The 57671-nt window shown below is 71.2% G+C and carries 49 protein-coding genes and 1 pseudogene (1 of these 50 running past the window's edge); 9 read left to right on the top strand and 41 right to left on the bottom strand.

Annotation, left to right across the window (positions count from 1 at the left end; genetic code table 11):
• Both DEJ17_RS07245 and DEJ17_RS07240 read left to right on the top strand, forming a co-directional pair.
• Positions 1-653 carry the 3' portion of a glycosyltransferase family 4 protein gene (locus DEJ17_RS07245; RefSeq protein WP_110892753.1) on the top strand. It extends 718 nt beyond the left edge of the window, so 653 of the gene's 1371 nt are visible here — the last part of the coding sequence; its start codon lies off the left edge, out of view; its stop codon occupies positions 651-653.
• The gene (locus DEJ17_RS07240; protein WP_110892752.1) at positions 650-2104 is read left to right on the top strand and encodes a glycosyltransferase family 2 protein; all 1455 of its coding nucleotides are present in this window, start codon (positions 650-652) and stop codon (positions 2102-2104) included. The genes DEJ17_RS07245 and DEJ17_RS07240 overlap by 4 nt, the downstream gene beginning before the upstream one ends.
• Before the next feature lie 59 nt (positions 2105-2163).
• On the opposite strand, the gene DEJ17_RS07235 is transcribed toward DEJ17_RS07240, so the two are convergent.
• The 22 genes from DEJ17_RS07235 to DEJ17_RS07130 form a co-directional block, all read right to left on the bottom strand.
• Complete coding sequence (locus DEJ17_RS07235; RefSeq protein WP_110892751.1) at positions 2164-2940, bottom strand: hypothetical protein; 777 nt, start codon at positions 2938-2940, stop codon at positions 2164-2166.
• Between the two features lie 11 nt (positions 2941-2951).
• Entirely contained in the window at positions 2952-6431 is a 3480-nt protein-coding gene (dnaE, locus tag DEJ17_RS07230) for a DNA polymerase III subunit alpha (RefSeq protein WP_375342563.1), read from the bottom strand.
• A gap of 634 nt (positions 6432-7065) precedes the next feature.
• A complete protein-coding gene (locus tag DEJ17_RS07225) occupies positions 7066-7995 on the bottom strand; it encodes an RluA family pseudouridine synthase (RefSeq protein WP_110892749.1) in 930 nt (309 codons plus the stop codon).
• A complete protein-coding gene (lspA, locus tag DEJ17_RS07220) occupies positions 7992-8660 on the bottom strand; it encodes a signal peptidase II (protein WP_258366697.1) in 669 nt (222 codons plus the stop codon). Before lspA ends, DEJ17_RS07225 begins: the two co-directional genes overlap by 4 nt.
• Before the next feature lie 2 nt (positions 8661-8662).
• Positions 8663-9343: a DivIVA domain-containing protein gene (locus DEJ17_RS07215; RefSeq protein ID WP_181421098.1), complete on the bottom strand. Its 681-nt coding sequence runs from the start codon at positions 9341-9343 to the stop codon at positions 8663-8665.
• A 185-nt stretch (positions 9344-9528) separates the two neighbouring features.
• Positions 9529-9825 (bottom strand): YggT family protein, encoded by a 297-nt coding sequence (locus DEJ17_RS07210; protein ID WP_110892747.1) that lies wholly within the window; start codon positions 9823-9825, stop codon positions 9529-9531.
• 65 nt (positions 9826-9890) lie between these two features.
• On the bottom strand, positions 9891-10475 hold the full coding sequence (locus DEJ17_RS07205) for a cell division protein SepF (protein WP_110892746.1): 585 nt from the start codon (positions 10473-10475) through the stop codon (positions 9891-9893).
• Positions 10476-10516: 41 nt separating this feature from the next.
• The gene (locus DEJ17_RS07200) at positions 10517-11239 is read right to left on the bottom strand and encodes a YggS family pyridoxal phosphate-dependent enzyme (RefSeq protein ID WP_110892745.1); all 723 of its coding nucleotides are present in this window, start codon (positions 11237-11239) and stop codon (positions 10517-10519) included.
• 7 nt (positions 11240-11246) lie between these two features.
• Positions 11247-12407, bottom strand: a complete 1161-nt coding sequence (gene ftsZ / locus DEJ17_RS07195) for a cell division protein FtsZ (protein WP_027465251.1) — start codon at positions 12405-12407, stop codon at positions 11247-11249.
• Positions 12408-12553: 146 nt separating this feature from the next.
• Positions 12554-13828 (bottom strand): FtsQ-type POTRA domain-containing protein, encoded by a 1275-nt coding sequence (locus DEJ17_RS07190; protein ID WP_110892744.1) that lies wholly within the window; start codon positions 13826-13828, stop codon positions 12554-12556.
• Complete coding sequence (murC, locus tag DEJ17_RS07185) at positions 13825-15246, bottom strand: UDP-N-acetylmuramate--L-alanine ligase (protein ID WP_110892743.1); 1422 nt, start codon at positions 15244-15246, stop codon at positions 13825-13827. Before murC ends, DEJ17_RS07190 begins: the two co-directional genes overlap by 4 nt.
• Positions 15243-16340 (bottom strand): undecaprenyldiphospho-muramoylpentapeptide beta-N-acetylglucosaminyltransferase, encoded by a 1098-nt coding sequence (gene murG, locus DEJ17_RS07180; RefSeq protein ID WP_110860151.1) that lies wholly within the window; start codon positions 16338-16340, stop codon positions 15243-15245. The genes murC and murG overlap by 4 nt, the downstream gene beginning before the upstream one ends.
• On the bottom strand, positions 16337-17602 hold the full coding sequence (gene ftsW, locus DEJ17_RS07175; protein WP_110892742.1) for a putative lipid II flippase FtsW: 1266 nt from the start codon (positions 17600-17602) through the stop codon (positions 16337-16339). Before ftsW ends, murG begins: the two co-directional genes overlap by 4 nt.
• Positions 17565-19100 (bottom strand): UDP-N-acetylmuramoyl-L-alanine--D-glutamate ligase, encoded by a 1536-nt coding sequence (murD, locus tag DEJ17_RS07170; RefSeq protein WP_110892741.1) that lies wholly within the window; start codon positions 19098-19100, stop codon positions 17565-17567. Before murD ends, ftsW begins: the two co-directional genes overlap by 38 nt.
• Before the next feature lie 4 nt (positions 19101-19104).
• Positions 19105-20208 carry a phospho-N-acetylmuramoyl-pentapeptide-transferase gene (gene mraY / locus DEJ17_RS07165; protein ID WP_110892740.1) on the bottom strand — a complete coding sequence of 368 codons (1104 nt, stop codon included), beginning with the start codon at positions 20206-20208 and terminating at the stop codon, positions 19105-19107.
• Positions 20205-21713 carry a UDP-N-acetylmuramoyl-tripeptide--D-alanyl-D-alanine ligase gene (gene murF / locus DEJ17_RS07160; protein WP_110892739.1) on the bottom strand — a complete coding sequence of 503 codons (1509 nt, stop codon included), beginning with the start codon at positions 21711-21713 and terminating at the stop codon, positions 20205-20207. Before murF ends, mraY begins: the two co-directional genes overlap by 4 nt.
• Complete coding sequence (locus tag DEJ17_RS07155; protein ID WP_110892738.1) at positions 21710-23356, bottom strand: Mur ligase family protein; 1647 nt, start codon at positions 23354-23356, stop codon at positions 21710-21712. Before DEJ17_RS07155 ends, murF begins: the two co-directional genes overlap by 4 nt.
• A 14-nt stretch (positions 23357-23370) precedes the next feature.
• On the bottom strand, positions 23371-25140 hold the full coding sequence (locus DEJ17_RS07150; protein ID WP_110892737.1) for a penicillin-binding protein 2: 1770 nt from the start codon (positions 25138-25140) through the stop codon (positions 23371-23373).
• 49 nt (positions 25141-25189) lie between these two features.
• Positions 25190-25897 (bottom strand): hypothetical protein, encoded by a 708-nt coding sequence (locus DEJ17_RS07145; RefSeq protein ID WP_110892736.1) that lies wholly within the window; start codon positions 25895-25897, stop codon positions 25190-25192.
• Position 25898: 1 nt separating this feature from the next.
• A complete protein-coding gene (gene rsmH, locus DEJ17_RS07140; protein ID WP_110892735.1) occupies positions 25899-26864 on the bottom strand; it encodes a 16S rRNA (cytosine(1402)-N(4))-methyltransferase RsmH in 966 nt (321 codons plus the stop codon).
• 106 nt (positions 26865-26970) lie between these two features.
• Positions 26971-27402, bottom strand: coding sequence for a division/cell wall cluster transcriptional repressor MraZ (gene mraZ / locus DEJ17_RS07135; RefSeq protein WP_017886616.1), 432 nt, complete (start codon positions 27400-27402; stop codon positions 26971-26973).
• Positions 27403-28098: 696 nt separating this feature from the next.
• The gene (locus DEJ17_RS07130) at positions 28099-28494 is read right to left on the bottom strand and encodes a DUF3040 domain-containing protein (RefSeq protein WP_110892734.1); all 396 of its coding nucleotides are present in this window, start codon (positions 28492-28494) and stop codon (positions 28099-28101) included.
• Positions 28495-28590: 96 nt separating this feature from the next.
• Here DEJ17_RS07130 and DEJ17_RS07125 point away from each other — a divergent pair, with 96 nt between their 5' ends.
• Positions 28591-29709, top strand: a complete 1119-nt coding sequence (locus DEJ17_RS07125) for a polyprenyl synthetase family protein (protein WP_027465241.1) — start codon at positions 28591-28593, stop codon at positions 29707-29709.
• A gap of 132 nt (positions 29710-29841) precedes the next feature.
• Here the strand turns inward: DEJ17_RS07125 and DEJ17_RS07120 are convergent, their stop codons facing one another.
• Positions 29842-30198: an Rv2175c family DNA-binding protein gene (locus tag DEJ17_RS07120; protein WP_181421097.1), complete on the bottom strand. Its 357-nt coding sequence runs from the start codon at positions 30196-30198 to the stop codon at positions 29842-29844.
• Between the two features lie 172 nt (positions 30199-30370).
• On the opposite strand from DEJ17_RS07120, the gene DEJ17_RS07115 reads away from it, so the two are divergent.
• Together DEJ17_RS07115 and pknB are read left to right on the top strand one after the other, a co-directional pair.
• Complete coding sequence (locus DEJ17_RS07115; protein WP_258366695.1) at positions 30371-31657, top strand: LysM peptidoglycan-binding domain-containing protein; 1287 nt, start codon at positions 30371-30373, stop codon at positions 31655-31657.
• Between the two features lie 82 nt (positions 31658-31739).
• Complete coding sequence (gene pknB / locus DEJ17_RS07110) at positions 31740-33812, top strand: Stk1 family PASTA domain-containing Ser/Thr kinase (protein WP_110892811.1); 2073 nt, start codon at positions 31740-31742, stop codon at positions 33810-33812.
• A gap of 292 nt (positions 33813-34104) precedes the next feature.
• Here pknB and DEJ17_RS07105 read toward each other — a convergent pair whose 3' ends face one another.
• The 3 genes from DEJ17_RS07105 to DEJ17_RS07095 form a co-directional block, all read right to left on the bottom strand.
• Positions 34105-35490: a class II 3-deoxy-7-phosphoheptulonate synthase gene (locus DEJ17_RS07105; protein ID WP_110892733.1), complete on the bottom strand. Its 1386-nt coding sequence runs from the start codon at positions 35488-35490 to the stop codon at positions 34105-34107.
• 104 nt (positions 35491-35594) lie between these two features.
• Positions 35595-36320 carry a 1-acyl-sn-glycerol-3-phosphate acyltransferase gene (locus DEJ17_RS07100; protein WP_017886609.1) on the bottom strand — a complete coding sequence of 242 codons (726 nt, stop codon included), beginning with the start codon at positions 36318-36320 and terminating at the stop codon, positions 35595-35597.
• Between the two features lie 47 nt (positions 36321-36367).
• Positions 36368-37321 carry an ROK family glucokinase gene (locus DEJ17_RS07095; RefSeq protein ID WP_017886608.1) on the bottom strand — a complete coding sequence of 318 codons (954 nt, stop codon included), beginning with the start codon at positions 37319-37321 and terminating at the stop codon, positions 36368-36370.
• Positions 37322-37442: 121 nt separating this feature from the next.
• Here DEJ17_RS07095 and DEJ17_RS07090 point away from each other — a divergent pair, with 121 nt between their 5' ends.
• Positions 37443-39404, top strand: a complete 1962-nt coding sequence (locus tag DEJ17_RS07090; RefSeq protein ID WP_181421096.1) for a long-chain fatty acid--CoA ligase — start codon at positions 37443-37445, stop codon at positions 39402-39404.
• A 328-nt stretch (positions 39405-39732) separates the two neighbouring features.
• Here the strand turns inward: DEJ17_RS07090 and DEJ17_RS18030 are convergent, their stop codons facing one another.
• The 3 genes from DEJ17_RS18030 to DEJ17_RS07080 all read right to left on the bottom strand — a co-directional run bounded on the left by DEJ17_RS18030 (position 39733) and on the right by DEJ17_RS07080 (position 43922).
• A complete protein-coding gene (locus DEJ17_RS18030) occupies positions 39733-39864 on the bottom strand; it encodes a hypothetical protein (protein WP_258366694.1) in 132 nt (43 codons plus the stop codon).
• A gap of 142 nt (positions 39865-40006) precedes the next feature.
• Positions 40007-40510 (bottom strand): peptide deformylase, encoded by a 504-nt coding sequence (locus tag DEJ17_RS07085; protein ID WP_110892732.1) that lies wholly within the window; start codon positions 40508-40510, stop codon positions 40007-40009.
• Between the two features lies 1 nt (position 40511).
• Positions 40512-43922 carry a pyruvate carboxylase gene (locus DEJ17_RS07080; RefSeq protein ID WP_110892731.1) on the bottom strand — a complete coding sequence of 1137 codons (3411 nt, stop codon included), beginning with the start codon at positions 43920-43922 and terminating at the stop codon, positions 40512-40514.
• A 60-nt stretch (positions 43923-43982) separates the two neighbouring features.
• Here DEJ17_RS07080 and DEJ17_RS07075 point away from each other — a divergent pair, with 60 nt between their 5' ends.
• A complete protein-coding gene (locus DEJ17_RS07075) occupies positions 43983-44795 on the top strand; it encodes a ParA family protein (protein ID WP_110892730.1) in 813 nt (270 codons plus the stop codon).
• A gap of 684 nt (positions 44796-45479) precedes the next feature.
• Here the strand turns inward: DEJ17_RS07075 and DEJ17_RS07070 are convergent.
• The 5 genes from DEJ17_RS07070 to DEJ17_RS07050 all read right to left on the bottom strand — a co-directional run bounded on the left by DEJ17_RS07070 (position 45480) and on the right by DEJ17_RS07050 (position 49596).
• On the bottom strand, positions 45480-46040 hold the full coding sequence (locus DEJ17_RS07070) for a MerR family transcriptional regulator (protein ID WP_027465231.1): 561 nt from the start codon (positions 46038-46040) through the stop codon (positions 45480-45482).
• A gap of 184 nt (positions 46041-46224) precedes the next feature.
• Positions 46225-46929 (bottom strand): MerR family transcriptional regulator, encoded by a 705-nt coding sequence (locus DEJ17_RS07065; protein ID WP_110892729.1) that lies wholly within the window; start codon positions 46927-46929, stop codon positions 46225-46227.
• The gene (locus DEJ17_RS07060) at positions 46929-47408 is read right to left on the bottom strand and encodes an FHA domain-containing protein (RefSeq protein ID WP_051596676.1); all 480 of its coding nucleotides are present in this window, start codon (positions 47406-47408) and stop codon (positions 46929-46931) included. Before DEJ17_RS07060 ends, DEJ17_RS07065 begins: the two co-directional genes overlap by 1 nt.
• 158 nt (positions 47409-47566) lie before the next feature.
• Positions 47567-48565 (bottom strand): iron chelate uptake ABC transporter family permease subunit, encoded by a 999-nt coding sequence (locus tag DEJ17_RS07055; RefSeq protein ID WP_110892728.1) that lies wholly within the window; start codon positions 48563-48565, stop codon positions 47567-47569.
• On the bottom strand, positions 48562-49596 hold the full coding sequence (locus tag DEJ17_RS07050) for an iron ABC transporter permease (RefSeq protein ID WP_110892727.1): 1035 nt from the start codon (positions 49594-49596) through the stop codon (positions 48562-48564). Before DEJ17_RS07050 ends, DEJ17_RS07055 begins: the two co-directional genes overlap by 4 nt.
• Positions 49597-49755: 159 nt before the next feature.
• On the opposite strand from DEJ17_RS07050, the gene DEJ17_RS07045 reads away from it, so the two are divergent.
• A complete protein-coding gene (locus tag DEJ17_RS07045) occupies positions 49756-51270 on the top strand; it encodes a trypsin-like peptidase domain-containing protein (RefSeq protein WP_258366693.1) in 1515 nt (504 codons plus the stop codon).
• An 18-nt stretch (positions 51271-51288) separates the two neighbouring features.
• Here DEJ17_RS07045 and DEJ17_RS07040 read toward each other — a convergent pair whose 3' ends face one another.
• Together DEJ17_RS07040 and DEJ17_RS07035 are read right to left on the bottom strand one after the other, a co-directional pair.
• The gene (locus DEJ17_RS07040) at positions 51289-52446 is read right to left on the bottom strand and encodes a hypothetical protein (protein WP_110892726.1); all 1158 of its coding nucleotides are present in this window, start codon (positions 52444-52446) and stop codon (positions 51289-51291) included.
• Between the two features lie 182 nt (positions 52447-52628).
• Positions 52629-52886, bottom strand: a complete 258-nt coding sequence (locus tag DEJ17_RS07035) for a hypothetical protein (RefSeq protein ID WP_258366692.1) — start codon at positions 52884-52886, stop codon at positions 52629-52631.
• 33 nt (positions 52887-52919) lie between these two features.
• Here DEJ17_RS07035 and DEJ17_RS07030 point away from each other — a divergent pair, with 33 nt between their 5' ends.
• Positions 52920-53282, top strand: coding sequence for an RNA-binding S4 domain-containing protein (locus tag DEJ17_RS07030; RefSeq protein ID WP_110892725.1), 363 nt, complete (start codon positions 52920-52922; stop codon positions 53280-53282).
• Here the strand turns inward: DEJ17_RS07030 and DEJ17_RS07025 are convergent.
• The 5 genes and pseudogenes from DEJ17_RS07025 to DEJ17_RS07005 form a co-directional block, all read right to left on the bottom strand.
• Complete coding sequence (locus DEJ17_RS07025) at positions 53276-53650, bottom strand: hypothetical protein (RefSeq protein WP_181421095.1); 375 nt, start codon at positions 53648-53650, stop codon at positions 53276-53278. The genes DEJ17_RS07030 and DEJ17_RS07025 overlap by 7 nt on opposite strands.
• Positions 53650-54588, bottom strand: a complete 939-nt coding sequence (locus DEJ17_RS07020) for a DnaJ domain-containing protein (protein ID WP_110892724.1) — start codon at positions 54586-54588, stop codon at positions 53650-53652. The genes DEJ17_RS07025 and DEJ17_RS07020 overlap by 1 nt, the downstream gene beginning before the upstream one ends.
• 173 nt (positions 54589-54761) lie before the next feature.
• A complete protein-coding gene (locus DEJ17_RS07015) occupies positions 54762-55868 on the bottom strand; it encodes a winged helix DNA-binding domain-containing protein (protein ID WP_110892723.1) in 1107 nt (368 codons plus the stop codon).
• Positions 55865-56611 (bottom strand): phosphotransferase enzyme family protein, encoded by a 747-nt coding sequence (locus DEJ17_RS07010; RefSeq protein WP_110892722.1) that lies wholly within the window; start codon positions 56609-56611, stop codon positions 55865-55867. The genes DEJ17_RS07015 and DEJ17_RS07010 overlap by 4 nt, the downstream gene beginning before the upstream one ends.
• A gap of 123 nt (positions 56612-56734) precedes the next feature.
• Positions 56735-57637, bottom strand: a pseudogene (locus DEJ17_RS07005) (NUDIX domain-containing protein); the annotation flags it as partial.
• Positions 57638-57671 lie beyond the last annotated feature (34 nt).

Genomic DNA, 57671 nt, shown 5'->3' with positions numbered 1-57671 from the left:
GGCGTGGCGTGACCGCGAGCGTCTGTTTCGTCGGCAGCTGGAAGCACCCGGGCGAGGACCAGCGACTCACCGACCGTGCCCGCACGCTCGGTGTCGCCGAGCACGTGGTCTTCGCAGGCGAACAACACACGCCCGCACCCTTCATCCAGGCATCGGACGTCTGCGTCACCCCCTCCACCATCGAGGCCTTCGGTCGCACCACGGCCGAGTACATGACGCTCGGCAAGGCGGTCGTCGCGACCCGCCAGGGCGGCAGCGCGGAACTGGTCGAGCCCGGCGTCACCGGCAGGTTGTTCGACGCCGACGACACGGATGCCCTCGCTGACGCCCTCGCCACCTACGCGGCAGACCCGGAGGCGGCCAGGAGGCACGGCTCGGCTGCCCCGGATCGTCTCGCCGCCGTCACGGGTGCGGGCCACGACAACGCGGCGGCCATCGCACGCCTGGTCGCGTTGGTCGGTACCGAGGGCTACCGGCTCCCCCAGGCCGCGCGCTACTGGTTCGAGCTGCCCGGCGCGTACGCCTCGCTCGGTGCGACGAGTGCCAGAGCCGCCGTCGGACTCCTCGCGAGCCGCGTGCGGTCCCGCTCCGGGGCCGTCGGCCGACTCCTCGCCCAGCCGGGCGTCGCCGTCCGGAAGCTGGCTCGCCGATGACGCGCGACCGTCGTCCGGTCACGATCGTCGTCCCGGTCTACGACGACCTCCCCGGGCTCGAACGCTGCATCGAAGCACTGCTCGAGACGGTCGACTTCTCTGTCGACCGCGTGCTCCTGGCGAACGACGTGGGTCCCCGGGTCGACACGATCGAGGCCCGGGTGCTCGAGCTCGTCGGTGACCACGAGGGCTTCGAGTACACGCGCAACAGCCGGAACCTCGGCTTCGTCGGCAACTGCAACCGAGCCGTCCTCGAACTCGACAACACGGGCAACGACGTCCTGCTCCTCAACAGCGACACCGTCCCGATGCCCGGGTTCCTCGACGAGATGACCGCGGTCCTGGCCTCGGACGACTCGATCGGTGTCGTGTGTGCGAGGAGCGACAACGCCACCATCGCGTCCTTCCCCTACGCGCGGCGGAACCCGCGAGCGAGCCTCGCACCGCGCCGCACTCGCGAGCTGCACGGCCGGACGAAGTACCTGCTCCCGCGGCACACGGTGGCCCCGGTGGCGATGGGCTTCTGCTTCCTCATCCGGCGCGAGATGGTCGAGCGCTTCGGGTTGTTCGACGACGTCTTCTCCCCCGGCTACGGCGAGGAGAACGACTTCTGCCTGCGGATCAACGAGCACGGCTTCACCTCGGTGTTGGCGAACCGCGCGCTCGTCCTGCACACGGGCTCGACGAGCTTCAGCGGGGATCGCGGTCCCTCGCTCCGACTCGAGCACGAGCGCATCCTGCTCGAGCGCTACCCCTTCTACGGAGGCGCGATCGCGCTCTTCCTCGCCCGGTACCGTGACGCCGTCGACGTGTTCGCCGATGCGTTCCTGCCCGACGACGACGTCGTCCGGGTGGCGCTGCACCTGCCAGCCGACCTGACCGACGAGGTCGTCGCCCGGGTGCGCGGCACCCTCGCTGCTGCGCCGGACGACGTCGTCGTCACGGTCATCGTCGCGAAGTCGCAGATCCGGGATGCCCGTGAAGCCTTCCCGGGCGCTGCGATCGCCGTCGGAGGGCGGCCACGGCAGATCTTCGACGTCGCGGTCGCGCTCGGAGCACTGACCACGTTCGCGCAGCTCTCCGCGCTCAACGCGAACGCTCCCCGCTGGATCCTCGTCGACCCCGTGTCACACGACGTCCGCTGGTCGTACGCGGTCGCGAACCACCGCGCGTCGGCGATCGACCGCATCCTGCGCCGTTTCGAGAACCAGAGCACGACCTGGCGCGACGGGGAAGACCTCGTCCGGCTCGTCCGCACTGCCGCTGCGAACGAGATCGACCCGGTGTCCCTGCGCGCTCGCTGGCACGCGGTCTCGGACATCGCCGAAGCGACCGGCCTGCTGGTGCACCGCGCGACGGTGTCGATCCGACGCCTCGCCGCGCTCACCTTCGGAGCACGCAACCCGCGCATCGTCGCCCGCCTCCGCGCGTTCGCCGGTCGCGGCGCTTGAGAAGCGACCGCTGAGCGGACGGGAGGCCCGTGGCGGGCCCGTCCCGCGCCTCCGGTCCGTCAGACCAGTGCGTCGATGACCGGACGGTGACGGTCCGCCCCGTCGACATCCCACACGTCCAGCAGGACCAGCGTCGTGATGCGGAACGCGAGCGCGCGCACCAGGAGCTGCTCCCACTCGGCGACGCCGTCGCCGAGTGGGAGCAGTCGGCTGACGGACACACCGTGCCAGCAGGCCGCGTCCACCGCAGCGACGGCGGCGCCGAGCCCCACCGGGCGCCAGTACGGCGGCCAGTCGATGACGACGGGCGGTCGCGCCGGCGCGAAGAGCACGTTGCCGAGCAGGTCGCCGTGGACGAGCTGGGACGGCGACACGACGGGGCGGAACGCGGCGGCGAGGCGGTCGAGCGACGGCTCCCGGGGCAGGCGGGCTTCGGCCCACACCATGCGGTCCGCGCGGCTCCACGCGTCGTCGGAACGGTCGAGGAACGCCGGGCGGTCGAGGTGGGCGACGGCACGGTGGAAGGCGTCACCGGCGCGGATGACGTCGGCGACGCGGGTCTCGTCGGCGCGGGCGTCGAGCCACTCGAGCGCCTCCCAGCCGCCCGACCGCCACGTGCCGTCGCTGGCGGCGACCGGGCGAGGCGCCCGGAAGTCCGGCGTGTGGCGCAGGTCCGCGAGGACGCCGGACCGCCAGTCGGACTCGACCGGTTCGTCGTGCGGCCGGAGCACGATCGAACCAGCACGCCAGGTCCGCCCGCGGCCTCCGGGAAGCCGCACGGGCGTGGCCGCCCCCGCCCCGAACGCTCGCAGCACGGGGCTGGGCGGACCGGTCATGGTCGACGCTCCTAGACCAGGCAGCGCGGTCCGAGCAGGCTCTTCAGCTCGCCGAACAGGTCCGGGGTCAGGTTCACCGGGAACGGCAGCTCGAAGGTGCGCGCGACGTCGTCCTTGAGCAGCTTCAGCCGGACCTCGGTGTCACCCTGATGGCGGCCGAGCACGGCGGCGAGTTCCGTCACCGTGGTCGTCGTGGCCTGTCGTTCGGGCAACGACAGCGTGAGCGGGCCGGAGCCCATCGCGTCGCCGACGTTCGGCTGGAACATGCTCACCGCGTGCAGGGCCTTGCCGTCGTCGCGCACGTTGACGCGGCCACGGAGCACGACGATCGAGTCGGGCACCAGCGACGGGCCGAACTCCTGGTAGGTCTTGCCCAGGAACATCACACCGATCTGGCCCCCGAAGTCCTCGATGTCGACGATGCCGTACGGGTTGCCGCTCGTCTTCGCCACACGGTGCTGCACGCTCGTCAGCAGGCCGGCGACGGTGACCGTCTCACCCTCGATCGAGTCGTCGGCGGTCAGCAGGTCGGCGATGGTGATCGACTGGTGCTTCGCGAGCTCGATCTCGAGCCCGGCGAGCGGGTGGTCGGACACGTAGAGCCCGAGCATGTCGCGCTCGAACGCGAGCTTGTCGCGCTTGGACCACTCCGGGCGGTCCGGCACCTGGGACACCGCGGCGCTCGGGGCGTCCTCGGCTGCCTCGGCGAAGAGCGAGTCGAAGTCGAACCCGACGTTGCCGTGGGCCTCGTCGCGCTTGACCTTGACCGCGCCCTCGACCGCGCCCTCGTGGATCTCCACCAGGGCACGTCGGGTGTCGCCGAACTCGTCGAAGGCACCGGCCTTGATGAGCGACTCGACCGTGCGCTTGTTCGCCGACGAGATCGGGATCTTGCGCAGGAAGTCGTGGAACGACTCGAAGGCGCCCTTCTCGGTCCGGGCCTTGACGATGTCGTCGACGACGTTGAACCCGACGTTGCGGATGGCACCCATGCCGAATCGGATGTCGTCGCCGACTGCGGCGAAGAAGCCGATCGACTCGTTGACGTCCGGCGGCATGACCTTGATGCCCATGCGGCGGCACTCGTTGAGGTACAGGGCGAGCTTGTCGCGGGCGTCGCCGACCGAGGTCAGCAGGGCGGCCATGTACTCGGCCGGGTAGTGCGCCTTGAGGTACGCGGTCCAGAAGGACACCACACCGTAGGCGGCGGAGTGCGCCTTGTTGAACGCGTAGTCGGAGAAGGGCAGCAGGATGTCCCACAGCGTCTTGATCGCCGCGTCGGAGTACCCGTTGTCCTTCATGCCCTGCTGGAAGCCCGCGTACTGCTTGTCGAGCTCGGACTTCTTCTTCTTGCCCATCGCGCGGCGGAGGATGTCCGCCTGGCCGAGGGAGAACCCGGCGACCTTCTGCGCGATGGCCATCACTTGCTCTTGGTAGATGATCAGGCCGTAGGTGGTGCCGATGATGTCCTTGAGGGGCTCTTCGAGCTCCGGGTGGATCGGCGTGATCGGCTGCTCGCCGTTCTTGCGGAGCGCGTAGTTCGTGTGCGAGTTCGCGCCCATGGGGCCCGGACGGTACAGGGCGATGAGCGCGGAGATGTCCTCGAAGTTGTCTGGCTTCATCAGCCGCAGCAGGCCGCGCATGGGCCCGCCGTCGAGCTGGAACACGCCGAGTGTGTCACCGCGCTGCAGGAGCGCGTACGCCTCGGGGTCCTCGAGGCCCATGTTCTCGAGGTCGAGTTCCGTCCCACGGTTCGTCTTGATGTTGTCGAGGGCGTCACTGATGATCGTGAGGTTGCGCAGCCCCAGGAAGTCCATCTTGATCAGGCCGAGCGACTCCGCTGCCGGGTAGTCGAACTGCGTGACGATCTGGCCGTCCTGCTCCCGCTTCATGATCGGGATGATGTCGATGAGCGGGTCGCTCGACATGATGACGCCGGCTGCGTGCACGCCCCACTGGCGCTTCAGCCCCTCGAGCCCGAGTGCGGTGTCGAAGACGGTCTTCGCCTCCGGGTCGGTCTCGACCACGGTGCGGACGTCGACGGCTTCCTTGTAGCGCGGGTGGTCCTTGTCGAAGATCCCGGTGAGCGGGATGTCCTTGCCCATCACGGGCGGCGGCATCGCCTTGGTGAGCTTCTCGCCCATGCCGAACGGGAACCCGAGGACGCGCGAGGAGTCCTTCAGCGCCTGCTTCGCCTTGATCGTGCCGTACGTGACGATCTGCGCGACGCGCTCCGACCCGTACTTCTCGGTGACGTACTTGATCGCCTCACCGCGGCGCCGGTCGTCGAAGTCGACGTCGAAGTCGGGCATGGAGACGCGGTCCGGGTTGAGGAACCGCTCGAAGATCAGGCCGTGCCGGATGGGGTCAAGGTCGGTGATGCGCATCGCGTACGCCACCATCGAGCCGGCACCGGAACCACGGCCGGGTCCGACGCGGATGCCGTTGCGCTTCGACCAGTTGATGAAGTCCGCGACCACCAGGAAGTAGCCCGGGAACCCCATCTGGTTGATGATGCCGACCTCGTAGTCGGCACGGTCCTGCACCTCTTTCGAGATGCCGCCCGGGTACCGGTACTCCAACCCCGCCGCGACCTCTTTCTCGAACCAGGAGTGCTCGGTCTCACCCTCGGGGACCGGGAACTTCGGCATGTAGTTGGCCGAGGTGTCGAACTCGACGTTGCAGCGTTCCGCGATGAGCAGCGTGTTGTCGCAGGCCTCGAGGTTGTCGCGGAAGACGTGCCGCATCTGCGCCGGGGTCTTCAGGTAGAACTCGTCGGCGTCGAACTTGAACCGGTTCGGGTCGTTCAGGGTCGAGCCGGACTGCACGCAGAGCAGGGCCGCGTGCGACTTGGCGTCGTGGGCGTGCGTGTAGTGCAGGTCGTTCGTACCGACCAGCGGGATGTCGAGGTCCTTCGCCAGGCGGATCAGGTCGCTCATGATCCGGCGCTCGATCTCGAGCCCGTGGTCCATGACCTCGGCGAAGTAGTTCTCCTTGCCGAAGATGTCGCGGTAGTCCGCGGCCGCCTGCACTGCTTCGTCGTACTGGCCGAGACGCAGGCGCGTCTGGATCTCCCCCGAGGGGCAGCCCGTCGTGGCGATGATGCCCTGGTGGTACTCCTGCAGGAGCTCGATGTCCATGCGGGGCTTGAAGTAGTAGCCCTCGAGCGACGCTTTGGACGACAACCGGAACAGGTTGTGCATGCCCGTCGTGTTCTCGGCGAACATCGTCATGTGCGTGTACGAGCCGGCGCCGGACACGTCGTCGCCACCACCGTCACCCCAGCGCACACGGGTCTTGTCCGAGCGGTGTGTGCGGGGCGTGATGTACGCCTCGGTCCCGATGATCGGTTTGACGCCACCGGCCTTGGCCGCCTTCCAGAACTCGAAGGCGCCGAACATGTTGCCGTGGTCGGTCACCGCCACGGCGGGCATCCCCTGCGCGGCGGTCTCCGCCACGAGGTCGGAGAGCCTGGCGGCACCGTCGAGCATCGAGTACTCGCTGTGCACGTGCAGGTGGACGAAGGAGTCGGAATCCGACACGGAACCTCCGGTTCGTACGGTGTGCTGCGGGTTGGGAACAGCCTAACCTCGGCCGCCCACATTCCCGCGCGCGTCGAGGCGGACGCCGGGAGCGAGGCGGGGCCGCACCGCGCCTCCAGGCCGTGGTCCGGTCGCGACATGCGCGGGGCGCGCCGCCGAGTGGGCGGGACACGCCGCGCGCAGGCCGCCGCGGGTGCGGAAAGCGTCGCCTGCCGGCGCCCCAGCCGCCAGTTCGCGACCCCTCGGCGCAAGCGGCCGGGAATGCCGCGACACGCGCGGGGCGCGCCGCCGAGCGGGCAGGACGCGCCGCGCGCGGGCCCCCGCGGGTGCGGGAAGTGTCGCCTGCCGGTGCCGCAGCAGACAGTTCGCGACCCCTCGACGCAAGCGGCCGGGCGCGTCGGCCTGGAGGCGCGGGGCGGGACCGCACCGCGCCTCCAGGCCGACAGCCGGTCACGACGCGCGCGGGGCGCGCCGCCGAGCGGGCAGGACACGCCACACGCTCGCCCCCGCGGGGGCGGGAAGCGTCGCCTGCCGGCGCCCCAGCCGACAGTTCGCGACCCCTCGACGCATGCGGCCGGGCGTGTCAGAGCGACGCGCTCCGGATCTGCTCCAGCGCGGCCTGCAGGTCGTCCGGGTACTGCGCCTCGAACGAGACCCACTCGCCCGTGCGGGGGTGGTCGAAGCCCAGCCGGACGGCGTCGAGCCACTGGCGCGTCAGCCCGAGCTCGGCCGCGAGCACCGGGTCGGCGCCGTACATCGTGTCCCCGACGAGCGGGTGGCGTGTCGCCGCCATGTGCACCCGGATCTGGTGGGTGCGCCCGGTCTCCAGGTGCACCTCGAGCAGGGTGGCGGAGCGGAAGGCCTCGAGCGTCTCGTAGTGGGTGACGCTCGGCTTGCCGTCGGAGGTGACCGCGAACTTCCAGTCGCTCGACGGGTGCCGGCCGATCGGGGCGTCGATCGTGCCGGAGGTGGGGTCGGGGTGGCCCTGCGCGAGCGCGTGGTAGACCTTCTCGACCGTGCGCTCCTTGAACGCGCGCTTAAGGGAGGTGTAGGCGAGCTCGGTCTTCGCGACCACCATCAGGCCCGAGGTCCCGACGTCGAGGCGGTGCACGATCCCGGCGCGTTCGGCGGCACCGGAGGTCGCGATCGTGAAGCCGGCGGCGGCGAGGCCCCCGGGCACGGTCGGCCCGTCCCACCCCGGCGAGGGGTGCGCGGCGACGCCGACGGGCTTGTCCACGACGACGATGTCCTCGTCGTCGTGCACGATCGTCATGCCCGGCACGGCCGCCGGCACGATGCACGGCGGCTCCTTCGGGGTCCACTCGACCTCGAGCCAGGAGTCGACATGGAGCCGGTCCGACTTGTCGACGGGCACCCCGTCGACGCGGACGCCCCCGGCGGCGACGACGTCGGCCGCGAACGACCGGCTGAAGCCGAGGAGCTTCGCGATGGCGGCGTCGACGCGCTCACCGGCGAGCCCGTCGGGCACGGGTAGGGAACGCGACTCGCTCACGTGGCGTCGTGGCCCAGCGTGTCGCGACGGTCGCGGTCGTCCGGACTGGAGGCTCGCGTCGGCTCGTCGACGCCGGCCGGGGCCTCCGAGAACGCGGCCCCGCCGTCGAGCGGCTCCGCCGCGTCGAGCTGCGCCTGGCGCTTGGCCGAGAGCGTGCGGGTGCCGTCGAGGTTCACCCCGAAGATCACCAGCAGCACGAAGACCACCATGCTGATGCAGATGAAGGAGTCGGCGACGTTGTAGATCGCCGGCATCATCCACGGCGTCGAGATGAAGTCGACGACGTGGCCGCGACCGAAGCCGGGCTCACGGAAGAGCCGGTCGAGTAAGTTGCCCAGCGCGCCGCCGAGCAGCATGCCGAGCACGATGGCCCACCACATCGACCGGATGCGACGCGAGTACACGATGATCGCGACGACGACCGCGGCCGAGATGACCGAGAACACCCAGGTCATGTTCACCGCGAACGAGAACGCGGCCCCCGGGTTCCGGACGTACAGGAACTGCAACGCCCCGCCGAGGACCGGGACGGGGGTGCCGTACGGCAGGTTCGCGACGACCAGCGTCTTGGCGACCTGGTCGAACGCCACCACCACGACAGCGGCGAAGGCCAGTGCCGCGATCGCGCGGACACTGACCTTCGCTCGTGATGCTGGTCGCGACAACGTCAGTTGCCGAAGCCCTGCGCCGAAGCCGGCGCCGGGGTGAGACCGGACTGCTCGCCCGAGGAGTCGAGCTCGGAAAGCTGCCCCTGGATGTAGCTCTTGAGCTGCGCACGGTAGTCGCGCTCGAAGGTCCGGAGCTCGTCGATCTTGCCCTCGAGCTGGCGCTGCTCCTGCTCGAGCACCGCGACACGCTGACGGTTCGTGTTCTCGGTGTCGGCGATGATCTGGCGCTGCTTCGCCTCGGCCTCGGAGACCAGGCGAGCCGCCTGGGCCGTGCCCTCGGCGATCAGCGCGTCGCGCTTCTCGATGCCCTCGCGGACGTGCTCCTCGTGGAGACGACGCGCCAGGGTCAGGAGGTTCGTGGTGCCCTCGGTGTCCTCGTCGGCGGGGACCGTCGTGGTCGGTGCCGCCGCTGCGACCGGAGCGGGCTCCGGAGCTGCCTCGACCGGGGCCGGGGTGGGCTCCGGCTCGGCTGCGGGAGCGGGCTGCTCGGCCTGCGCCGGCTGCGGGGCCGACTCGGCCGCCTGCAGGCGCTGGCGGAGCTCGTCGTTCTCCGCGGTCAGGCGACGGAGCTCGACCACGACCTCGTCGAGGAAGTCGTCGACCTCGTCCTGGTCGTAGCCCTCGCGGAACTTCGTCGGCTGGAACCGCTTGTTGACTACGTCTTCCGGCGTCAAAGCCATTGCCGTCACCTCAATAGAACTGCTGAACGTGTGGAACCGCGTGCGGTGCGACCGAATGTACCAGTCGTGCCGTGCGGTGCGGATGCGCCACCGGAGCGGGCATCGATCCCGACCACCGTACACCGACGATGGGGCGGAATCGTGACCTGCGCCTGGCGTGGCGCGTGTCGCGGACGGGAGTCCGCTCAGATACTGCGTGCCAGAGCGGCCACGACGAACCGGGCGATGATGACCACGAGCATCACGATCGTCCAGCCGAAGTCGAGCGCCACCGGCCCCAGACGGAGCGGCGGGAGCACCCGTCGGACCGCACGGATGGGTGGATCGGTGATCGTGTACACGAACTCGGACACCACGAGCATGCCCCCGCGCGGCCGCCAGGACCGGTTGAAGCTCTGCACGAGGTCGAGCGCGAAGCGCCCCCACATCACGAAGAAGTAGAGGAGCAGCGCGAGGGAGATGATCCCTAGGATCACGGACACGATGGGGCTCGCTCGTCTCGGGCGAGCGTCGCCGGGCGACGCTCAGGGCGGGTGGCCGGTACGGCTCAGGACTGGGCGAAGAAGTTCGCCTCGATGTCGGACTCTACCTCAGCAGGCTCACCGCTCACTGCGACGTGCGCCGGCGACAGGAGGAAGACCTTGTTCGTGACGCGCTCGATCTTGCCGAAGAGGCCGAGCGACAGCCCGGAGGCGAAGTCGATCATCCGTCGGGCGTCACCCTCGGTCATCTGCGAGAGGTTGATGATGACGGGGATGCCGTCGCGGAAGCTCTCGGCGATGGACTGGGCGTCCTTGTACTCGCGCGGGTGGACGGTGAGGATCTCGTTCATTTCCTGGACCGGGGTCGCCTTCTGTGCAGTCGTGTGCGAGCGGCGGAGCGGAGTGACCTGGGCGCCGCGCTGGTGGGTGTGCGTCTTGGTGGGAGCCGGCGCCGCTGCGGGAGCGGCAGCCGGGGCTGCTGCCGCGACGGGGGTCTCCTGCGGTTCGGCGGGCGCGGGAGCGGCCGCTGCGGCCTGGCGCGCAGAGGCCGCCTGCTGGCGCGCGGGCTCGGCCTGTGGCTCGTCCTCGTAGTCGAGTTCCTCATCGGCGAGGCCGAGGTAGACCATCGTCTTCTTCAGCGGGTTGGCCATGGTTCCTCCGGGGTTCGTGCTCGTGGTGCCCTGCAACGAGGCTAGGGCGCGGACGGCCGGTTTCCCGTGATTGCGGTGCCGATCCGCAGGTGTGTCGCGCCCTCGAGGATCGCCTCGGCGTAGTCGCCGCTCATGCCGGCGGAGATGTCGGTCGCACCGGGCTCCAGCGCCACGACCCGTTCGGAGATCGACCGGAGCCGGGCGAAGGCCGCTCGGGGCTCCTCGTCGAGGGGCGCGACCGCCATGACACCCCGCAGCCGGATCGTCCCGGTGGCCAGCACACGCGACACCATGGCCTCGACGTCGTCCGGCTGCACCCCGCCACGACCGGCGTCGTCGGTGAGGTTCACCTGGACGAACCCGTCGATCACCGGCGGGTCCGGCTCGGCTTCGGTCGGGGCGAACGCGTCGACGACGGAGCCACGGTCGAGCGACTGCACGACGTGGGCGTACCGCCTCGCCTGCCGGGCCTTCTTCGACTGCAGCTGCCCGACGAAGTGCCAGGTGAGGCCGAGGTCCGCCAGTTCGGCAGCCTTCGCCTGCGCCTCCTGGTGGCGGTTCTCCCCCACGTCCGTCACGCCGAGCGCCGCGAGCTCGCGGACGAGCGACGCCGGGTGGTACTTCGTGACGACGACGAGCGTCAGCTCGTCGGGCGAGCGCCCTGCGACGCGTGCCGCGTCGGCGATGCCGCTCCGGACGGACGCAACGCGCGCCTCCAGTCCGTCGTCGTGAGACGAGGCCTGGAGGCGCGTGCCGGCTACCAAGGGTGGGTTACTTCAGGAAGTCGGGGACGTCGAGCTCGTCGTCGTCGTCGAACGCCGGGTCGGCGGCGCGCTGCACCGGCGGCTGGTGTTCCTGCGAGGCCCAGGACGGGCTCGACGTGGTGGAGTCCTCGATCGCGCCGGTCGAGGCGGCGACGGGCGCCGCGGCGCTCGACTCCGGGTCGACGTAGCTCGAGCGACGTTCCTTCTGCTGCTGCGCTGGCTCGCCGCCGTCGAAGCCCGCGGCGATGACGGTCACGCGGACCTCGTCGCCCAGGGTGTCGTCGATGACCGCACCGAAGATGATGTTCGCCTCGGGGTGCACGGCTTCCTGCACCAGACGCGCGGCGTCGTTGATCTCGAAGATGCCGAGGTTCGAGCCACCCTGGATCGACAGCAGCACGCCGTGCGCACCGTCGATCGAGGCCTCGAGCAGCGGCGACGCGACGGCGAGCTCGGCCGCCTTGATCGCACGGTCGGCTCCGCGGGACGAGCCGATGCCCATGAGTGCGGAACCCGCACCCTGCATGACGCTCTTGACGTCGGCGAAGTCGAGGTTGATCAGGCCCGGGGTGGTGATGAGGTCGGTGATGCCCTGCACGCCGGCGAGCAGGACCTGGTCGGCCGTGGCGAACGCCTCGACCATGGAGATGCCGCGGTCGCTGATCTCGAGCAGACGGTCGTTCGGCACGACGATGAGCGTGTCGACCTCGTCCTTGAGGCCCGCGACGCCGTTCTCGGCCTGGGACTGGCGACGCTTGCCCTCGAAGCTGAAGGGCTTCGTGACGACACCGATGGTCAGCGCGCCGATGGACTTCGCGATGCGCGCGACGACCGGTGCGCCACCGGTGCCGGTGCCGCCGCCCTCACCCGCGGTGACGAACACCATGTCGGCACCCGCCAGGGCCTCTTCGATCTCCTCGGCGTGGTCCTCGGCGGCACGACGGCCGACCTCGGGGTCCGCGCCGGCGCCGAGGCCGCGGGTGATCTCGCGACCGACGTCGAGCTTGACGTCGGCGTCGCTGAGCAGCAGGGCCTGGGCGTCGGTGTTGATCGCGATGAACTCGACGCCACGGAGACCGAGCTCGATCATGCGGTTGACGGCGTTGACGCCGCCGCCGCCGACACCGACGACCTTGATGACGGCGAGGTAGTTGTGGTTCGTGGTCACGTCAGTCAGGCCTCCGGTCGAACCCTCAACCTCTACTTGAAGTTCAGGGGCAATGCTGGTAGATGTGGTGCTGGCTTCGACGCTACGGGTGCGTTCGGCGCACTGTCGCCCCGCCACGCCGCGTGTCGCCGATCAGGTCCGGCAATTCAGTCCTTCGCGCGGATCACGCCGTTGTCCGGTGCCGACACGTCGTACTCGACGACGACGCCGGGGTTCCGCGCCGCGTGGTCCTTGACCAGCGCTGCGAGCAGTTCGGCCTTGGCGTCCGAGTCGTCCGGGCTCCCCCACACGACGGTCGAGCCGTCCTTGAGGGTCAGGGTGACGTCGTCGGCGGTCGACCCGGCGACGCGCGTCACCTGGGACCGCACGGTCGACGGCAGCGCCAGCACGACCTCGGTCATCGTCCGGAAGCTGGAGGATCCGAGGCGCGCACGGGCGATGTCGGCGAGGGGCATCGAGGCCGGACGCTTCGGTGACGACTGCACCACGATGCCGGCGGGGTCGACGAGGTCGAACGTGCTGCCGGACCGCACGGCGACCACCGGCGTGCGCTCGGTCACCGTGACGACGAGCGTGTGCGGCGGGGCCTCTTCGGTGACGTAGCTCTCGATGAGCGGGAACCCGGCCACGTCCCGCTTGATCGCGTCGAAGTCGAGCCGCGCCAGGGGCGTGCCGATCTGGTCGGACAGCGCCTGGCGCAGCGCGGCCTCGTCGACGCGGTTCGTGCCCTTGACCTCGATCGTGCGGAGCGCCATCAGCGGTGAGAACACCGCGACGAGGATGGAGACCCCGAGCACCAGGACGACGCTCGCCGCCGTGATCCAGGCGGCGCGGCGGTGCCGGCTGCGGCGCGTGAACCGGCGGACCTCGGCACGCTCGAGCAGCCTGCGGCGACGCTTCGCGATGCGCGCCTCACGTGCGGTCTCGGCAGCGCGCACGCGCGCCCCGATGGGCACCTCGGCATGGTGGTCCGCACGGGAGGCACCGCTCGCGTCGAGCACGTCGGTCACGGTCGCGTCGTGGTCTGCTCCACCGCTCGTGGCCGCTCGTCGTTCCGCCTCGCGTCGGTCGGTCTCCGGGTCCCGGTGGTCCTCGTTCGGCGTGTACTCGCGGAGCCGGTCGGCGACCGCGCCGAACCCTGCCCCGAGACGACGGCCCGCGGCGCCCGCCATGGCGCCGACGCGGTCCCGGTGGGAACCCGTCGGGTCAGCGTCGGTCTCGTGTGCGGGCGTGGGCACGACCGTCTCGTCGACCGGGGGGTCCGGGACGGACGCGGGACGGGCCTCCCGGTCGTCGGCTGCGCGACCGCGGAACGGCAGCCGCGGCTTCGAGGGACCACGACGCTGCCGGGGCGCTTCGGCGGCCTCGGCCGGGGCGTCCTGGCGGGCGGCCCCCTCGTCGAACCCCTCGGGGCGCTTCACCGGGACGACGCTCCGTCGTCGTGGAGCGCACCCAGCACCTGCGGGATGATCCGGTACACGTCGCCGCAGCTGAGCGTCATGATGATGTCGCCGTCCTGGGCGACAGCGGCCGCACGGGCCGCTGCGTCGTCCCAGTCGGGCAGGAACTCGACGCGCGACTGGTCGGCGAAGCGCTCCTGCACCAGGGCACCGGTGACCCCGGGCTCCGGGTCCTCGCGGGCGCCGTAGACGTCGAGCACGACCGTGTGGTCGGCGAGTTCCTCGTAGACCTTCGCGAAGTCACCGGCCATCAGGCGGGTGCGCGAGTACAGGTGCGGCTGGTGGATCGCGATGATGCGACCGTTGCCGACGACGTTGCGGGCGGCCCTGAGCGCCGCGGCGACCTCGGTCGGGTGGTGGGCGTAGTCGTCGTAGACCGAGACGCCGCGCTCGACACCGTGCAGCTCGAAGCGGCGCTGGGTACCGCCGAACGCCTCGAGCCCGCGGATCGCGTCGGCCGGTGCGACGCCGAGACCGGTCAGGACCGCGAAGGCGCCGACGGCGTTGATCGCGTTGTGCCGACCGGGCACCCGGAGGGTCAGGTGGTAGGCCTCGCCACCGGCACGGAAGTCGACCTCGACACCGGCGGACTCGGTGATTCCCTCGATGCGGACGTCCGCGTCGACGGCCTCGCCGAACGTGACGATCTCCGGAGCGTCCGGGCGGCGGCGGATGCCGGCCGTGACCGTCTTCGCACCGGCGTCGTCGCTCGAGATGACGACGCGCTCACTCGCCTTCGCGGCGAACTCGACGAAGGCCTCCGTGAAGGCCTCCTCGCTGCCGTAGTGGTCCAGGTGGTCGGCGTCGACGTTGGTGACCAGGGCCACGGCGACGTCGTAGAGCAGGAACGAGCCGTCGGACTCGTCGGCCTCGACCACGAACAGGTCGCTCGACCCCGGGGCCGAACTCGTGCCGAGGGACTGGATGACGCCGCCGTTGACGAAGCTCGGGTCGAGGCCGAGCTCGACCATCGCGGTGACGATCATGCCGGTCGAGGTGGTCTTGCCGTGCGCTCCGGCGACCGCGACCAGGCGGTGCTCGGCGATCAGCGCGGCGAGGGCCTGCGAGCGGTGGAGCACCGGCAGTCCGCGGCGCTGTGCCTCGAGGAGCTCGGGGTTGTCGGGCCAGAGGGCGCTCGTGACGACGATCGTGTCGGCCTGGCCGACGTTCGCCGCGTCGTGACCGATCTGCACGGTCGCGCCGAGGTCGCGCATCGTGCCGGTCGTCTCCGTCTCGCGGGAGTCGCTGCCCGTCACGCGGTGCCCCGCGGCGAGGAACATCCGCGCGATCCCGCTCATGCCCGCGCCGCCGATGCCGACGAAGTGCACCGTGCCCAGGTCGTCCGGGATCGGCTGGGTCAGGTCCGGCTTGATGGTCATCGTTCCTCCGTGGTGCTGGGGGCCTGCTTCGCGGCGTCGAGGACCAGGTCGGTCATCCGGTCGGCGCCGTCGCGGTGGCCGACGCTGCCCGCGCGCACGGTCATGTCCGCGATGCGGGAGCGGTCCTGCAGGATGCTCAGCAGCTGGAACGTCACCCAGTCCTGGTCGAATTCCCCGTCGGCCACCAGGACGGCTCCCCCGGCGTCGACGACGTCCTTCGCGTTGTGGCGCTGCTCACCGTTGCCCACCGGGTACGGCACGAGCACGCTCGGCAGCCCGACGGCGGTCAGCTCGCACACCATGCCGGCACCGGAGCGCGACACGACGAAGTCACTCGCCGCGTACGCCAGGTCCATCCGGTCGCAGTAGGGCAGCACGTGGTAGCCGTCCAGGTCGCTGGGGCCGATGTCCGAGGCGGCACCCACGACGTGCAGGACCTGCCAGCCGGCGCCCACGATGGCGGCGGCGGACTCGTTGATCGTCCGGTTGATGCTCCGCGCACCCGAGGAGCCGCCGGTCACGAGCAGCACGGGTCGGTCCGGGTCGAGTCCGAACTCGGTGAGCCCCTCGGCCCGGACGGCGCGGCGGTCGAGTGACTCGATCTCGCGACGGAGCGGCATGCCGACGACGCGGCCGTGGCGCAGGCGCGTGTTCGAGAAGGTCAGGCCGACGTGCTCGGTCAGGAAGGCGGCGAGGCGGTTTGCCAGCCCGGGCTTGGCGTTCTGCTCGTGCACGACGATCGGGGTGCCGGTGCGGCGCGCGGCGATGTACGCCGGAGCGGCCGCGTAGCCACCGACGCCGAGGACCACCTCGATCTCGTGGTCGCGGATGATCTGCTCGGTCCGCTTGACCGCCGCCGCGAAGCGCTGCGGGAAGCGCAGGGCCGCGCCGTTGAGCTTCCGGGGGAACGGCAGGCGCGGGATCGTCAGCAGCTCGTAGCCGCGCATCGGGACGAGGCGGGACTCCAGGCCCTCGGCGGTGCCCAGCACGAGCACCTCGGCGCCCGGCTCCCGCTCGGTCAACCGGTCGGCGACGGCGAGCAGGGGGTTGACGTGGCCGGCGGTGCCGCCGCCGGCGAAGAGGTACTTGCTCACCGCGGTGATCCGTTCGTGGAGGTCCGGCCGATTGGGGCGTTCGTCAGGCCGGGGTCGTTCTTGCCGGGCAGGTCACGGGCGAAGGAGAGCACGACGCCGATCGCCACCAGGGTCATGATGAGGGCCGAACCACCGGCCGAGATGAGTGGCAGGGGCACACCGAGCACGGGCAGCAGGCCGAGGACGACGGCGATGTTGATGAGTGCCTGGCCGATGATCCACGCGAGGATGCCACCGGTGACCGTCTTCACGAAGGGGTCGCGGGACTGCCGGATGATCTTGATCATGCCGACGGCGAGCACCACGAACAGGCCGAGCACCACGACGGCGCCGATCAGGCCGAGCTCCTCGCCGATGATCGCGAAGATGTAGTCGTTGTCCGCCTCGGGCAGCCAGGACCACTTCGCCTTCGAGTTGCCGAGACCGACGCCGAACACCCCGCCGGACGCCAACGCCCACATCCCGTGGACGGGCTGCCAGCAGATGTCCTGGTACTGGCTGGTGTCGGTGCAGCCGGAGAGCCAGGCGCTGATGCGGGTCGAGCGCGAGGCCGACGCCATCGTCACGAAGGGCAGCATCACGGCGAACGCGGCGAGGCCGACGAGCAGGTGCCGGGCGCGGACGCCGCCGATGTACAGCGCGCCGAACACCAGGATGAGCATGACCATCGCGGTGCCCTGGTCGCCACCGAGGACGACGAGTCCGAGCGACAGCATCGAGGCGATCCCGATCGGGATGAAGACCTCTTTCCAGTCGTCGAGCTTGTCCCGCTTGACGTAGATGATCGCGCCGATGCCGAGCACCAGGCCGAGCTTCACGACCTCGGACGGCTGCGCGGTGAACGAACCGAGCTCGATCCAGTTCCGGTTGCCCTGGATGTCGATGCCGAGCGGGGTGAACACGAGCAGCTGCAGCACGAGCGCCGCACCGAGCAGCCGCATCGCCCACTTCCGCCAGATCCTGGTCGGGACCCGGCTCGCGATGAGCATGAGCGGCACACCGAGCACGGCGTACAGGCCCTGGCGGGACGCCGCCCCGAAGAAGTCGTGGGTCGCTGCGTACTCCTCGACGCTGGACGAGGACAGCACCATGACGACGCCGAAGACGACGAGGAACAGCGTGACACCGAGGATCGTGTAGAAGGTGCTCGACTCCGCGACGAAGACGTTCTTGACGGCGACGATCGCACCGTTCGTCCGTCGTGGGGTCGTCGCGGTCCGGCCGTTACGGCTGTTCGGAAGATCCGTCGGTGTCGTCGCCATCGACTTCTCCTCCCAGGTGCTCGTTGACCGCGGCCGCGAAACGCTGCCCCCGGTCGGCGTAGGAGCCGAACTGGTCGAACGACGCCGCCGCCGGGGCGAGGAGGACGGTGTCGCCCGGCCTCGCGACCGATGCGGCATGCCGGACCGCCTCGCGCATGACCTGATCAGTGTCCGTCGTCTCCACCTGGAGCACCGGGACCGTGGACGCGTGTCGCGCGAATGCCTCGAGGACCGGGGTCCGGTCGGTGCCGATCACCACGACCGCGCGGACACCGGGGCCGAAGCGTTCGACCAGGCCGTCGATGTCGACGCCCTTGAACAGCCCGCCGACGATCCACACGACGGTGTCGAACGACGCGAGCGACGCGGTGGCGGCATGCGGGTTGGTGGCCTTGGAGTCGTCGACCCAGGCGATGCCCTCGGACTCGGCCACGAGCTCGGTTCGGTGGTGGTCGGCGCGGAACGCCCGGACGGCCGCCTGGATGGCGCTCGGCTGGACGGTGCCGGCACGGGCCAGTGCTGCGGCGGCCAGGACGTTCATGGTCATGTGCGGGCTGGCGAGCCCGGCTGCCTCGAGGTCGGCGATCGTCGACAGCTCGAGTGCGCTGTTGCGACGGTCCTCGTTGAAGGCTCGGTCGCACAGGACGTCCTCGACGATGCCGACGTCACCGGGCGCCGGGACGCCGGGGGTGAAGCCGACCGCACGGCAGCCCTCCACCACGTCGGCCTCCTGCACCATCCTCCGGGTGGCCTCGTCCGAGGTGTTGTAGACGCACGCCATCACGGTGCGCTCGTAGACCTTCGCCTTCGCGGCGCGGTACGCCTCGGCGGAACCGTGCCACTCCAGGTGGTCGTCGGCGATGTTCAGGCAGGCGCTCGCGAGCGGCACCACGGCGCCGTCGCCGGAGGTCGCCGTGTAGTGCAGCTGGTGGCTCGAGAGCTCGACGACGAGCACGTCGTACCCGACCGGATCGCGGACGACGTCGAGCACCGGCACGCCGATGTTCCCGCACGCCACGGCGCGCAGGCCGCCGGCCTCGTACATCGCGGTCGTGAGCTGCGTCGTCGTGGTCTTGCCGTTCGTGCCCGTGATCGTGATCCACGGAGTGGCGACCGGGCCGCGGACGACCTTGTCGCGGACGCGCCATGCGAGCTCGATGTCGCCCCAGACGGTGCTGTTCGTCACCGACCACTGCACGGTGGCGTTGTGCGGGGGCAGCCCCGGCGACACGATGACGACGTCCGGTGCCTGCTGCACCAGGGCGTGCGGCACGGTGTCGAGCGGCGTCTGCACGAACCGGGCGCCGATCACGTCGAGCAGTTCGACGCTGTCGGCGGGGGCGTCCGACGAGTAGACCGTCACCTCGCTGCCGAGTTCGACGAGCGTGTCGGCGACCGAGAACCCGGTGGCACCGAGACCGAGGACGGCGACGTTCAGCCCCTTCCACCCCTCGGAGTACCAGCTGTCGAGGGAGTTCAGGCGGGACGGCGAGGACACCGGGTCAACCAACGCGTGCGATCCATTCGAGGTAGAAGAGTCCGACCCCCGCCGCGACGAAGAGCCCGGCGATGATCCAGAAGCGGACGACGACGGTCACCTCGGCCCAACCCTTCAGTTCGAAGTGGTGGTGCAGCGGACTCATCAGGAAGATGCGCTTGCCGTGCGTGATCTTGAAGTACGCCCGCTGCAGGATGACCGAGCCCGTGACGATGAAGAACAGGCCACCGATGAGGATGAGCAGGAGCTCGGTGCGGCTGAGGATCGCAAGACCGGCCAGGGCACCGCCGAGGCCGAGCGAACCCGTGTCACCGAGGAAGATCTGCGCGGGCGAGGTGTTGTACCAGAGGAACCCGATGAGCCCGCCGCAGACCGCGGCCGCCACCACGGCGAGGTCGAGCGGGTTCGACACGGTGTAGCAGGCGTGCTCCGTGCTCGCGTCGAGCCGGGCGCCGCCGCAGATCTGGTTCGACTGCCAGAAACCGATGATGACGTACGACCCGATCGCCAGGATGCTCGACCCGGTCGCCAGGCCGTCGAGCCCGTCGGCCACGTTCACGCCGTTCGACGTGGACACCGTCAGCAGGACGATCCAGGCGAGGAACAGCACGGTGCCGATGACGGTGCCGAGCGCCATGAAGTCGAGCCACGGCACGTCGCGGATCGCCGAGATCATCGTCGATGCCGGCGGCTTGCCGTTCGACGTCGGCACGACCAGGGCGATCGTCGCGAAGATGACGCCGACGATGACCTGGCCGAGGACCTTGGCCCAGCCGCCGAGCCCGAGACTCCGCTGACGCCGCACCTTCAGGAAGTCGTCGATGAAGCCGACGAACCCGAGCCCGACCATCAGGAACAGCACGAGCAGCCCGGACAGCGTGATCGAGTCACGCCCGACCAGGTGGCCGACGAAGTACCCGATGACCGCACCGATGATCAGGACGATGCCGCCCATGGTGGCGGTCCCGCGCTTGGTGTGGTGGGACTGCGGGCCGTCGTCACGGATGAACTGCCCCCACCCGAGACGGTGGAAGAGCTTGATGAAGAACGGGGTGAGCAGCAACGTGAACACCAGCGACGTGGCGCCGGCGACGAGGAGCGCGATCATTCGGTGACACCTCCGAGGCGGTCGCCGAGGAATCGCAGTTCGGCAGACTTCGAGGACTTGACGAGGACGACGTCGCCGGGGCGGAGCATCTCCTGCATGGCACGGACGGCGTCGTCGACGTCCTCGATGTACACGGACTCGCCGTCCCACGATCCCTCGAGGGTGGCGGCCTGGTGGATGGGCATCGCGCCGCGGCCGACGACCACGAGCTGTCCGATGCCGAGGCGGACGACGAGCCGACCGATGCGGTCGTGCTCCTCGACCGAGAACTCGCCGAGTTCGGCCATCTCCCCGAGCACCGCGACGGTCCGCTCCCCCGGACGCACGATCTGCGCCAGGGTCCGCAGCGCCGCCGCGGTGGAGTCAGGGGACGCGTTGTACGCGTCGTTGATCACGGTGACGCCCTCGGGGCCGCCCTGGAGCAGCTCCATGCGCCAGCGCTCGGCGCGCGTCATCGACGCGAGCGCCGCGGCGCCGTCGGCGAGCGGGACGCCCCACAGGTGGGCGACGGTGAGCGCGGCGGACGCGTTCATGGCGTGGTGCTCACCCAGGATCGCGAGGCGGACGTCGACGTGATCCGGGCCTCCAGACAGGGTCGCGTCCGTCGGACGCTCGCCTTCGGTGCGGACGGGAGGCGCGGTGAGCGTGAAGCGGGTGCCGCTGCGGTCCGTCTCGATGCCGGTGATGCGGTAGTCGGCCTCGGCCGACGTGCCGAAGCCGACCACGTGCGCAGCCGTCAGGTCTCGCATCGACGCGACGCGGTCGTCGTCGACGTTGAGCAGGGCCGTGGCGGTCTCGGGAAGGTCGGTGACCATCTCGGACTTGGCGCGCTGCGTCGCCTCGATGCCTCCGAACTCGCCGGCGTGCGCGAGGCCGACCTTGAGGACGACGCCGACGTCGGGCTCGGCGATCGAGACGAGCTTGGCGATGTGGCCGACGCCGCTCGCGCCCATCTCGACCACCAGGTACCGGGTGTCGTCCGTCACGCGGAGCATCGAGATCGGTGCGCCGACGTGGTTGTTGAACGAGCCCTCGGGCGCGACGGTCGCGCCGTGCTGCTCGAGGATCGTGCGGAGCATGTTCTTCGTGCTCGTCTTGCCGTTCGAGCCGGTGATGCCGACGACCCGCAGGGGCGCGGGGCGACCGTCGGCGTCGACGCGGTCCGCGGTGCTCATCCGGACGCGCGTGACGACCTCGTGCGCGAGCGCGGCGAGGGCCTCGTACCCGTCGGTGACGACGATCTGCGGCGCGGTCGTGTCCACGCGCTCGGGCGTGATCACCAGGGCGGCACCGGCGTCGACCGCGGCGGGCACGAAGCGCCGGCCGTCGGTGACCTCACCGGGCAGGGCGAAGAAGACGCTGCCGGGGCGGACCAGGCGCGAGTCGGTCTCGACCGAGCCCTCGACGACCAGGTCGCCGGGCTCGGCGACGTCGGTCGCCTGCGCGCCCCCGATCAGCTCGCCTCCGACCGCGGTGGCGATCTCGGCGAGGGTCATGGCGATCATCGGAGGTCCTCCGCCGGACCGGAGTTCGGCTCCCAGCCGGCCTCGCGCAGGGCCGCGCGGGCCTCGTCGCGGGCGGAGTACGGCGTGCGGACGCCCTGGATGTCGCGGTAGTCCTGGTGACCCGGACCGGCCCAGAGGATCGAGTCCCCCTCGCCGACCAGGCTCACGGCCGTGCGGATCGCGGCCTCGGGCGGGCTGACCTCGTGGATCTCGTGGTCGGGGTAGGCCGCACGTGCGGCGTCGACCAGGGTCTTCCGGATCGACGCGGCGTCCTCGAAGCGCGGGTGGTGGTCGGTGACGACGAGGATGTCGCTGCCGGCCGCGGCCACGCGGGCCATGTCGCCGCGCTTCGTGGTGTCGCGGTCGCCGTCGGCGCCGAACAGCATGAGGACCTTGCCGGACGTGAACTGCCGGACCGCGCCGAGGGTGTTCTCGAAGGCGTCGGCGCTGTGGCCGAAGTCGACGTAGACGCTCGGGCCCTGCTCGCCGGAGACGCGCTCGGTGCGGCCGGGCAGGTAGCACTCGATGGCGGAGACGCGGTGCGTCTCGCCGTCGCGCTCGCTCGCGTCGTCCTCGTCGGGGTAGCGGCGGTGGTTGCTCTCCAGCGCGTGCGCGATGGCACCGAGCTCGAACCCGCCCTCGACGAGCATGACGATCGCGAGTGCCGCGTTCGCCGCCATGTGCCAGCCGATCAGCGGCACACGGGTGGTCAGCTCGCGGCCCTCGGGGCCGGTCAGGCGGAACTCGGTGTAGGCGGCGTGCGCCTCGACGATGTCGACGTGCCACTCGGCCTCGACGTCGGGGTGCACCGTGATCGTGGTGACCGGGATGCGGGAGTCCTGCACCACGCGGTGGCCCCAGTCGGTGTCCAGCGAGACGACGCCACGACGGGCGTGCTCGGGCTGGAACAGCGGGAGCTTCGCCTGGTAGTACTCCTCCATGTCGGCGTAGTCGTCGAGGTGGTCGTGCGACAGGTTCGTGAAAGCCGCGACGTCGAAGACGATGCCGTCGACGCGGTGCCGGCTGAGGGCCTGGGCGCTGACCTCGACGGCGACCGCACGGACCTCGCTCTCGCGCATGCGGGCGAGGAGCGCGTGCATCTCGCTGGCCTCGGGCGTGGTCAGGCGGCTCGTCACGCTGAGCGAACCGATGTGGCGCTCCGCGGTCGAGCTCAGGCCGGTGACCAGGCCGAGCTGCTTGAGGATGCCCTCGAGGATGTACGACGTGCTCGTCTTGCCGTTCGTGCCGGTGACGGCGAACAGCTGCGGCAGGTCGGTGGCCTCGTCGGGGTGGGTGCGGTAGACCCACGCCGCGACGTCGCCGAGGGCGGCGCGGGGGTCGTCGACCACGAGCACCGGCAGCCCGGACGGCTCGACCAGTGCGACGCCGTCCTGGTCGGTCAGGACGGCGACGGCGCCGCGCTCGGCGGCCTCCGTCGCGAACTGTGCGCCGTGCCGGTTCGCACCGTGCACGCCGACGAACAGGTCACCCGGCTGCACCTCGGTGGCGCTCAGGGTGACCCCGGTGGTCTCGATGCTGTCGACCGAGCCGACGACTCGCAGACCGAACGCGTTGGCGAGTTCGGAGACGGCCCTCGGGGTCGGGTGTTCGGGTCGGAGGACCGGGGGGATCCGTGCGGACAAGTGTTCCTTCTTCCTCACCACGTGGACGGGTAGAGCTTCGCCTCGGACGCGGAGGGGGCTACTCGGTACTTCTCGAGCACCTGGGACATGAGTGTGCGGAACGCCGGAGCCGCTCCGCTGGACCACTTGTTGGTCTGCGGCTTCGTGAACGTCACCGTGACAACATACTGGGGGTCTTCGGCGGGTGCCATTCCGGCCACCGACGTGATGCGCTGACCGCCGTAGCCCTGCGACCCCTCGGCCACCTCGGCGGTCCCCGTCTTCGCGGCGATGTTGTAGCCGGAGATCGGCTTCATGCCCACCAGCGTGCCACCCGTGACGACGCTCTGCAGCATGCCGGTGACCTGCGTGGCGGCGGCCGCGGTGACGACCCGCTGCTTCTGCACGTCGGGCGCGTCGATCGTCTTGCCGTCCGCCGTGGTGCAGCCCTTGACGAAGTGCAGCGGGATCCGGACACCGTCGTTCGCGATCGTCTGGAAGACGCTCGCGACCTGCACCGCTGTCGTCGAGATGCCCTGACCGAACATCGAGTTGATGTTCGTCTGCTGGTCCCAGTTCGGGCTGGTGCCGTAGTCCATCGAGGGCTGGCCCGGGTAGTCGATGGCCGTCTCCGGCTCGAACAGCCCGAACTTCTTCATGTAGTCGAAGCGCTGCTGGGCCGTGAGCCGTGCGCCGAGCTCGGTGATGCCGACGTTCGACGAGTTCTGCAGGATCCCGGTCAGCGTGAGGTTCTCGGTGGCGTGGAACTCGGAGTCGTGGATCGTGCCGCCCCAGGGGAACGTGCGCGAGTACGGCACGACCGCCTGGTCGGTGGGACTCGACTTGCCCTGGTCGAGCAGCGCGGCGGCGATGGCGGCCTTGATCGTGGAGCCCGGCTCGTACGACGCCGTCAGCGCACGGGAACCGAAGGCGCCCTTGTCGGTCGTGGCGTCGACGTCGTTCGGGTCCACCGTCGGGTAGTCGGCGACCGCCAGCAGCTCACCCGTCTTGACGCTCGTGACCGTCGCCGTCGCGGACTCCGCCTGCAGGGTCTTGGCGGCGGACGCGATGGTCTGCTGCGCCATGTACTGCAGGTCGCTGTCGATCGTGGTCTGGAGCGTGCCGCCGTCCTTGGCCTTCTTCGTGGTCACGGTGCTGCCCGGGAGCTGCACACCGTCCTCGCCGCGCTCGTAGGTCTCCGAGCCGTTGGTGCCCGCCAGGCACTGGTTGTAGGAGTACTCCAGGCCGGCCTGGGCGCCGTCGGTGCCCATGAAGCCGGTCAGGTTGCCCGTCGTCGCACCCGTCGGGTACACCCGCGCCGCCTGTGGCTCCGGGTACAGCCAGGGGATGCCGAGTGCACGCACGGCCTCGTAGTGCTGCACGTCGAGGCCCTTGACCAGGTACGCGAAGTCGGACTTCGGGTTCGTGGCGATGTTCTTCCGCATGGTCGCGACGTCACCACCGGACGCCTTCGCCAGCGCACTCAGGGCGGTGCCGACGCTGACGTCCTTGATGCGGGTGCCGCCGAGCTTGCCCTTGAAGCCCTTCACCAGGCGCGGGGAGGTCGTGATGTTGTACCGGGTGACGCTGTCGGCGAGTTCGGTGCCGTTGCGGTCCACGATCGACCCGCGGGTGCCGTAGATCGTCACGGGGATGCTGCGCTTCTGGGCCGACGCCTTGTTCAGCTCCGACGCCTGGACGACCTGGATGTCGACGAGCCGCACCACGAACACCCCGACGAGGGCGATCACGGCGAGCATCACGATGCTGTAGCGCAGGCGTCGGTTGCGGATCGTCTTCGTCACGCGGTGCGGTCCTTCCCGGGCGGTGCTGAGGGTGCGGCGGACCCGCCGGTCACCGGGTGGAGGGCGCCTGGAGCGGGTTCGCGTCGGACTCTACGGACGACTTCGCCGTCCCCTGGTCCGACGCGCTGGCGCCGCTGGTCTTCTCAGACGTGGCGGTGCTGTCGGTGGATCCCGTGGTGCCCGTGGCGCCCGGCGTACTGCTCGCCTCGCTCGACGTGCCGGTCGTGCTCGTCGTGCCCGTCTCCTTGCTCGTCGACGTGTCCCCCGGCTTCGTGGCCAGCGGGACGTCGTTCAGCAGCGAGTTCGGCACCTGGTTCTCGGTGGACGCCGTGGCCTCGTCGGGCTTCGCCGGCGTCGGCGTGCCGTACACCCGACCGGTCTTCGGGTCGAGGTACACCGGCGTCGAGTTCGCGATCATGCCGAGCGACTGGGCGTTGCGGGCGAGGTTCTGGGGCGAGTCGAGGACCCGGAGCTGCTCGGACAGCGACTGCTGCGTGCGGGACAGGTTCGTCTGCTCGGCCGACAGCGAGTTCAGCGTGTAGGCGCCCTGACTGAGCACCATGCTGATGCCGAGCTGGGCGAGCAGCAGGATCCCGAGCGCGGCGACGGCCACCACGGCGTACCCGATGCGGGGCCGCGCCCGGCGCTGGGCCGCGGTCGGGGTGACCTCGACCAGCTCGGGGCGGTGCTGACGGTCGGGGCGCGGGGCCCGCGACGGGACGACCGCAGGGTCGACGAGTGCGAGGTTCGTGCTCATGTCAGTTCCGGATCCGCTCGGCCGCGCGCAGGCGCACGGGGGTTGCTCGGGGGTTGGCGGCGCGTTCGGCCTCGTCGGCCAGCTCGGCGCCCTTGACGATCAGGGAGAAGGTGGGGGCGTGCTCGGGCAGCTCCACCGGCAGGCCGGCAGGGGCGCTCGACTTCGTGCGCTCCACCAGGGCCCGCTTGACGATGCGGTCCTCGAGGGACTGGTACGACTCGACGACGATCCGACCACCGACCGCGATGGCGTCGAGCGCCGCAGGGATCGCCCGCTCGAGCACGCTCAGTTCGGCGTTGACCTCGATGCGGAGCGCCTGGAAGACGCGCTTGGCCGGGTGTCCCTGGCGCTGGATCGCGACCGGGGTCGCGTCGTGCAGCACCTGGACCAGGTCGCCGGACATCTCGAACGGCTTCGTCGCCCGCCGCTCGACGATCGCGCGGGCGTAGCGGCCGGCGAGCTTCTCCTCGCCGTAGCGCTGGAAGATGCGGCGGAGTTCGCCCTCGTCGTAGGTGGCCAGGACGTCGGCGGCGGTCTGCCCCTCGGTCCGGTCCATCCGCATGTCGAGCGGGGCGTCCTGGCTGTACGCGAACCCGCGCTCGGCCCGGTCGAGCTGCAGCGAGCTCACGCCGAGGTCGAAGAGCACGCCGTCGACCTTCGTGAAGCCCTCGCCCTCGATCGCGTCGACGATGCCGTCGTACACGGTGTGCACGAGCCGGACGCGGTCACCGAAGCGGGCCAGTCGCTCCCCCGCGATGCCGAGTGCGTCGGTGTCGCGGTCGAGTCCGATGAGCGTGAGCTCCGGGAACCGCTCGAGCAGGCCCTCGGAGTGGCCACCCATGCCGAGCGTGGCGTCGACGACGACCTTGCCCGGACCCTCGAGCGTCGGCGTGTACAGGTCGACGATGCGCTGGAGCATCACCGGCGTGTGCGGGAAGCGTGGCGTCTCGTTGTCGTTGTCGGCCATGTGCAGCCCCTCGTCTCCTGGGCCGTGGGTCCGGATTCCCATCCATGCGACCTGACACCGGGGAAGTGGCGTCAGGGCTTCACGGCTGGGAGTCCCGATCCGCGGATCAGAAGATCCCCGGGATCACCTCCTCGTCGTTGTCGGCGAATGCCTCTTCGGCTTCGGCGTAGTAGGCCTCCCACGCGGGGGTGGACCAGATCTCGGCACGGTCACCGCTGCCGATGACCGTGAGGTCCCGCTCGAGCCCCGCGTACTCGCGGAGGTTCTGCGGGATCGTCACGCGGTTCTGCTTGTCGGGCTGTTCGGCGCTGGCCCCCGAGAGGAACAGGCGCATGTAGTCCCTGGTGCGCTTCGACGTCATCGGGGCGGTCCGGATGCGCTCATGGAGTTCCTCGAACGTCCGAGCACTGAAGACCACGACGCAGCGTTCCTGGCCGCGGGTCATCACGAGCCCGCCGGACAGTTCGTCCCGGAACTTGGCGGGGAGGATCACGCGACCCTTCTCGTCGAGCTTCGGGGCATGAGTACCGAGCAGCACGTCGGGCCTCCCCTCCGCTCCACCGGACCGTTGCAAGCCCCACTTTACTCCACTCCCCTCCCCGCGTGCAGGATTCCGCTCCCTTTTCCGCCTGCGCCACCCCTACTGGGGGCACGGACACCGGAATGCATCCCGCGGGGATGACCTCAGATGCCTGGATCCATGCGGTTCGCGAGCGCCGGAGCAGACGTGGAGGAAAGTGGAGGACTTTCGCAGCCGGTGAAGCACTTCGGGGCGCGCCGCGGGCTCACGACGCCGAGTGGCCACGAACTGTCGCTCGCGCGGGCCCCAGCCGACAGTTCCTGCACCCTCGGCGGCCAGCACGCGGCATGTCGTGACCACTTGCGCACACACCGGCGGCGGTCCACCCCGGCCTGGAGGCCCGTCCCACCGCCGCCGCGGTGCTCACGCGGGCGCACGTCGGCTCCACCACGCCCGGCCGCCGGTCAGCGCATGGTCAGGACGTGCCGCCGCCGCGACGCCGAGTGGTCACGACCCGTCGCTCGCGCGGGCCCCAGCCGACAGTTCCTGCACCCTCGGCGACCCGCACGCGGCGTGTCGTGACCACTCGCGCGGGCCCGACCCCGGCCGGACACCGCAACAAGAACCCCGGCCTCCCCCGGAAACACGAAACGGGGCCGACCCGAAGGCCGACCCCGTGGAGGAGTGTGGAGGGAGTCCTACTGACTCCGGTCGTTACTGACTCTGGTCGTTGCGCTTGTCCCAGCGCTCATTCATCCGGTCCATGAAGGATCCGCCACCACCGGCGGACGGGCGCGCCGCCCCACCGGACGCAGGCCTGCCCGGCCGAGCGGGCTTCGCCTTCGGGGCACGCATGCCCGGGCGCAGCGCGAACAGGACACCGGCGAGCATCACGACGAAGCCGAGGATGCCCAGCAGCGGTGCCTTGATGACGAGGCCGACGATGACGATGGCGACCCCGGCGAGGGCGCCGAGGACTCCGAGCGTGATGGCTGTGTACGTCGGACGACCCTGTCGACGTGTGACACGAGCCACGAAATCGGAATCGTTCTGGTAGAGGCTGCGCTCCATCTCTTCGAGAAGGCGCTGCTCCTGTTCCGAGAGCGGCATCTTGGTTCCCTCTGTTCCTGGGATCGACGCGGGGTTGAAAAACGCGGGTTGAGTGGACCGATTCTATGCCTCGACCACTCCACTAGGGTAGGGATCGTGGCTGAGAGTACGCGATTAGTGGACCTCGTATCGGCGCGTATCGACCGGGCACTCGACGAGCAGCGTGAACGGCTCCTCGCGATCAGCCCCGACCTCGCTCCGTTCGACCGGTACGCCCGAGACCTGTTGTCCGGCGGCAAGCGCTTCCGGGCCCTGTTCTGCTACTGGGGGTGGCAGTCGGTGGCGGGCCGTTCGGGCTCGTTCGACCCGCTGGCCGAGGGGTCCCGGCAGACCACCGCCGAGGCGGTCGTCACGGTCGCCGCCGCGCTCGAGGTCTTCCACGCCGCCGCCCTGGTGCACGACGACATCATGGACCGCTCGGACACCCGTCGTGGGCGTCCGGCCGCGCACCGCCGGTTCGAGTCCCTGCACGAGGAGTCCGGCTTCGTCGGCGACCGCGGGCAGTACGGCACGAACTCCGCGCTGCTCCTCGGCGACCTGCTGCTCTCGCTGAGCGACTCGGTCTTCGACGAGGGCCTCGCGCTCCTCGACCCGGTGCGGGCCCGGATCGTCCGTCAGGAGTTCCACGCGATGCGCCTCGACGTCACGGCCGGACAGTACCTCGACGTGCACGAGGAGACCGCCTGGCCGGTCATCGACGAGTCCGAGCACCTGCTCCGCGCCCAGCGCGTCATCGTCTTCAAGTCGGCGAAGTACTCGATCGAGGCTCCGCTGGTCATCGGCGCCCTGGTCGCCGGTGCGAGCGACTCCCAGCTCGAGGGCCTTCGCGCCTTCGGACTCCCCCTCGGCGTGGCGTACCAGCTCCGCGACGACATGCTCGGGGTCTTCGGCGACCCCGAGGTCACCGGCAAGCCGGCCGGCGACGACCTGCGCGAGGGCAAGCGCACCGTCCTCATCGCCTCGGCGCGCAAGACCCTGGCGAACGGCCCGCGGCAGCTGCTGGACGAGCTCCTCGGAGACCCCGACCTCGACGAGGAGCAGGTGCAGATGCTCCGCGCGACCCTCACCGAGTCGGGTGCCGTGGCCGCCGTGGAGCGGTCGATCGAGCGGCACGTCCAGCGCGCCAAGGCGGCGCTCGACGCCTCACCGCTGACGCCCTCGGCGCGCGAGCAGCTCGCGTCGCTGGCCGACACGGTCAGCCGCCGGTCGTCCTAGACGCCTTCGATCCGCCGGCCTCGCAGGCTCGCCAGGCGCTGGCGCCGCGCGCCGCTGGCGCGTCGCACATGCGGGGCGCGCAGGAGGCCCGTGGCGACACCGCCACGGGCCTCCTGTCCGTCCGGAACGCGTCTAGAGCAGCGACTGGGCGACGCGACGCACCTCGGCCTTGTGACCGGCGCGCAGCGCCGCGATCGGCGTGGTGCCCATCGCGTCGTCGACGGTGAGCATCCAGCGCACCGCCTCGTCGTCGGTGAAGCCGTTGTCGCCGAGCACGATCAGCGTGCCGCGGAGTTCGGGCATGGGCTCGCCGTCCTCGAGGAACTCGACCGGCACCCGCAGGACACCGCCCACGCGGGCTGCCAGCAGGGTCTTCTGCTCGAAGAGTCGGTGGATCCGTCCGGGGCTCGTGCTGAACATGTCCACCAGCTCGGGGACGGTCAGCCAGCGTTCGGAGAGGGACAGGTCGTCGGCGGGTGCGGCACTCACACGCCCATGGTGCCAGAGTGACCGCCGGAGTGAATCCGCCTCGTTCGTCACATTCGTCACATCCACCCCATCTGACTCTCTGGTTGACTTGGGAATCAGGCCATGCCAGCGTTGTGGCACCTGTGAGTGCGCGCATGCGTGCGCACGGCTCAGTCGAGATCAGGAGAAACCCGTGGACCACGCTGCAGACGAAGTCGCCCGGCGCGCACGATCCGCCCGCTTCGCCACCATGCCCATCGTCCTCGCGGGCACCATCGCCGTGACCGCCGGCCTCACCGGTCCGGTCGCGCACGCCGAGCCGCGGCACGACGACGCCGACGCGAACCACAAGCGCCACGTCGACCAGGACCGCGTCGTCACCGACCACCCGGTGTTCGGCACCGCCGTCGCACGGCCGTCGCAGACCGTGGTGCGGACGGTCGCCGCCACCGCGAAGGCCCCCACCGCGGCTGTGCCCACGAGCTACACGGTCCACCACGGCGACACCGTCTCGGGCATCGCCGCCCGGTTCGGCCTGTCCGCGCAGGAGATCCTCGTGCGCAACGGCCTCGGCTGGAACACGATCATCCACCCCGGGCAGACGCTGCACCTGGCGTCGACCCCCGCCGTCACCACCGCCGCGGCACGGACGTCCGGGTCGACCGGCGGCTCCGGCTCGGACACCTCGAGCTACCACGTGAAGCAGGGCGACACCGTCTCCGGCATCGCGTCCCGCGTCGGCGTGTCGACCACGGCGCTCCTCAGTGCGAACCAGCTGTCGCAGCGCAGCGTCATCTACCCCGGCCAGACGCTGCGGGTGCCGCACGGCACGTCATCGACGCCCGCGGTGTCCACCGCCTCGGACCCGGCGACGAAGTCGAGCGTGAAGATCAGTGCCGGTGACACCGTCGCCTCGATCGCAGCCGCCCACCACGTCTCCGTCAAGTCGCTCCTGTCGGCCAACGGCCTGTCGTACACGAGCACGATCTACGCCGGCAAGACGCTCGTCATCCCGTCGTCGAACGCCTCGGTCGCACCCGCGGTCGCCGCCAGCGCAGCGGTCAGCGGTGCCGTCGGCCTGAGCGCCGAGCAGCGCCAGAACGCTGCGACCATCGTCTCCGTCGGTCGCTCCCTCGGCGTCCCCGACCGCGGCATCGTCGTGGCCCTCGCCGCCGCGATGCAGGAGTCGAGCCTCCGCAACCTGCCGCACGGCGACCGCGACTCGGTCGGGCTGTTCCAGCAGCGTCCGAGCCAGGGCTGGGGCAGCGCGGCGAAGCTGCAGGATCCGGCGTACGCCACCAAGCTGTTCTTCGGCGGGCGGAACAACCCGAACGCCGGCAAGACCCGCGGGCTCCTCGACGTGCGCGGCTGGTCCTCGATGAGCATCACCGACGCGGCGCAGGCCGTGCAGCTCTCGGCGTACCCGAAGGCCTACGCGAACTGGGCGAGCGCCGCCGAGGGCTGGCTGGCGACCCTCTGAGTCTCATCCGGAAGATCGAGATTGGGTCACGGCCGGTGCGCCGGTGCGCCCGACTGCAGTCTCGATTCGTAGAATGCCGCCGATGACCACCAACGCCGCCACGGATCCGATGATCGGTCGCATGATCGATCAGCGGTACCGCGTCCGCTCCCGCATCGCGCGCGGGGGCATGGCGACCGTCTACCTCGCGACCGACGTGCGCCTCGAGCGACGCGTCGCGATCAAGATCATGCACGGGCACCTGGCCGACGACCAGGCCTTCCGTGAGCGCTTCATCCAGGAGGCCCGGTCCGCCGCCCGGCTGTCGCACCCGAACCTGGTCGGCGTCTACGACCAGGGCGCCGAGGGCGAGATCGCCTACATCGTCATGGAGTACATCCCGGGCATCACGCTCCGGGACCTGCTGCAGGAGCACCACGCGCTGACGCCCGAGCAGGCGACGGACATCCTGCGCGCCGTGCTGGCCGGACTCGCCTCGGCCCACCGCGCCGGGATCGTCCACCGTGACCTGAAGCCCGAGAACGTCCTGCTCGCCGACGACGGCCGCATCAAGCTCGGTGACTTCGGCCTGGCCCGGGCAACGACCGCGAACACGGCGACCGGCGCGGCACTGCTCGGCACGATCGCCTACCTGTCCCCCGAGCTCGTGACGCGCGGCGCCGCCGACTCGCGAAGCGACATCTACGCGCTCGGCATCATGCTGTACGAGATGCTCACCGGCGAGCAGCCGTACAAGGGCGAGCAGCCGATGCAGATCGCCTACCAGCACGCCAACGACTCCGTGCCGGCACCGAGTGCCGCCGTGTCCGGCGTGCCGCCGGAACTCGACGAACTGGTCGCCTGGTCGACAGCGCGTGACCCCGAGGACCGCCCCCGCGACGCCCGCGAGATGCTCGACCACATGTCGGGCAACCAGCAGCGCGCGACCGGCCAGTACCGCACGGCCGTGCTCCGCCCCGAGAACGGCACCGCGATCCTGCCCTCCGGTGGCGCCGGCACCCTCGGCGCCGCGGCGGCCGCAGCATCCGTCGGGGCCGCCGGAGCAGCCGCCGACCAGACCGCCATCATCGACCGGTCCGGCGACCGTGACACCGGCGACCGCGGTCGGGCCCCTGCCCGTCCTCGCGGCAACGCACCGGGACCCCGTCGCACCGGAGCCCAGCCCGGCGTGCTGTCCCCCGCCGGACAGCGGCTCGCCGACCAGTCGGCGAAGCGCCGCAAGCGCGGCTGGGTGCTGCTGTCCGTGGTCGTGGTGCTCGCACTGATCGGAGCCGGCTTCGGCTGGTACTTCGGTCCGGGGCCGGGTGGCAACGTGCGCATCCCCGAAGTCACGGGCAAGTCGGTCTCGCAGGCCCGGCAGCTGCTCGAAGCACAGGGCCTGCAGGCGGCGTCGAAGACCGGGACACGGTTCGACGCCGTCGTCGCGAGGGGGCAGGTCTCCACGACGAAGCCGGCCGCCCAGCGCGAGGTCCAGAGGGGCACGGCGGTGCAGATCGTCGTGTCGAACGGCCCCCGGATGATCCCCCTGCCGGCGATCGTCGGGCAGCCGCTCTCCACGGTGACGGCCGCGCTCGACGACGACTTCGAGTTGCAGGACGACCGGTACGAGTTCTCCGCCGACGCCCCGAAGGACACCGTGATCGCGGCGACCGGCCGGGCTTCGGGTGGCAAGGCCCTCGACCTCACCACGGTGAAGGCGTACGGCGAGACCGGCCAGGTCACCCTGACGGTGTCCCTCGGTCCGGTGCCGGACGTGGTCGGGAAGACCGTCGACGAGGCCTCCGCCGCACTCGACGACGCCGGACTCATCCTCGGCGCCCGCACCGAGGAGTACAGCGAGACCGTCCCCACCGGGCAGATCGTCTCGGCCGCCGTGCAGGACTCCCCCGCGGTGCGCGGGTCGGCGGTGGACGTCGTCGTGTCGAAGGGCCCGACGCCGATCACCGTGCCCGAGGACGGCGTCGTCGGGGCGACGATCAACGAGGCGACGAAGACCCTCGAGGACCTCGGGCTCAACGTCTCCGTGCCCGACTGCACGAACATCCTCTGCGGCTTCTACGACTGGAAGTCGAAGCTGCCCGTCACCGGCACCGACCCGGGGGCCGGCGCCACCGTCCACCGCGGCGACACGATCACCCTGTCCTACGACCAGTAGGGGCCGGGGAGGCGCTGCATGGGCGGGGTGGCCCGCCAGAACGACACGGTCTCGCCCGATCGCGCCGACACCGTTGCGAAAGCGACAGTGTGGCGCCACCGATCGGCAGCACACTGTCGCTTTCGCGAGCGGCAGATGATGACGCTCCGCACCCTCGGCCGTGGACGCCACCCCAGGACGGACGGGAGGCCCGTGGCGGCGCAGCCATGGGCCTCCCGTCCGTCACGCGAAAGCGACAGAACCCCGCGAACGTGCCGCGGGGTTCTGTCGCTGCGACGAGACGGTTCCCGCGCTACGCGCGGTCGGGCTGGTGCGCGCCGAGTTCCTCGGCCACCAGGAAGGCGAGCTCGAGGGACTGCATGTGGTTGAGGCGCGGGTCGCACAGCGACTCGTAGCGGGTGGCGAGGGTGGCCTCGTCGATGTGCTCCGAGCCGCCGAGGCACTCGGTGACGTCGTCACCGGTGAGCTCGACGTGCATGCCACCCGGGTACGTCCCGACCTGGCGGTGCGCCTCGAAGAAGCCGAGGACCTCGTCCACGACGTCGTCGAACCGGCGGGTCTTGTAGCCCGTCGGCGTGGTCAGGCCGTTGCCGTGCATCGGGTCGGTGACCCACAGCGGGTTGGCGTCCATGCCCTTGATCGCCTCGAGCAGCTTGGGCAGCTCATCGCGGATCTTGCCCGCACCCATCCGCGTGATGAAGGTCAGGCGACCCGGCTCACGGTTCGGGTCGAGCTTGTCCACGAGCGCCTTCATGTCGTCGACGCTCGTCGTCGGGCCGAGCTTCACGCCGATCGGGTTGCGCACCCGCGACAGGAAGTCCACGTGGGCACCGTCGAGGTCACGCGTGCGCTCACCGATCCAGATGAAGTGCCCGGAGGTGTCGTAGGCCAGGCCGGAGCGCGAGTCGATGCGGGTCATCGGGCGCTCGTAGTCCATCAGCAGCCCCTCGTGCGAGGCGTAGAACTCGACGTGCTTGAGCGCTTCGAAGTCGGCCCCGCAGGCGTCCATGAAGCGGATCGCGCGGTCGATCTCCTTGGCGAGGTGCTCGTAGCGGGCGTTCGCGGGGTTCGAGGCGAAGCCCTTGTTCCACGAGTGCACCTGGCGCAGGTCGGCGAAGCCCCCCTGCGTGAAGGCACGGACGAGGTTCAGCGTCGAAGCAGCGGTGTGGTAGCCCTGCACCAGACGGCGCGGGTCTGCCGTCCGGCTCTCCGGCGTGAAGTCGTAGCCGTTCACGATGTCGCCGCGGTAGGCGGGCAGCGTGACGTCGCCGCGGGTCTCGAAGTCGCTCGAGCGGGGCTTGGCGAACTGCCCGGCCATGCGCCCCATCTTGATGACGGGCATCGAGGCGCCGTAGGTCAGCACGACGGCCATCTGCAGGATCGTCTTGACCCGGTCGCGGATGGAGTCGGCCGTGGCACCGGCGAAGGTCTCGGCGCAGTCGCCGCCCTGCAGCAGGAAGGCCTTGCCCTGGGCAGCAGCAGCGAGCCGCTCGCGCAGCTTGTCGACCTCGCCCGCGAACACGAGCGGCGGGAGCGTTGCGATCTCGGCCGAGGCGGCCTCGGCAGCGGCCGCGTCCGGCCACGTCGGCTGCTGCTTGATCGGGAGCGTCCGCCAATAGTCGAGCCCCTCGATGACGTCCGGATCCTGCAGGGCGACGAAGTCGGTCGACTCGAACAAGGGCGTTACCTCGGTGTTCTGTGCGGGCGGCCCGACGACGCTGACGGCACCTGGCCGCGCGTCGCACGATGGGCGTCCTGGCGGGGTGCCGGGACCATCAGAGCCTAACGTGCAGGCGTCGACTTCCGTTCCCGCATGACGGCCTCGCGCGCGGAGCTCGCCCGCTCCTTCACGCTGGTGGCGTAGACGTCCACGTACTCCTGGCGGCTCAGCCCGGCGAGCTCGTGCATGACCTCGTCCGTGACGCTGCGCAGGATGAAACGGTCGGTCTCGAACCCCTGGAAGCGGGAGAAGTCGAGCGGCTTGCCGAACACGACCCCCACGCGCTTGATCTTCGGGAAACGCTGTCCGATCTGCTGCACCTCGCGCGTGCCGACCATCGCGACGGGGACGACGAGCACGCGCCCTTCGAGGATCATCCGGGCGATGCCGGTGCGGCCGCGGTAGAGCTTGCCGTCGGGGCTGCGGGTGCCCTCGGGGTAGATGCCGAGCTGCTCACCGCGCGCCAGGACCTGCAGGCCGGTGCGCAGCGAGGCCTCGGACGCCTTGCCGCCGGAGCGGTCGATCGGCAGCTGACCGATCGCGTTGAAGAACGTCTTCGTCGCCCAGCCCTTCAGCCCGCGGCCGGTGAAGTAGTCGCTCTTCGCCAGGAACGACAGCCGACGGTCGAGCACCGCGGGCAGGATCACCGAGTCGATGAACGAGATGTGGTTCGACGCGAAGATGACCGGGCCCGTGGTGGGGACGTGCTCCCGCCCGACGACCCACGGCCGGAACAGGGTGAGGATGAGCGGGCCGAGCACGAAGTTCTTCAGCAGCCAGTAGGTCATCGACGACTCCAGGTGGTGGGTGGCCCGGGTGGTGGGAGGGCCCGATGCTACGCCGTGCGGGCGTGGATGCGGGCGAGGTCGGCGGCACCGACGACGCCGGCGTCGTTGACGAGCTCGGCGATCACGAAGTCCGGCTCGGGGTGGTACCCGCGGGCCGGCAGGTTGTTGAGGTACGCCTGCTTGATCGGGTCGAGCAGCCGGTCCCCCGCGCTGGCGACGCCGCCGCCGAACACGAAGAGCTGCGGGTCGAGCACCGCGGACAGCGACGCGCACGCCTCGCCGAGGTGCCGACCGAGCCGGCGGAGTGCCGCGAGGGCGCCCGGGTCGTCGGCCAGGATGAGGTCGCCGACGATCTTGCCGTCGAGCTGTCCACCGTTGTCGGCGCGGGCGTCGGCCAGGGCCGAACCGATGCCGCCGGCGTCGGCGACGTCGTTCGCCATGCGCTGCAGGGCACGGCCGGAGCCGTACTGCTCGATGCAGCCGCGGGCGCCGCAGCCGCAGGGCAGGCCGTTGGGGACGATGCGGAGGTGGCCGATCTCGCCACCGGTGCCGAAGCCGCCGCGGAACAGACGGTCCTCGGTCACGATGGCCCCGCCGACGCCCGTGCCGATGGTGAGCATCGTCATGTCGGACACGAGGCGACCAGCGCCGAACCGGAACTCGGCCCAGCCGGCGGCGTTCGCGTCGTTGTCGACCGTGATGTGCAGGTCGCCGAGGCGCTGCTGCAGCTTCTGGCGGAGCGGTTCGTTCCGCCACCGGATGTTCGGCGTGTAGTAGACGATCGACTGCGAGGCGTCGATGAACCCGGGGGCGGCGACCCCCACGGCGCCGACCTGGTGGAGCGAGCTGAGTCGCTCGACCATCGAGACGACGTCGTCGAGCATGGCGTTCGGGTCCGCAGCGTTGGTGGCCACGCGGTCCTCGGCGACGATCTCGCCCAGTTCCGTCACGACCGCACCCGCGATCTTGGTGCCCCCGATGTCGATTCCGATGGCGTGCACGAGCAACGAGCCTACCGGTTCACCGCGAAGTCACGGAACGCCCGGTGACGCGTCCTATGCTGGCGGTGTCGCCTCGGTGTTGAGGCGCACTCGAGTCGAACCGGCAGACAAGGGAGTCACCGTGAACGATCAGCGTCCTGCACGCAGCAGCGCCTCCACCGACACGTCGACCGCTGGCAGCGCCGCCACCGGGACCACGCCGTCGGCCGGGAACCACGTCACACCGCCGATCACCGGTCGGGTCGCCCCCGGGCACGGCGGTCAGGTCGCCCCGGACCACGGCTCGGCGGCGCGGCTCCTCGGCGACCGCGCCCGTCTGACGCCCGAGCGTCCGATCCTGGCCCAGCGCCACGGCGACACCTGGACCACCTTCACCGCGGCCCAGACGCTCGCCCGGGTGCGTGGCATCGCGAAGGGCTTCGTCGCCGCCGGTCTCGAACCGGGCGCGCACGTCGCGATCCTGTCGCGCACGCGGCTCGAGTGGACCCTGGTGGACTTCGCCGTGTGGACAGCGGGCCTGGTTTCCGTGCCCGTGTACGAGACCAGCTCCCCCGACCAGGTGCGCTGGATCCTGTCCGACTCCGGATCGGTCGCGATCGTCGTCGAGCAGGAGGAGCACGCGCGCCGCGTCGCCTCCATCGCGCCCGACCTGCCCGCCCTGGGCCAGCACTGGACGATCGACGGCGGCGGCCTCGACGACCTGACCCGGCTCGGCGAGGACGTCACCGACGACGAACTCGACGCCCGGACCGCGAACGTGCACGGCCACGACGACGCCACGATCATCTACACCTCGGGCAGCACCGGCCGACCGAAGGGCTGTGTCCTGCGGCACGACAACTTCACCGCCACGGTGGAGGGCGCGAGCGAGGCGATGCCCGAGGTCGTCGCGGACGGCGCCTCGACCCTGCTGTTCATCCCGCTGGCCCACGTCTTCGCCCGGTTCATCGCCGCGATGTCGGTGTCCGCCGGCGTCCTCGTCGGCCACGAGCCGGACACGAAGGACCTGATGCGGGCGGTGTCGACCTTCAAGCCGACGTTCCTGCTCGCGGTCCCCCGAGTGTTCGAGAAGATCTACAACTCCGCCGAGCAGAAGGCCGACCTGGGCGGCAAGGGCAGGATCTTCCGCGCTGCTGCCGACACCGCGGTCGCCCACTCCGAAGCCCTCGCAGCCGGCAGGGTGCCGTTCCTGCTCGGGCTGCAGTTCAAGCTGTTCGACCGGCTCGTGTACGCCAAGCTCCGCGACGCCCTGGGCGGGCGGGTCGAGTACGCGGTCAGCGGTTCGGCACCCCTCTCCCCGCGGCTCTCGCACTTCTTCCGCTCGATCGGGGTGCTGATCCTCGAGGGCTACGGCCTGACCGAGACCACCGCGCCGGCCACGGTCAACCGTGCCCGCGAACTCCAGATCGGGACGGTCGGACGAGCCCTGCCCGGCATCGAGGTCCGGATCGCCGACGACGGCGAGATCCTGATCCGCGGCGTCGACGTCTTCGACCGGTACTGGCGGAACGACGAAGCGACGGAGCACGCCTTCGCCGACGGCTGGTTCCGCACCGGTGACCTGGGCCGCCTCGACGCGGACGGGATCCTCACGGTCACCGGACGCGCCAAGGAGCTCATCGTCACCGCGAGCGGCAAGAACGTCGCGCCGGCACCGCTCGAGGACGGCATCCGCGAGCACCCGCTCATCGGCCAAGTCGTCGTCGTCGGCGAGGGCAAGCCGTTCGTCGCCGCGCTCGTGACGCTCGACCGCGAGATGCTTCCCGGGTGGTGTGAGTCGCGCGGGATCGCCCCGGCGCTCAGCGCGCACGAGGCCGCCTACGACGAGCGCGTGCTCTCCGCCGTGCAGGAGGCCATCGACACCGCGAACGGACGGGTCTCGCGCGCCGAGTCGGTCCGCTCGTTCACGATCCTCGACACGGACCTGACCGAGGCATCGGGGCACCTCACGCCCAAGCTGACGATCAAGCGGTCGGTGATCCTCAAGGACTTCGCCGCGGACATCGACCACATCTACTCCGGGTCGAAGGTGCAGACCACGGCGACGCCGGTCATCGAGGGTCGGCGGCGCAACCGCTCGTAGCCGCCTGGTCGTTCCGGGCGTACCGGGTCGATTCGGGCGTACCAGGTCGGTTCTTCCGACCAGGTACGCCCGATCCCGCCAGGTACACGCGGAGCCGCCCCTGGGACCGCCCAGCTGCGGGCGTACCGGGTCGTTCCGGGCGTACCGGGTCGATTCGGGCGTACCGGGTCGTTCCGGGCGTACCGGGTCGGTTCTTCCGACCAGGTACGCCCGATTCCGCAACGTACGCGCGGTTGTGGACGCAACAGGCTGGAGGCCCGGATCACGTCCGTCGGACGTGATCCGGGCCTCCAGGCCGTTCAGCGGGCGCCGGGGGCGCCTGCGGGGCTCAGGCCTCCTGCGACTGCTCCGTCGCGGGGGCGTCGAGGACGGCGGTCGAACCGGTCGTGACGGTGGTCTCGGCAGGTCGACGGTTGGTGCGGGTGCGGTGCGAGCTGAGCTCGTCGTTCTGACTGGTCATGCGGGAGTCCTGGGGGGATGGGATGGTCGTCGGTGGGAGGCCGACAGCAGCACGGTACCTCCTCGTCAGAACAAAGCGACAATCCCCCGTGGGGGTGTCACACCACTGTTCACAGCCCGCGAACCCGGGCCTGTGCAAGCGCTCAGTGGAACCAGTCCTGCGCACGGATGTCGCGCAGTGCCTGACGGCGGACCTCGGGGTCGAGCGTCATCACGTAGACGGTGCCGTCGAGGTGGTCGCACTCGTGCTGGAGCGCCTCGGCCATCAGGCCCGTGCCCTCGAGGACGACCTCGTCGCCGTCGACGTCGACACCCCGCACCTTCGCGTACGGGTACCGACGCGTCGGGTACCCGAGCCCCGGGACGGAGAGGCACCCTTCTTCCATGAGCTCGGGCTCCCCGGAGACCTCGACGATCTCCGGGTTGAGGACGTAGCCGACCTCACCGTCCACGTTGTACGAGAACGCACGGAGCCCGACGCCGATCTGGGGCGCGGCCACTCCGGCACGCCCGGGTTCCTTCACGGTGTCGATGAGGTCCTGCACGAGGTCACGGACCCCGGCGCTCCCGAGCAGTTCGGGGCGGATCGGGTCGGCCGGCGAACGGAGGACGGGGTCGCCGAACAGGCGGATGGGACGAACGGTCAATTTACTGCAGCACCACCAGGAGGTCGCCGGCGTCCACCTGCTGGGTCACCGGGATCGCGAGTCGGCCGACGGTGCCCGACACGGGCGCCGTGATGGCCGCTTCCATCTTCATCGCCTCGATGGTCGCCACCGGCGTACCGGCCTCGACGACGTCACCGACGGCGACCTTGAGCGTCACCACGCCGGAGAACGGCGCGGCCACGTGCTTGGGGTCGGACGCGTCGGCCTTCTCGGCCGCCTTCGTCTCGACCTCGACCGAACGGTCGCGGACGGCGACCGGGCGGAGCTGCCCGTTCATCGTCGCCATGACCGTGCGGACGCCCTTGGCGTCCACCTCGCCGATCGCCTCGAGCCCGACGAACAGGTCGACCCCCTTGCCGAGCGGGACGCTGTGCTCCTGCCCGGGGCGCAGCCCGTACAGGTATTCGACGGTCGGGACGACGGACAGGTCGCCGTACTGCTCCCGCACGCGCTGGAACTGCTGCGTCGGCTGCGGGAAGAGCAGGCGGTTGAGGGCCTGCTGGCGCGCGGGTCCAGGGTTCTCGAGGTGCGCGCGTTCGTCCGCGGGCACCGGGGTGACCTCGAGTCGGACGTCGCGACCGGCCAGGACCTTCGAGCGGAACGGCTCGGGCCAGCCGCCGGGCAGGTCGCCCAGCTCGCCGGCCATGAACCCGACGACGGAGTCCGGGATGTCGTACTTGTCGGGGTTCTGCTCGAAGTCGACCGGGTCGGCACCGACCGCGGCGAGCTGCAGCGCGAGGTCGCCGACGACCTTCGACGACGGCGTGACCTTGGTCGGCCGACCGAGGATCCGGTTCGCCTCGGCGTACCAGTCCTCGACCTGCTCGAACCGGTCGCCGAGACCGAGGGCGATCGCCTGCTGCCGGAGGTTCGACAGCTGACCGCCGGGGATCTCGTGCTTGTAGACACGCCCGGTCGGACCGGCGAGCCCGGACTCGAACGGGGCGTACACGCGACGGACCGACTCCCAGTAGGGCTCGAGGTCACCGACGGCATCGAGGGACAGACCGGTGTCGCGCTCGGTGTGGGCCAGTGCGGCGACCAGGGCGGACATGCTCGGCTGGCTGGTCGTGCCGGCCATGGGCGCCGCGGCCACGTCGACGGCGTCGGCCCCGGCGCGGGAGGCGGCGAGCAGCGTCGCGAGCTGGCCGCCGGCGGTGTCGTGGGTGTGCACGTGCACGGGCTGGTCGAAGCGCTCGCGCAGCGCGGTGACGAGCTTCTCGGCCGCACCGGCACGGAGCAGCCCCGCCATGTCCTTGATGCCGATGACGTGCGCGCCGGCCTCGACCATCTGCTCCGCGAGGCGGAGGTAGTAGTCGAGCGTGTAGAGGTCCTCGGCAGGGTCGAGGAGGTCGGCGGTGTAGCAGAGCGCCGCCTCGGCGACGGCCGTACCGGTCGCGAGCACGGCCTCCAGGGCGGGACGCAGCTGGCTGACGTCGTTCAGCGCGTCGAACACGCGGAAGACGTCGACGCCCGACCGAGCGGCCTCGTCGACGAAGGCGTCGGTGACCTCGGTCGGGTACGGCGTGTACCCGACGGTGTTGCGACCGCGCAGCAGCATCTGGATCGGGATGTTCGGCATCGCTTCGCGCAGCGAGGACAGGCGCTCCCAGGGGTCTTCACCGAGGAACCGGAGTGCCACGTCGTACGTGGCACCACCCCAGGCCTCGACGCTGAGCAGCTGCGGGGTGAGCCGCGCCACGTGCGGTGCGACGGCGACGAGGTCCTTCGTGCGGACCCGGGTGGCGAGGAGCGACTGGTGGGCGTCCCGCATCGTCGTCTCGGTCACGGCGAGGGCCGTCTGGGCGCGCAGGGCCCTGGACCACTCGGCCGGCCCCATCGCCAGCAGGCGGTCGCGCTGCCCCTCGGGCACCGGCGCAGTCAGGTCGGTGGCCGGGAGCTTGTCGGCCGGGTCGGTGACCAGCGGCGACCGTTCACCGTTCGGCTTGTTCACCGTGACGTCGGCGAGCCAGGTGAGCACCTTCGTGCCGCGGTCCTTCGAGACGTGTCCAGCGAAGAGCTGCGGGCGTTCCTCGATGAACTTCGTCGAGACGTCGCCGCGGGCGAAGTCCGGGTCCTCGAGCACGGCCTGCAGGAACGGGATGTTCGTGCTGACGCCGCGGATGCGGAACTCGGCGAGGGCGCGCTTGGCCCGGGACACCGCCGCAGGGAAGTCCCGGCCGCGGCACGTCATCTTCGCGAGCATCGAGTCGAAGTGCGGGCTGATCTGTGCACCGGTGGCGACCGTGCCGCCGTCGAGTCGGACGCCCGCGCCGCCGGGGCTGCGGTAGGTGCTGATCCGGCCGGTGTCCGGACGGAAGCCCTGCGTCGGGTCCTCGGTCGTGATGCGGGTCTGCAGCGCGGCGCCGTGCACGGCGACGGTGTCCTGCGACAGGCCGAGGCCGGCGAGGGTCTCCCCCGCGGCGATGCGCATCTGCGACTGCACCAGGTCGACGTCGGTGACCTCTTCGGTGACCGTGTGCTCGACCTGGATGCGCGGGTTCATCTCGATGAAGACGTGCTGCCCCTCACGCTCGCCCTCGGTGTCCAGCAGGAATTCCACGGTGCCGGCGTTCACGTACCCGATCGACCGGGCGAAGGCCACGGCGTCGCGGTGCAGTGCCTGCGCGACCGCGGGGTCGAGGTTCGGCGCCGGCGCGATCTCGACGACCTTCTGGTTGCGCCGCTGGACCGAGCAGTCCCGCTCGAACAGGTGGATCGTGCCCGCGTCGGTGCCGGTCGCGTCGGCGAGGATCTGCACCTCGATGTGGCGCGGACGGATGACGGCCTGCTCGAGGAACATCGTCGGGTCGCCGAACGCACTGTCGGCCTCGCGCATCGCCGCTTCGAGGGCGTCGCGCAGCTCGGGCTTCGTCTCCACCCGGCGCATGCCACGGCCACCACCACCGGCGACGGCCTTGGCGAAGACCGGGAACCCGATCGCGTCGGCGCCGGCGATCAGCTCGTCGATGTCGCGGCTCGCCGGGGTGCTCGCGAGGACCGGCACGCCCGCCGCGATCGCGTGCTCCTTCGCGGTCACCTTGTTGCCGGCCATCTCTAGCACGTGCTCGCCCGGACCGATGAAGGTGATGCCGTTCGCCGCCGCGGCCGCGGCGAGCTCCGGGTTCTCGGACAGGAACCCGTACCCCGGGTAGATCGCGTCCGCGCCCGACTCGCGGGCGACGCGGATGATCTCGGAGACGTCCAGGTACGCCCGGACCGGGTGTCCGCGCTCCCCGATCAGGTAGGCCTCGTCGGCCTTGAGACGGTGCAGGGAGTTGCGGTCCTCGTACGGGTAGACGGCGACCGTACGGGCCCCCAACTCGTACGCGGCACGGAACGCGCGGATGGCGATCTCGCCACGGTTCGCAACGAGAATCTTCGTGAACACGACGTCCCTTTCAGCCCGGGTTGAGGTGAGACAACCCTAGTGGCGGTAACGTTGCTCAACGTGCATGTACTCAGCGTGAGCTCCCTCAAGGGTGGTGTCGGCAAGACGACGGTGACGCTCGGCCTGACCTCGGCCGCGTTCGCCAAGGGACTGCGCACGCTGGTGGTGGATCTGGACCCGCAGTCCGACGTCTCGACGGGCCTCGACATCAACCTCGCCGGTCACCTCAACGTCGCCGACGTCCTCGAGAACCCGAAGGAGAAGATCGTCCGTCAGGCGATCGCCCCGTCGGGCTGGACGAAGGGGTCGCAGGGCAAGATCGACGTCATGGTCGGGTCGCCCTCCGCGATCAACTTCGACGGGCCGCACCCGTCGATCCGCGACATCTGGAAGCTCGAAGAGGCCCTGGCGAACGTCGAGCAGGACTACGAACTCGTCCTCATCGACTGCGCGCCGTCGCTGAACGCCCTGACCCGCACCGCGTGGGCCGCGTCCGACCGTGTCACGGTCGTCACCGAGCCCGGCCTGTTCTCCGTCGCCGCCGCCGACCGTGCGCTGCGCGCCATCGAGGAGATCCGCCGCGGACTCTCCCCCCGCCTGCAGCCCCTCGGCATCATCGTGAACCGTGCCCGTGTGCAGTCGCTGGAGCACCAGTTCCGCATCAAGGAGCTCCGGGACATGTTCGGCCCGCTCGTGCTCTCCCCGCAGCTGCCGGAGCGCACGTCGCTGCAGCAGGCGCAGGGTGCCGCGAAGCCGCTGCACGTCTGGCCCGGCGAGTCCGCGCAGGAGATGGCGAAGAACTTCGACCAGCTGCTCGAGCGCATCATGCGTACCGGCAAGATCGGCCCGTACGCCGACGGGGGCGCCGCGTAGGTCGGTGCGCTCGCCGCTCGCCTTGAGCCGCTTGCCGAGTGGTCACGAACTGTCGCCCGGCTCCGGCGCAGACGACAGCTCGTGACACCTCGGCGACGCGCACACGACGGTTCGTGACCACACGGCGACTGCCCGGAGGCCCGCCTCTCGTCCGGCAGACACGCCGGGGTCCGGCACGCCGAGCGGTCACAACATGCCGCTCACGTCCCCCGAGTGGTCACCAACCGTCGGCCGACGGCCGCGCCGGCGACAGTTCGTGACCACTCGGCGACGCGCACACGACGGTTCGTGGCCACGCACCGACCGCCGGGACACCCACGCCGCGCCCCGGCGGACACGTCCGGCTCCGGCCCGCCCAGCGGTCACAACACACCGCTCACGTCCCCCGAGTGGTCACCAACCGTCGGCCGGCGGCGTCGCAGGCGACAGTTCCTGACCACCTGGCGAGACGCAGGCGACGGGCCACGACCACGCGGCGACTGCCGGGAGGCACACCCCAGCCCCGCTCGATACGCCCGGCTCCGGCACACCGAGCGGTCACAACACACCGCTCACGTCCCCCGAGTGGTCACCAACCGTCGGTCGGGAACGTCGCATCCGACAGTTCGTGACCACTCGGCGACGCGCACACGACGGTTCGTGACCATCCGGTGCGAGAGCCGCACGGACCGACAGAGAACGACGTCAGGAAGCGCGGGAAGCGCGACGAGCGGCGAGCTCGTCGGAAGGGTCGGCTGCAGCGGTGGCATCGAGCTCGACCAGGGAGCTCTCGACCTCGCGCAGGACCTTGCCGACGGCGATGCCGAAGACACCTTGGCCGCGGGACACGAGGTCGATGACCTCGTCGTCGGAGGTGCACAGGTACACCGAGGCACCGTCGGACATCAGCGTGGTCTGTGCCAGGTCGGAGACGCCGGACTCACGGAGCTGGTTGACCGCGGTGCGGATCTGCTGCAGCGAGATGCCGGTGTCCAGCAGGCGCTTCACGAGCTTGAGCACGAGGATGTCGCGGAACCCGTACAGGCGCTGCGACCCGGAGCCGGCGGCCCCGCGGATCGTCGGCTGCACGAGCTCGGTGCGGGCCCAGTAGTCGAGCTGGCGGTACGAGATGCCGGCTGCTCGTGCGGCGACGGTGCCGCGGTAGCCGTTCTGCTCGTCGTGCTCGGGCAGACCATCGGTGAAGAGCAGCCCGAGGTCGTACCGGGTCACATCAGACTCGGTGCCAGGGGTGTCGTTCCCACTCATGAGCTTGCCTTCCACGACGATCGAGCTCCCACCCGAAGCTTCAACGACGGGTTGAGAGTTGTTCCGAGGTCCACGGTAGCGACTCCGACCGCTCCCGCGCGGGACATCCGACCCGGCGCGTCCGGCGTGTCGAGGATACGCCTCGGCCACTGACACACAAGCCCCGTCCGAGCGTCGGAGCGTGTCATGCGTCGAGACGACCGATGGCCTGGCGGATGAGGTTGGACCGGATGATCTCGAGGTGCCCGGCGATCTCACGCGCGAGCTCGGTGGCCTTCGCCCGCGAAGTGGCGTCTCCCCGGCGCGAGACCGGCATGAGGGCTGACTCGATGAGACCGGCCTCGCGTTCGGCGGTACTGCGCAGCGTGCGGAGATGTCGCGGCTCGATGCCGGTGCGCTGCAGTTCGACCAGGGCCTTCAGCACGGAGACGCCGTCGTCGCCGTAGGTGTCGGTGGCCGGAAGCAACGAGGCCGAGACCGCATCGGCGAGGAGCATCGGCGAGGCGCCGGCCGCCCGGACGGTCTCGTCACGGGTGTAGCGGCGCTCACGCCCGAGGATCGACGGTTTCGGTGCGTCTCCGCCGCCGGGCAGGACGGGTTCGCGCCCGGCATCGAGATCGGCCAGGTAGTCCTTGATGACCTTGAGCGGCAGGTAGTGGTCACGCTGCAACCCGAGGATCACACGGAGCCGCTCGACGTCGGCGGCGGAGAACTTGCGGTAGCCGCTTGCCGTGCGGATCGGGGTGACGAGCTCGCGCTCTTCCAGGAACCGCAGCTTGGAGCTCGACAGGTCCGCGAACTCCGGCTTGAGGCGCGCGAGGACCTGCCCGATCGTGAGCAGGTCCGGTGCTGCGGACCCCGCCCGGGCCGCAGCGGACCGTGCGGCCACTACGCGTTCGCCAGGCGCGCCAGGTCGACCCGAGATGCGTAGAACGTCAGGCGGAACTTGCCGACCTGGACCTCGGCCCCGTCGGTGAGCAGCGCTTCGTCGATGCGGACACCGTCGAAGTACGTGCCGTTCAGGGAGCCGTTGTCCTTGACGCTGAAGCTCGTGCCGTGGCGCAGGAACTGCGCGTGCTTGCGCGACACGGTGACGTCGTCGAGGAAGATGTCGGCGTCGGGGTGTCGACCGGCCGTCGTGACGTCGGAGTCGAGGAGGAACCGCGCACCCACGTTGGGGCCGCGGCGGACCACGAGCAACGCCGACCCGGAGGGCAGGGCGTTGACGGCTTCACGTTCTTCGGTCGAGACACCGGACTCGGCGGTGAGCGCCGCTCCCATGTCCATGCTGAAGGTCAGCGTGGTGTCGACCAGCCGCTGCTCCGGGGTCTTCTGACCGCCCGGCTGCGGGACCACTGGATCTGGCATCGGTGGACCTCCTCCTCTTGGCCCACCAGCGTATCGGAAACGAACCCCCGAGCGGCAGCCCCGTTCTGGGACTGTGGAGGGACTTCCGCGATCCGCGAACGCGCGACCCGGAGTCAGCGGGCTCAGCGACACGACGTCAGCGACCCCGCACCCGGTCGTCACCGACCCCGCGCGAGCAGCCAGAGCAGGTACGGCGCACCGACGACGCCCGTCACGACTCCCACCGGCAGCGCGTTGCCGGGGATCGCGAACTGGGCGAGCAGGTCACTGCCGAGCGTGATCGCGGCACCGACGGCTGCGGCAGGCGCGAGGGCGACGCGTCCGCCACCGACCAGGCGTCGGGCGATCGGCGCGGCCATCAGCGCCACGAACGAGACCGGCCCCGCGGTGGCGACGGCTGCGGCGGTCAGGCACACCGCGGTGAGGAGCAGGAGCACCTTCGCCCGGTCTGGCCGGAGTCCGAGCGCGGCGGCAACCTCGTCGCCGAGGCTCAGCACCTGCAGGCGGGCGGACTGCAGCACCGCGAGCACGCCGAGCACGACGAACGCGACGCCGAGCACCCCGACCAGGTCGCGGTCGACCGCGTTCAGGCTGCCGGAGAGCCAGAGCAGCGCGGTGCCGGCCTGGGTGACGGTGCCGCTCGTGAGCATCCAGCCGGTGATGCTCAGGCAGATCGCCGCGACGCCGATGCCGACGAGGACGACCCGGTTGCCGGTGATCCCCCGCCGCCAGGCGAGCGCGGCGATGACGATCGAGACCACCACCGCACCGACGAGGACGACCGAGAAGAGGGTGCCACCGCTGGCACCGAACAGAACGATGGCGGTGAGTCCGGCGGCACTGGCCCCCGAGGTGATGCCGATGACGTCGGGGCTCGCGATCGGGTTCCGCACGACGCTCTGCACGATCGCGCCGGCGACACCGAGGCTGGCGCCGACGAGCACGGCACCGAGCACGCGCGGTCCGCGGAGCTGCCCGATGACGAAGTCCGAGATCCGGTCCCCCTGCCCGAACAGGGCGGCGAGCACCTGCCCCGGGGTGAGCGGGATCGACCCGGCGCCGAGCCCGACCAGGACGAGCACCACGATGACCAGGACCACGGCGACGAGCACCGCGACCTCGCGGCGCAACCCGACGGAGCCGAACAGCTGCCTCACAGTCCCCGCACCACCCTCGACCGCACGAGCGCGATGAACACCGGTGCCCCGATGAGGGCGGTGACGATGCCGACCTGCAGCTCCCCCGGGTACGCCACGACGCGGCCGATCACGTCGGCGACGAGCAGCAGAGCTGGGGCGACGATCGCGGACAGCAGGATGGTCCAGCGGTGGTCGGGGCCGCTCAGACGACGGACCGAGTGCGGGACGGCGAGCCCGACGAACGCGATCGGACCGGCGGCGGCCACCGCGGACCCGGCGAGCAGCACGGCGACCAGACCGCCCACGGCGCGGACGAGCACGACCCGCTGCCCGAGCGACGCCGCGAGTTCGTCCCCGAGGGCAAGGGTGTTGAGCGACCGACCGAGCCCGAACGCGATCACCAGCCCGACGAGCACCGGCGCCGTGATGATCCCCGCCGTGCCGAGGTCCTTGCCGGCGAGTGCCCCGACCTGCCAGAACCGCAGCTGGTCGAGCAGGCTCTGGTCGGTCACGAGCACCGCGGTGGTGACCGACGACAGGGCCGCCGCGACCACGGCTCCGGCGAGGGCGAGCCCGACGGGGGAGAGTCCGCGCCGTGCGACGGCGGCGATCCCGTACACGAGCAGGGCGGCGAGGGCGGCCCCGACGAACGCGAACGGCAGGTACGCGGCCGTGCCGCTCACCCCGAAGAGTGCGATCCCGGCGACCACCGCGAGGGTGGCGCCGGAGTTGATGCCGAGGATGCTCGGGTCGGCGAGCGGGTTCCGTGTCACGCCCTGCATGACCGCCCCGGCGACGCCGAGCGCGGCTCCGGCGAGCAGTCCGACGACGGTACGGGGCACGCGGTTGCCGAGCACGATCAGCCCGACCTCGTCGGTCCGTCCGGGGTGCAGCACGGTGTCCAGGACGGTGCCGAGCGGGATCGGCCGCGAGCCGTACGCGATCGACAGCGCACACGCCACGGCGAGGACGACGACCGCCAGCACGGTCGCGCCGACGAGTCGGGTGACGGAGCTGGGGGCCGGGGGCGGGGACGTCGACGGAGGCATGGAAGTAAGGCCACCCTAACGCCGGAACACCGTTCGGCGTCCCCCGAGCAAGCCCGGAGTGTGCGCAGGGTTCGTTCATAGGCTCGTCATGGGGAAGCGCCCTGTACTGGTCTCCATCGACGCCCGACCGGGCCGTCGAGGGACGACCGGAGAGCACCGATGAACGAGACCCCGAACCCCGCAGCCGCCGACCACGACGAGAACGGCACCCCCGCCGCGCAGCAGCAGGCACCCGGGACGCACTGGGAGGCGCCGCACGCCGACCCGGCCTCCCTGCGCCCAGCGTACGCATTCGACGGCTCCGGTCCCTACCTCTACGGTCCGGACGGCTCCGGCCCCTACGCGTACACCCCGGACGGCCGCGGTCCCTACCTGATCGGCAGCCCCGCCCTCGCCGGCGCCAACCACGCGTGGGCCTACTCGGCGGCGACCGCGAACCACCCCGGTACGACGAAGCGCCCGCGCCGGCTCGGGCTGATGATCGGCTCCGGTATCGCCGCACTCGCCATCGTCGGTGCGGCCGGCGGCACCGCCCTCGGCCTGTCCTCGCAGGGGACGACCACGACGTCGAGCCAGTCGCAGGGCACCACGACGCTGCCCGACACCGACACCGACACCGGCACCGGGTCCGGCTCCGGCACCGACGGCACCGGCAGCAGCGACGGCACGAACGGCTTCACGGTGCCCGGCGACGGCAGCGGCAGCGGCACCGGCACCGGCACCGGCGGCAGCACTGGGACGAGCACCCAGTCCCCCGCCACCGCGGCGACGAGTGCCCAGAAGAAGGGCGTCGTGACGATCAACACCGTCCTGAACTACGACGAGTCGTCGCAGGCGGCCGGCACCGGCATGGTCCTGACCTCCGACGGGACGATCCTGACGAACAACCACGTGATCCAGGGCGCGACGAGCATCACCGTCACCGACGAGACCACCGGCAAGGAGTACAAGGCCGAGGTGGTCGGGGCCGACGCCACGAACGACGTCGCCGTGTTGAAGCTCGAGGGCGCCTCCGGGCTGTCCACCGTCACGCTGGACGACGACGGCGAGCCCTCGACCGGTGACACCGTGACCGACGTCGGCAACGCGGAGGGCACCGGCAACCTCGTCGCCGCCGAGGGCACCGTCACCGCGACCGACCAGGACATCCAGGTGCAGAGCGAGTCCGGCACCGGCACCGAGTCCCTGACCGGGCTCATCGAGATCTCCGCCGACATCGTCTCCGGTGACTCCGGCGGCCCGGTGGTGGACAGCGAGGGCGAGGTCGTCGGCATGGCCACGGCAGCGTCCTCGGGCACGGCCGACGTCACCGGCTACGCCATCCCGATCACCACCGCGAAGACGATCGCCGAGAAGATCCTCGCCGGGGAGTCGTCGAGCACGATCACCATCGGGCTGCCCGCGTTCCTCGGGGTCGAGGTCAGCAACACCACCGGCACCACGGGCGGCGTCGCCGTCGCCGGCACCGTCGAGGGCTCCGGAGCCGCGAGCGCCGGACTCGCCGCCGGCGACACGATCACGAGCATCGACGGCACGGCCGTGACGAGCTCGGACCAGCTGACCGAGGTCGTGCAGTCGCACTCGGTGGGCGACGAGGTGAGCGTCCGCTACACCGACAGCACCGGCGCCGCCGAGACCGTCACGGTCACGCTGACCGCCGGCCCCGCCGCGTAGCGGGAGAACCGGGCGCGCTCAGCCCAGCAGCGCCCGCACCACCGACCGGTAGACATTGGCCGGGGAGTCCGTCCGGAAGGCGGTCTCCCCGGCCTTCGTCGTCCCCACGCGGGCGAACCCGTGCCCGTCGGCCCGCACGATCGTGATCGGCTTCGGCTTGCCCGGGCGACGCAGGTACGACACGGTCCACGGCGCGGCCCAGAACCGCGCGAGGCGCGGATCCGCCTCGGCGAGGGTCTCGGGCAGGTCCGGTGCGTCCGGACCGCCGGCCAGCTTGCGGCCGAGCAGGTGCCCTGGAAGCGACCCCGTGCGGAACGGGAAGGTCCACGTCGGAGCGATGCCGAGCCTCCCGGCCAGCAGCGCGACGGCCCGGTCCGGCGTGACGGACGCAACCACCGCACCAGCCGCGTCGGTCCCGTCGACCACGGTCTGCGACCAGGCCTGGAGGCGTGACTCGCCCCCGTCTGGCAGGTGCTGTTCCAGCGTGACCGGCTGGGCATCGCCCTGCCAGGGTTCGAGGAGGGTCTGGGTCGACTCCGGCAGCGTGCCGAGCCGGCCGACGAGGCCCGCCTCGATGAGTTCGCGGCCCGCCGCGGTGCGGAGGAGCGTGGGGTTCCACCGGCGTCCGGCGAGGCTCTGCAGGGTGCCGATCGCGTCCGTGCTGAGCCGGGGACCCTCGAGCGGTGTCGTCGGGGCGGGGGCCGGCAGGGGTTCGAGGTCGCGCTCGGGGCGGACCGGAACGGTCTCGGTGGCGCGGACGCTCTCGAGGACGGCAAGCACGAGGTCGTCGGTCTGGATCAACTTGGCGAGCGGGCGTTCGATCGTCAGGTCGACGCGGTGCCGTCCGGTGACGAAGAGCAGGTGGGTGCCGGCGACGTCGCCGTGCTCGTCGGGTCGGACGTACTCGACCAGCCGGGCCGGGGCGCCGGCGGTGGTCCACGGGTCGCAGCCGACGAGCAGCAGGCCCTCGACCGAGCCGGGCAGGCGTTCGAGCAGCCCGGTGTTCTCGTCGCCGATCGCGCGGTCGCTGGGCCGGGACCGGACGGTGAGGACGACGTCGTCGCCGGTGACGCGCAGGTCCGCCTGGGCTGAGTCCTCGCGGCGCCAGGAGTCCGGGCGGCGGAGGGTGAGGCGGGCGGTGCGGTCCTCGGTGCCGAGCGGGACGGGGACTGCCATGGGATGAGCGTATGTCGGGAGCGGGGCGCGGGGGCCTGCGGCTCGCCGGGGTGGCTCGCACCGTGCGAGGTGCTGGGCGAGTGGTGCGAGGTGCTGGGCGAGTGGTGCGAGGTTCCGTCCTCCGTGCGACCCACGAGCGGTCGCACGGAGGACGGAACCTCGCACCAGACGAGCCGAGCATGTCAGCGCCGCGCAGGCCGCGCGGGTGGGGGCGGCGGGACGGGCTTCGCGGCGACGACGTCGGCGAGCCGGACCTCGACCGGGCCGCGGCGGGTCGCGATCGTCACGGCGTCGGGCGTCCGGGCGACCAGGTCACCGAGGGCGTCCTGCGCGCCGTCACCGTGGTGCGCCCGGACCGCCAGGCGGTCCCCGATCGCGGCGTCGTGCAGCACCCCGAGGGCACGGGCCCGGGCGATCGCCGCCTGTTCGTCCGCATGCACCGCCCCAGGGTACGGGCCGCCTAGAGTGTCGGCATGGAGAAGGTCCGGGTCGACAGCTGGATCTGGGCCGTCCGGATCACCAAGACCCGGTCGGCCGCGACCGCCGCGTGCAAGGCCGGTCACGTCCGGGTGAACGGGGAGCGCGCGAAGCCGGCGCAGCCGATCGGCCCCGGTGACGAGGTGCGGGTGCGCCAGAACGGCTTCGACCGGATCGTCATGGTGACCGGCATCATCCTGAAGCGGACGAGCGCCTCCGAGGCCGCGAAGCACTTCGAGGACAAGACCCCGCCGCGGTTGTCGAAGGAAGAGGCCGGGTTCGTCCCGATGCGCGATCGCGGCGCCGGACGGCCGAGCAAGCGGGAGCGCCGCGACCTCGAGAAGCTCCGCGGCTACTGACGCTTCGGCTTGCCGTAGGGGTCGATGACGACTTCGAACTCGGTCTCGCCGTCCCACTCGACGGTGACCGGCTGCCCGGTCCAGCGGGCCTCGAGGTGACCGTCGTCGTCCTCGTCGGAGCCGCACAGGGCCGAACCGCTCGGCACCCGCTCGATTGCCACCCGTCCGTCACGGCCGACCGCGTACAGCTCGACGACCCGTCCACGGATCGACTGCGTCCGCGCCGAGTCGTGTCGGACCTCGCCGAACCGCCGTGCTCCGTCCGCGGAGACGACCCAGTACTCCACGACGTCCCCGATCTCCACGGCCAGGCCACAGCACTCGTGCTCCCAGCCGCCGATCTCGACCACGACGTGCGACGCGGACATCAGACGAAGCGGACGGTCTGCTGCAGGCGGTCGCGGATCTCGAACACGTCGACGGAGCCCGCCGGCGACCAGACGCCGTTCAGCACCTGGGCGAGCGCGCTCCGGCGGACGACGAGCGCGGTGGGCTTCTTCGGGGAGCCGACGAGCTGCACGTCCTCGGTGACGGCGGCGTCCGGCACGACGAGCAGCCTCCCGGAGAACCGCACCCGGGTCTGCTTCTGCACGGCACGGGCGGCGCGGACGAGTTCCTTGACGGGTCGCTCCCCCGGCGCGAGCGTCTCGCCGACGATCTCGCCGTGCTCGACGCGGACCGGGGCACCCCAGTCGATGGACTCGACGGCCCAGAGCCCGCTCGGGGTCAGGACGGCGTGGTCGAGCTTGCCCTCGGCCCCTGCGTCGAGGTCGTGCCACACCGTGACGCCGATCCCCATGTCGGAGACGATCGAGGCGGTGGCCTCTTCGGCCAGGGCCTCGGCGAGCAGCCGCCGGATGTGCCGGGGTGCGGAGCGGATGAGCGTGGGGTCGTAGGGGTCCTCGATGGGGTCGCCGAGGCCGACCCACTCCCGCTCGGCCTGCAGGAAGACCTCGCGCGACCGACCGCCGGGGTGTCCGTGGGACCGGGCCCGGGGGCGGGTGTCGCGACGCGCTGCCGGGGGTGCGTAGGCGTCGCGACCGGTGTCACCCCTGCCGGCGGTCGCCCCGGACGGACCGGACGCGCCGTACGCGCGGGACCCGACGTCGTACGCGCGCCGGGCTGCCGGCGTCCCGATGCGCTCCCATGCGAGCTGGACCTGCCGGAAGCGCTGGGCGTCGCCGCCGAGGTCGGGGTGGGTCTCGCGGGCCGCCCGCCGGTAGGCGCGGCGGAGCGCGTCGTCGTCGGCGGTCGCGGGGACGCCGAGGACTTCGTAGGGGGTGGCGTCGGCCGGGCTGTCGGTCATGGCCCTGCGACATTACCGGAGGCAGTGTCGAAGTCCGCCGCATGGTTGCTGGGTACGGTCTGGGCCCACGCCGCCGATTCCGCACCGACGCGCCAGCGGCGGGGCGGCCGTGCCGGTGGGGAGAGGGTCGGGGCGGCCGGGCAGCCTCGGCACGCGGGCCGCAGGTGGTCGCGTCAGACCACCGTGGTCGCGACGGGCGCGCCGAGGAACGCCGCGTACCGCGCGGCCGCCGCCTCGAGTGCACGAACGGACGACGCGTCGAGGGCACCGAAGGGTGTGATGGTGACGAGGTGCCCGGCCCGGCGCTCGGTGCGCTTCCACGTGCCGACGACGCGACCCCGGACGACGGCCATCGGCAGGAACATGCCGTTGACCCCGGGGACGACCCGGTCGGCGTGGGCGGGGTCGAGCTGCGCGGACCGGTCAGCGTACCCGAGCAGGTACTCGTCGAACCCGGGGAGCAGGTGCCCGACGGGGATGCGGGCGGGCGCCGGGCGGGCGGCCGCAGGGCCGTCGGCTGCCGGCCGGTCGGCCAGGGCGAGGAGTCCGTCGCCGAGGTCCTCGACGGCGTCCCCCGCCGCGGCCCGGGCTCGGCGGAGGTCACCGAGCGGCAGCCTCGTCCAGCTCGCGGCGTCGGCCTCGGTCGCGGGGCCACGGCCACGCAGGTACCCGAGCAGGACCCGGCGGAGGGCTTCGTCGCGGTCCGGCAGCTCACCGGTGGCGGGTGCCCACTCGTCGAGCAGCACGAGCCCCTGCCCGACGCGGGCGGTGGGGCCCCAGGCGACGAGGCCCTCCTGCGCGAGCTGCAGGACCAGGTGGTACCCGCGCCCTCCGGCCGGGTCGATGCCCGCAGCGCGGTACGCCGCGAACAGGTCGTCCCGGACCAGCGCGCGACCACCGACGAGGGCCGCGACCGTCGTGTCACGGGCCCGGCCGAGCAGGGCGTCGTCGATGCCGAGCTCGGTGGCGCGCCGGGCGATCGTGCGGAGTGTCCGTTCGGCGGTGAGCGAGAGCAGCAGGCGCAGGTCGTCGGGCCGCAGGGCGTGCAGGGTCCCCCGCATCGGCCACGAGCGGACGAGTTCCCCGCGGTCGAAAGCCTCGCGGACGTCCTCCCGCGTCGATCCGGGAGCGCGGACCCCGATGGCCCAGAGCACCTGGCCGAGGTCCTGCCCCTGCACCGCCAGCATCCGCTCGACGACCTCGGTGGGGCGCAGCCCGGGCGCCGCGATGCCCTGCGCCGCGAACCGCGCCGTGCGGAGCCGCGCGGGGCTGGTGGTCACGCGACGGCGGCGGTGACGGCGTCGGCGTGCTGCTCCAGGTAGGCGACGTCGGCGCGGTACAGGTCGGCGTGGCCGTGCTGCAGGTCGCTCACGAACTTCGGGTTGCCGGCGGCGGCCTCGTGCTCGATCGTCGTGACGAGGGCGACGAGGGACGCGATCATCGTCTCGGCGAGGACGCTGCGGGAGCGGTCGTCGAGGGCGTACGCACGGCAGAACTCGGCGGCCCGTTCGAGCCGCCCGTCGAGGTCGGGGGTCGTCGTCCCTTCCACCACGCCGGTGGTGAACGGTGCGAACCGGTAGACGGCACTCGCGACGTCCCAGACGCGGGGCCCGGGGTGTGCGGTGTCGAAGTCGATCAGGCCGACGGCGGCGATGCCGTCGTAGACGCAGTTGTAGGGGGCGAAGTCGCCGTGCACGATCGTCTCGACCGGGGCGCGGTCGGCCTGGGACCAGAGGTCGTCGGTGGCGCTGCGCGGGTAGCTGGCGGCGGCGTCGTGGAACTGGCGGAGCAGGCGGGCGCTGGTGACGAGGGCGGCCTCGCTGGCGATGTCCTCGGTCCAGGGGTACTCGCCGGCGACGCCGGGGACGAACGAGACCGTCTCGAGGGTGTCGCCGAGGGCGATCGGTTCGGGGGCGGCGACGAACCCCTGCTCGTGCAGGTGGGCGAGCAGCCGGTGCACCGTGGGGGTCCACGGCCCGGCGGGGCGGTGGACTCGGTCGTCGGCCCTGGTGATGCGCTCCAAGGGGAACCTCCTGCGTGTTGCGTCTCCGTTGACGTCAGGGCCAGCGTACCGGCAGCGACCGACGGCCGCCCGGCGACCATCCGGAACACGGCGGTCCCGCGCAGGGGCGCGCGACCGCGGCGACTAGAGCTGGTCGCGCAACCAGGACGGCCCGTGGGCGGTCGCGCCGAGGGCTTCGACCCGCTCGCGGAGCTCGCGGTCCGCCGTCACGACGACGACCGGTCCGTCACCGGCCTGCACCGCGGCCCGCGCGGCCTCGACGATCGCGTCGTCACCGGACGCCGGGGCGCGGACGACGTCGACGGAACCGACACCGACGCCGGTACTGGTACCGGTGCCGACTTCGTCTCCGGCGTCGCGGTCGGCGGCGGCGCGCGCCGCACCCTCGAGCACCACGGTCCACCGCGGCCACCACCGTGCGAACGGCAGGTCGAGCAACGATGCGGCGACCCCGCCCGCGGCGAGCGCCGACACCTGCGCCAACAGGCGCGATGCGGCGCCGGCTCGGTCCTTCCACCAGCCGTCCGGCACACTGCCGACGACGTTCGCCGCGTCGACGACGACGTGCGGCGTGGTCGCGACCGTGGCGCGGAGCGCCGGCCACGACCTGCCGAAGCCGGGGTGCAGGGGCAGGTCGTCGACCTGGTCGATCGGGATCCACGACAGGGCGAGGCTCTCGCGGTCGGCGATGACGGGTTCGAAGGGCCGGGAGGCGCGCCCCACGACGGTCGTGTAGGTCCAGAAGCCCAGGTCGAGCAGCGCCGTGTGGCGCAGGGCGATCGCGTCGTCGGGGACGCCGGCTTCTTCGGCGGACTCGCGGAGCGCGGCGGTCACCGCTGCTTCGCCCTGGTGGCGTGCCCCGCCGGGGATGCCCCAGGTGCCGCCGTGGTGGCTCCACTCGACCCGGTGCTGCAGGAGCACGCGCCCGGCACCGTCGTCGACGAGCAGGCCGGCGGCACCGAAGCGTCCCCACGCCTTCGTGCCGTCGGGGCCGACCGCCCAGGCGTCGCCGGGGTCGCGGGGGCCGGGTGCTGTCTCTTATACACATCTGACGCTGCCC

It is taken from the genome of Curtobacterium sp. MCSS17_011, from assembly GCF_003224275.1.
Lineage (GTDB): Bacteria > Actinomycetota > Actinomycetes > Actinomycetales > Microbacteriaceae > Curtobacterium.
This window is presented reverse-complemented; position numbering and strand designations above follow the sequence as displayed.

What these genes read in the sequence shown, in the direction of transcription:
- DEJ17_RS07020 (WP_110892724.1), bottom strand. Translation starts at nt 54,588, where the DNA reads ATGACCGACAGCCCGGCCGACGCCACCCCCTACGAAGTCCTCGGCGTC.
- murC (WP_110892743.1), bottom strand. Translation starts at nt 15,246, where the DNA reads ATGACCATCAAGCCGGACCTGACCCAGCCGATCCCGGACGACCTGGGC.
- DEJ17_RS07070 (WP_027465231.1), bottom strand. Translation starts at nt 46,040, where the DNA reads ATGAGTGGGAACGACACCCCTGGCACCGAGTCTGATGTGACCCGGTAC.
- DEJ17_RS07130 (WP_110892734.1), bottom strand. Translation starts at nt 28,494, where the DNA reads ATGCCGCTCTCGGAACAGGAGCAGCGCCTTCTCGAAGAGATGGAGCGC.
- DEJ17_RS07235 (WP_110892751.1), bottom strand. Translation starts at nt 2,940, where the DNA reads ATGACCGGTCCGCCCAGCCCCGTGCTGCGAGCGTTCGGGGCGGGGGCG.
- dnaE (WP_375342563.1), bottom strand. Translation starts at nt 6,431, where the DNA reads ATGCTCGACGGTGCCGCCAGGCTCTCCGACCTCGTGGCGGAGACCGCC.
- DEJ17_RS07060 (WP_051596676.1), bottom strand. Translation starts at nt 47,408, where the DNA reads ATGCCAGATCCAGTGGTCCCGCAGCCGGGCGGTCAGAAGACCCCGGAG.
- rsmH (WP_110892735.1), bottom strand. Translation starts at nt 26,864, where the DNA reads ATGGCCGACAACGACAACGAGACGCCACGCTTCCCGCACACGCCGGTG.
- DEJ17_RS07050 (WP_110892727.1), bottom strand. Translation starts at nt 49,596, where the DNA reads ATGCCTCCGTCGACGTCCCCGCCCCCGGCCCCCAGCTCCGTCACCCGA.
- DEJ17_RS07040 (WP_110892726.1), bottom strand. Translation starts at nt 52,446, where the DNA reads ATGGCAGTCCCCGTCCCGCTCGGCACCGAGGACCGCACCGCCCGCCTC.
- DEJ17_RS07025 (WP_181421095.1), bottom strand. Translation starts at nt 53,650, where the DNA reads ATGTCCGCGTCGCACGTCGTGGTCGAGATCGGCGGCTGGGAGCACGAG.
- ftsW (WP_110892742.1), bottom strand. Translation starts at nt 17,602, where the DNA reads ATGGCGACGACACCGACGGATCTTCCGAACAGCCGTAACGGCCGGACC.
- DEJ17_RS07145 (WP_110892736.1), bottom strand. Translation starts at nt 25,897, where the DNA reads ATGAGCACGAACCTCGCACTCGTCGACCCTGCGGTCGTCCCGTCGCGG.
- DEJ17_RS07100 (WP_017886609.1), bottom strand. Translation starts at nt 36,320, where the DNA reads ATGACCTACTGGCTGCTGAAGAACTTCGTGCTCGGCCCGCTCATCCTC.
- DEJ17_RS07240 (WP_110892752.1), top strand. Translation starts at nt 650, where the DNA reads ATGACGCGCGACCGTCGTCCGGTCACGATCGTCGTCCCGGTCTACGAC.
- murF (WP_110892739.1), bottom strand. Translation starts at nt 21,713, where the DNA reads ATGATCGCCATGACCCTCGCCGAGATCGCCACCGCGGTCGGAGGCGAG.
- DEJ17_RS07205 (WP_110892746.1), bottom strand. Translation starts at nt 10,475, where the DNA reads ATGGCCAACCCGCTGAAGAAGACGATGGTCTACCTCGGCCTCGCCGAT.
- DEJ17_RS07045 (WP_258366693.1), top strand. Translation starts at nt 49,756, where the DNA reads ATGAACGAGACCCCGAACCCCGCAGCCGCCGACCACGACGAGAACGGC.
- DEJ17_RS18030 (WP_258366694.1), bottom strand. Translation starts at nt 39,864, where the DNA reads ATGACCAGTCAGAACGACGAGCTCAGCTCGCACCGCACCCGCACCAAC.
- mraY (WP_110892740.1), bottom strand. Translation starts at nt 20,208, where the DNA reads ATGATCGCGCTCCTCGTCGCCGGCGCCACGTCGCTGGTGTTCACGTTG.
- pknB (WP_110892811.1), top strand. Translation starts at nt 31,740, where the DNA reads ATGACCACCAACGCCGCCACGGATCCGATGATCGGTCGCATGATCGAT.
- DEJ17_RS07215 (WP_181421098.1), bottom strand. Translation starts at nt 9,343, where the DNA reads ATGGCTTTGACGCCGGAAGACGTAGTCAACAAGCGGTTCCAGCCGACG.
- DEJ17_RS07030 (WP_110892725.1), top strand. Translation starts at nt 52,920, where the DNA reads ATGGAGAAGGTCCGGGTCGACAGCTGGATCTGGGCCGTCCGGATCACC.